General features: G+C 62.9%; 63 protein-coding genes, 1 tRNA gene and 1 pseudogene (2 of these 65 cut by a window edge). 34 read left to right on the top strand and 31 right to left on the bottom strand.

The features are described from left to right. The 13 genes from LCM24_RS06090 to LCM24_RS06030 all read left to right on the top strand — a co-directional run. On the top strand, nt 1-290 hold the 3' portion of the coding sequence (locus LCM24_RS06090; RefSeq protein ID WP_224803182.1) for an AraC family transcriptional regulator. It extends 628 nt beyond the left edge of the window; the window shows 290 of its 918 coding nt (coding positions 629-918); its start codon lies beyond the left edge, outside the window; it ends in the stop codon at nt 288-290. A gap of 99 nt (nt 291-389) precedes the next feature. Beyond that, nucleotides 390-800: an SUF system Fe-S cluster assembly regulator gene (locus tag LCM24_RS06085; protein WP_090477000.1), complete on the top strand. Its 411-nt coding sequence runs from the start codon at nt 390-392 to the stop codon at nt 798-800. Between the two features lie 8 nt (nt 801-808). Continuing rightward, nucleotides 809-2,293 carry a Fe-S cluster assembly protein SufB gene (sufB, locus tag LCM24_RS06080; RefSeq protein ID WP_263617963.1) on the top strand — a complete coding sequence of 495 codons (1,485 nt, stop codon included), beginning with the start codon at nt 809-811 and terminating at the stop codon, nt 2,291-2,293. Next, nucleotides 2,293-2,625, top strand: a complete 333-nt coding sequence (locus LCM24_RS06075) for a hypothetical protein (RefSeq protein WP_224803180.1) — start codon at nt 2,293-2,295, stop codon at nt 2,623-2,625. The genes sufB and LCM24_RS06075 overlap by 1 nt, the downstream gene beginning before the upstream one ends. Then, complete coding sequence (locus tag LCM24_RS06070; RefSeq protein WP_224803179.1) at nt 2,622-3,107, top strand: endonuclease domain-containing protein; 486 nt, start codon at nt 2,622-2,624, stop codon at nt 3,105-3,107. The genes LCM24_RS06075 and LCM24_RS06070 overlap by 4 nt, the downstream gene beginning before the upstream one ends. Beyond that, the gene (locus LCM24_RS06065; protein WP_224803178.1) at nt 3,104-3,778 is read left to right on the top strand and encodes a hypothetical protein; all 675 of its coding nucleotides are present in this window, start codon (nt 3,104-3,106) and stop codon (nt 3,776-3,778) included. Before LCM24_RS06070 ends, LCM24_RS06065 begins: the two co-directional genes overlap by 4 nt. Before the next feature lie 22 nt (nt 3,779-3,800). Next, a complete protein-coding gene (gene sufC, locus LCM24_RS06060) occupies nt 3,801-4,553 on the top strand; it encodes a Fe-S cluster assembly ATPase SufC (protein WP_224803177.1) in 753 nt (250 codons plus the stop codon). Continuing rightward, entirely contained in the window at nt 4,550-5,320 is a 771-nt protein-coding gene (locus LCM24_RS06055; RefSeq protein WP_224803176.1) for a SufD family Fe-S cluster assembly protein, read from the top strand. The genes sufC and LCM24_RS06055 overlap by 4 nt, the downstream gene beginning before the upstream one ends. Beyond that, complete coding sequence (locus LCM24_RS06050) at nt 5,317-5,664, top strand: hypothetical protein (RefSeq protein WP_224803175.1); 348 nt, start codon at nt 5,317-5,319, stop codon at nt 5,662-5,664. Before LCM24_RS06055 ends, LCM24_RS06050 begins: the two co-directional genes overlap by 4 nt. Beyond that, nucleotides 5,661-6,878, top strand: coding sequence for an aminotransferase class V-fold PLP-dependent enzyme (locus LCM24_RS06045; RefSeq protein ID WP_224803174.1), 1,218 nt, complete (start codon nt 5,661-5,663; stop codon nt 6,876-6,878). The genes LCM24_RS06050 and LCM24_RS06045 overlap by 4 nt, the downstream gene beginning before the upstream one ends. Then, nucleotides 6,875-7,378 (top strand): SUF system Fe-S cluster assembly protein, encoded by a 504-nt coding sequence (locus LCM24_RS06040; protein WP_177201781.1) that lies wholly within the window; start codon nt 6,875-6,877, stop codon nt 7,376-7,378. The genes LCM24_RS06045 and LCM24_RS06040 overlap by 4 nt, the downstream gene beginning before the upstream one ends. Beyond that, the gene (locus tag LCM24_RS06035; RefSeq protein WP_224803173.1) at nt 7,378-7,863 is read left to right on the top strand and encodes a GNAT family N-acetyltransferase; all 486 of its coding nucleotides are present in this window, start codon (nt 7,378-7,380) and stop codon (nt 7,861-7,863) included. Before LCM24_RS06040 ends, LCM24_RS06035 begins: the two co-directional genes overlap by 1 nt. Continuing rightward, complete coding sequence (locus LCM24_RS06030) at nt 7,863-8,222, top strand: HesB/IscA family protein (RefSeq protein ID WP_224803172.1); 360 nt, start codon at nt 7,863-7,865, stop codon at nt 8,220-8,222. The genes LCM24_RS06035 and LCM24_RS06030 overlap by 1 nt, the downstream gene beginning before the upstream one ends. Nucleotides 8,223-8,246: 24 nt before the next feature. Here the strand turns inward: LCM24_RS06030 and LCM24_RS06025 are convergent, their stop codons facing one another. Genes LCM24_RS06025 through LCM24_RS06015 form a run of 3 tightly spaced genes read right to left on the bottom strand, consistent with a single transcriptional unit; the run spans nt 8,247 to nt 10,336 of the window. Continuing rightward, the gene (locus tag LCM24_RS06025) at nt 8,247-9,176 is read right to left on the bottom strand and encodes a hypothetical protein (protein WP_224803171.1); all 930 of its coding nucleotides are present in this window, start codon (nt 9,174-9,176) and stop codon (nt 8,247-8,249) included. Nucleotides 9,177-9,234: 58 nt separating this feature from the next. Then, the gene (locus LCM24_RS06020) at nt 9,235-9,660 is read right to left on the bottom strand and encodes a hypothetical protein (RefSeq protein ID WP_224803170.1); all 426 of its coding nucleotides are present in this window, start codon (nt 9,658-9,660) and stop codon (nt 9,235-9,237) included. Then, nucleotides 9,653-10,336, bottom strand: a complete 684-nt coding sequence (locus LCM24_RS06015; protein WP_224803169.1) for an EI24 domain-containing protein — start codon at nt 10,334-10,336, stop codon at nt 9,653-9,655. The genes LCM24_RS06020 and LCM24_RS06015 overlap by 8 nt, the downstream gene beginning before the upstream one ends. A 113-nt stretch (nt 10,337-10,449) precedes the next feature. Here LCM24_RS06015 and LCM24_RS06010 point away from each other — a divergent pair, with 113 nt between their 5' ends. Further along, nucleotides 10,450-11,445, top strand: coding sequence for an adenosine kinase (locus LCM24_RS06010; protein ID WP_224803168.1), 996 nt, complete (start codon nt 10,450-10,452; stop codon nt 11,443-11,445). Nucleotides 11,446-11,452: 7 nt separating this feature from the next. Here LCM24_RS06010 and LCM24_RS06005 read toward each other — a convergent pair whose 3' ends face one another. Both LCM24_RS06005 and purD read right to left on the bottom strand, forming a co-directional pair. Further along, nucleotides 11,453-11,851 (bottom strand): c-type cytochrome, encoded by a 399-nt coding sequence (locus LCM24_RS06005; protein WP_224803167.1) that lies wholly within the window; start codon nt 11,849-11,851, stop codon nt 11,453-11,455. Between the two features lie 135 nt (nt 11,852-11,986). Next, nucleotides 11,987-13,261: a phosphoribosylamine--glycine ligase gene (gene purD / locus LCM24_RS06000; protein WP_224803166.1), complete on the bottom strand. Its 1,275-nt coding sequence runs from the start codon at nt 13,259-13,261 to the stop codon at nt 11,987-11,989. Between purD and xseA the strand changes: the two genes are divergently transcribed. The 4 genes from xseA to LCM24_RS05980 all read left to right on the top strand — a co-directional run bounded on the left by xseA (nt 13,260) and on the right by LCM24_RS05980 (nt 16,835). Beyond that, on the top strand, nt 13,260-14,669 hold the full coding sequence (gene xseA, locus LCM24_RS05995) for an exodeoxyribonuclease VII large subunit (protein ID WP_224803165.1): 1,410 nt from the start codon (nt 13,260-13,262) through the stop codon (nt 14,667-14,669). The two genes, purD and xseA, sit on opposite strands and share 2 nt — an antisense overlap. Before the next feature lie 24 nt (nt 14,670-14,693). Further along, nucleotides 14,694-14,903, top strand: coding sequence for a DUF2093 domain-containing protein (locus LCM24_RS05990; RefSeq protein ID WP_090476968.1), 210 nt, complete (start codon nt 14,694-14,696; stop codon nt 14,901-14,903). A gap of 95 nt (nt 14,904-14,998) precedes the next feature. Next, nucleotides 14,999-15,820 (top strand): M23 family metallopeptidase, encoded by an 822-nt coding sequence (locus tag LCM24_RS05985; RefSeq protein ID WP_224803164.1) that lies wholly within the window; start codon nt 14,999-15,001, stop codon nt 15,818-15,820. Nucleotides 15,821-15,893: 73 nt separating this feature from the next. Further along, nucleotides 15,894-16,835 (top strand): esterase-like activity of phytase family protein, encoded by a 942-nt coding sequence (locus LCM24_RS05980; protein ID WP_224803163.1) that lies wholly within the window; start codon nt 15,894-15,896, stop codon nt 16,833-16,835. An 89-nt stretch (nt 16,836-16,924) separates the two neighbouring features. Here the strand turns inward: LCM24_RS05980 and rpmB are convergent, their stop codons facing one another. Further along, a complete protein-coding gene (gene rpmB / locus LCM24_RS05975) occupies nt 16,925-17,215 on the bottom strand; it encodes a 50S ribosomal protein L28 (protein ID WP_090476962.1) in 291 nt (96 codons plus the stop codon). A gap of 157 nt (nt 17,216-17,372) precedes the next feature. On the opposite strand from rpmB, the gene LCM24_RS05970 reads away from it, so the two are divergent. Both LCM24_RS05970 and LCM24_RS05965 read left to right on the top strand, forming a co-directional pair. Continuing rightward, entirely contained in the window at nt 17,373-17,828 is a 456-nt protein-coding gene (locus tag LCM24_RS05970) for a nucleoside deaminase (protein ID WP_224803162.1), read from the top strand. After that, nucleotides 17,825-18,358, top strand: coding sequence for a TPM domain-containing protein (locus tag LCM24_RS05965; protein ID WP_224803161.1), 534 nt, complete (start codon nt 17,825-17,827; stop codon nt 18,356-18,358). The genes LCM24_RS05970 and LCM24_RS05965 overlap by 4 nt, the downstream gene beginning before the upstream one ends. Before the next feature lie 22 nt (nt 18,359-18,380). Here the strand turns inward: LCM24_RS05965 and LCM24_RS13085 are convergent, their stop codons facing one another. The 6 genes and pseudogenes from LCM24_RS13085 to LCM24_RS05940 all read right to left on the bottom strand — a co-directional run bounded on the left by LCM24_RS13085 (nt 18,381) and on the right by LCM24_RS05940 (nt 22,410). Next, entirely contained in the window at nt 18,381-18,680 is a 300-nt protein-coding gene (locus LCM24_RS13085; RefSeq protein WP_318247364.1) for a hypothetical protein, read from the bottom strand. Between the two features lie 9 nt (nt 18,681-18,689). After that, a pseudogene (locus tag LCM24_RS13080) lies at nt 18,690-19,151 on the bottom strand (ribonuclease T2 family protein); the annotation flags it as partial. Then, nucleotides 19,081-19,503, bottom strand: a complete 423-nt coding sequence (locus LCM24_RS05955; RefSeq protein ID WP_224803160.1) for a hypothetical protein — start codon at nt 19,501-19,503, stop codon at nt 19,081-19,083. The pseudogene LCM24_RS13080 and the gene LCM24_RS05955, both read right to left, overlap by 71 nt. A 38-nt stretch (nt 19,504-19,541) precedes the next feature. Next, nucleotides 19,542-20,402 (bottom strand): carboxylating nicotinate-nucleotide diphosphorylase, encoded by an 861-nt coding sequence (nadC, locus tag LCM24_RS05950; protein ID WP_224803159.1) that lies wholly within the window; start codon nt 20,400-20,402, stop codon nt 19,542-19,544. Then, on the bottom strand, nt 20,402-21,196 hold the full coding sequence (locus tag LCM24_RS05945) for a LytR/AlgR family response regulator transcription factor (RefSeq protein WP_090476953.1): 795 nt from the start codon (nt 21,194-21,196) through the stop codon (nt 20,402-20,404). The genes nadC and LCM24_RS05945 overlap by 1 nt, the downstream gene beginning before the upstream one ends. After that, a complete protein-coding gene (locus LCM24_RS05940; RefSeq protein ID WP_224803158.1) occupies nt 21,193-22,410 on the bottom strand; it encodes a sensor histidine kinase in 1,218 nt (405 codons plus the stop codon). The genes LCM24_RS05945 and LCM24_RS05940 overlap by 4 nt, the downstream gene beginning before the upstream one ends. An 81-nt stretch (nt 22,411-22,491) precedes the next feature. Between LCM24_RS05940 and LCM24_RS05935 the strand changes: the two genes are divergently transcribed. Beyond that, nucleotides 22,492-23,100, top strand: a complete 609-nt coding sequence (locus tag LCM24_RS05935) for an HD domain-containing protein (protein ID WP_224803157.1) — start codon at nt 22,492-22,494, stop codon at nt 23,098-23,100. Nucleotides 23,101-23,103: 3 nt separating this feature from the next. Here LCM24_RS05935 and LCM24_RS05930 read toward each other — a convergent pair whose 3' ends face one another. The 9 genes from LCM24_RS05930 to LCM24_RS05890 form a co-directional block, all read right to left on the bottom strand. Continuing rightward, the gene (locus tag LCM24_RS05930; RefSeq protein WP_224803156.1) at nt 23,104-23,784 is read right to left on the bottom strand and encodes a DsbA family protein; all 681 of its coding nucleotides are present in this window, start codon (nt 23,782-23,784) and stop codon (nt 23,104-23,106) included. A 25-nt stretch (nt 23,785-23,809) separates the two neighbouring features. Continuing rightward, nucleotides 23,810-25,192 carry a M48 family metalloprotease gene (locus LCM24_RS05925; protein WP_090476945.1) on the bottom strand — a complete coding sequence of 461 codons (1,383 nt, stop codon included), beginning with the start codon at nt 25,190-25,192 and terminating at the stop codon, nt 23,810-23,812. A gap of 11 nt (nt 25,193-25,203) precedes the next feature. Next, nucleotides 25,204-26,127, bottom strand: coding sequence for an alpha/beta hydrolase (locus tag LCM24_RS05920; protein ID WP_224803155.1), 924 nt, complete (start codon nt 26,125-26,127; stop codon nt 25,204-25,206). Beyond that, nucleotides 26,124-27,227: an App1 family protein gene (locus tag LCM24_RS05915; protein WP_224803154.1), complete on the bottom strand. Its 1,104-nt coding sequence runs from the start codon at nt 27,225-27,227 to the stop codon at nt 26,124-26,126. The genes LCM24_RS05920 and LCM24_RS05915 overlap by 4 nt, the downstream gene beginning before the upstream one ends. A gap of 56 nt (nt 27,228-27,283) precedes the next feature. After that, entirely contained in the window at nt 27,284-29,311 is a 2,028-nt protein-coding gene (locus LCM24_RS13115) for a hypothetical protein (RefSeq protein WP_412093791.1), read from the bottom strand. 104 nt (nt 29,312-29,415) lie between these two features. Further along, a complete protein-coding gene (locus LCM24_RS05905) occupies nt 29,416-29,871 on the bottom strand; it encodes a DUF2141 domain-containing protein (RefSeq protein WP_224803153.1) in 456 nt (151 codons plus the stop codon). Continuing rightward, the gene (locus LCM24_RS05900; protein WP_224803152.1) at nt 29,868-30,584 is read right to left on the bottom strand and encodes a sterol desaturase family protein; all 717 of its coding nucleotides are present in this window, start codon (nt 30,582-30,584) and stop codon (nt 29,868-29,870) included. Before LCM24_RS05900 ends, LCM24_RS05905 begins: the two co-directional genes overlap by 4 nt. 49 nt (nt 30,585-30,633) lie before the next feature. Then, nucleotides 30,634-31,137, bottom strand: a complete 504-nt coding sequence (locus LCM24_RS05895) for an MmcB family DNA repair protein (protein ID WP_224803151.1) — start codon at nt 31,135-31,137, stop codon at nt 30,634-30,636. A 49-nt stretch (nt 31,138-31,186) separates the two neighbouring features. After that, a complete protein-coding gene (locus LCM24_RS05890; protein ID WP_224803150.1) occupies nt 31,187-31,585 on the bottom strand; it encodes a hypothetical protein in 399 nt (132 codons plus the stop codon). Nucleotides 31,586-31,712: 127 nt separating this feature from the next. On the opposite strand from LCM24_RS05890, the gene LCM24_RS05885 reads away from it, so the two are divergent. The 3 genes from LCM24_RS05885 to LCM24_RS05875 all read left to right on the top strand — a co-directional run bounded on the left by LCM24_RS05885 (nt 31,713) and on the right by LCM24_RS05875 (nt 33,792). Next, nucleotides 31,713-31,789: transfer RNA gene (locus LCM24_RS05885), tRNA-Arg, on the top strand. A gap of 87 nt (nt 31,790-31,876) precedes the next feature. Continuing rightward, nucleotides 31,877-32,899 (top strand): diacylglycerol/lipid kinase family protein, encoded by a 1,023-nt coding sequence (locus LCM24_RS05880; RefSeq protein ID WP_224803149.1) that lies wholly within the window; start codon nt 31,877-31,879, stop codon nt 32,897-32,899. Beyond that, complete coding sequence (locus LCM24_RS05875; RefSeq protein WP_224803148.1) at nt 32,896-33,792, top strand: hypothetical protein; 897 nt, start codon at nt 32,896-32,898, stop codon at nt 33,790-33,792. The genes LCM24_RS05880 and LCM24_RS05875 overlap by 4 nt, the downstream gene beginning before the upstream one ends. Here the strand turns inward: LCM24_RS05875 and LCM24_RS05870 are convergent. From LCM24_RS05870 to LCM24_RS05850, 5 genes are all read right to left on the bottom strand, one after another. Further along, the gene (locus tag LCM24_RS05870; protein ID WP_224803147.1) at nt 33,783-34,277 is read right to left on the bottom strand and encodes a DUF2141 domain-containing protein; all 495 of its coding nucleotides are present in this window, start codon (nt 34,275-34,277) and stop codon (nt 33,783-33,785) included. The genes LCM24_RS05875 and LCM24_RS05870 overlap by 10 nt on opposite strands. A gap of 120 nt (nt 34,278-34,397) precedes the next feature. Next, nucleotides 34,398-36,023 carry an ABC transporter ATP-binding protein gene (locus LCM24_RS05865; RefSeq protein ID WP_224803146.1) on the bottom strand — a complete coding sequence of 542 codons (1,626 nt, stop codon included), beginning with the start codon at nt 36,021-36,023 and terminating at the stop codon, nt 34,398-34,400. 88 nt (nt 36,024-36,111) lie between these two features. After that, complete coding sequence (locus tag LCM24_RS05860; RefSeq protein ID WP_224803145.1) at nt 36,112-38,001, bottom strand: asparagine synthase-related protein; 1,890 nt, start codon at nt 37,999-38,001, stop codon at nt 36,112-36,114. A gap of 21 nt (nt 38,002-38,022) precedes the next feature. After that, nucleotides 38,023-38,184, bottom strand: coding sequence for a hypothetical protein (locus LCM24_RS05855; protein WP_224803144.1), 162 nt, complete (start codon nt 38,182-38,184; stop codon nt 38,023-38,025). A 33-nt stretch (nt 38,185-38,217) separates the two neighbouring features. After that, nucleotides 38,218-38,487: a PqqD family protein gene (locus LCM24_RS05850; RefSeq protein WP_224803143.1), complete on the bottom strand. Its 270-nt coding sequence runs from the start codon at nt 38,485-38,487 to the stop codon at nt 38,218-38,220. Nucleotides 38,488-38,620: 133 nt separating this feature from the next. On the opposite strand from LCM24_RS05850, the gene rpe reads away from it, so the two are divergent. From rpe to LCM24_RS05810, 8 genes are all read left to right on the top strand, one after another. Then, nucleotides 38,621-39,283, top strand: a complete 663-nt coding sequence (gene rpe, locus LCM24_RS05845) for a ribulose-phosphate 3-epimerase (RefSeq protein ID WP_224803142.1) — start codon at nt 38,621-38,623, stop codon at nt 39,281-39,283. After that, nucleotides 39,280-41,142, top strand: coding sequence for a heparinase II/III family protein (locus LCM24_RS05840; RefSeq protein WP_224803141.1), 1,863 nt, complete (start codon nt 39,280-39,282; stop codon nt 41,140-41,142). The genes rpe and LCM24_RS05840 overlap by 4 nt, the downstream gene beginning before the upstream one ends. A 5-nt stretch (nt 41,143-41,147) precedes the next feature. Continuing rightward, nucleotides 41,148-42,734: a bifunctional phosphoribosylaminoimidazolecarboxamide formyltransferase/IMP cyclohydrolase gene (gene purH, locus LCM24_RS05835; RefSeq protein ID WP_224803140.1), complete on the top strand. Its 1,587-nt coding sequence runs from the start codon at nt 41,148-41,150 to the stop codon at nt 42,732-42,734. 219 nt (nt 42,735-42,953) lie between these two features. Next, nucleotides 42,954-43,634, top strand: coding sequence for a peptide-methionine (S)-S-oxide reductase MsrA (msrA, locus tag LCM24_RS05830; RefSeq protein WP_224803139.1), 681 nt, complete (start codon nt 42,954-42,956; stop codon nt 43,632-43,634). A 36-nt stretch (nt 43,635-43,670) separates the two neighbouring features. Then, the gene (locus LCM24_RS05825) at nt 43,671-44,138 is read left to right on the top strand and encodes a Fur family transcriptional regulator (RefSeq protein WP_224803138.1); all 468 of its coding nucleotides are present in this window, start codon (nt 43,671-43,673) and stop codon (nt 44,136-44,138) included. A gap of 81 nt (nt 44,139-44,219) precedes the next feature. Further along, entirely contained in the window at nt 44,220-46,142 is a 1,923-nt protein-coding gene (gene dxs / locus LCM24_RS05820; RefSeq protein ID WP_224803137.1) for a 1-deoxy-D-xylulose-5-phosphate synthase, read from the top strand. A gap of 6 nt (nt 46,143-46,148) precedes the next feature. After that, the gene (locus tag LCM24_RS05815) at nt 46,149-46,571 is read left to right on the top strand and encodes a hypothetical protein (protein ID WP_224803136.1); all 423 of its coding nucleotides are present in this window, start codon (nt 46,149-46,151) and stop codon (nt 46,569-46,571) included. Between the two features lie 86 nt (nt 46,572-46,657). Continuing rightward, complete coding sequence (locus LCM24_RS05810; protein WP_224803135.1) at nt 46,658-47,455, top strand: crotonase/enoyl-CoA hydratase family protein; 798 nt, start codon at nt 46,658-46,660, stop codon at nt 47,453-47,455. Between the two features lies 1 nt (nt 47,456). On the opposite strand, the gene LCM24_RS05805 is transcribed toward LCM24_RS05810, so the two are convergent. The 5 genes from LCM24_RS05805 to LCM24_RS05785 all read right to left on the bottom strand — a co-directional run bounded on the left by LCM24_RS05805 (nt 47,457) and on the right by LCM24_RS05785 (nt 53,209). Continuing rightward, nucleotides 47,457-48,134 carry an NnrU family protein gene (locus LCM24_RS05805; RefSeq protein WP_224803134.1) on the bottom strand — a complete coding sequence of 226 codons (678 nt, stop codon included), beginning with the start codon at nt 48,132-48,134 and terminating at the stop codon, nt 47,457-47,459. 54 nt (nt 48,135-48,188) lie between these two features. Continuing rightward, nucleotides 48,189-48,698: an FKBP-type peptidyl-prolyl cis-trans isomerase gene (locus LCM24_RS05800; protein WP_318247359.1), complete on the bottom strand. Its 510-nt coding sequence runs from the start codon at nt 48,696-48,698 to the stop codon at nt 48,189-48,191. Further along, nucleotides 48,695-50,074 carry an amidohydrolase family protein gene (locus tag LCM24_RS05795; protein WP_224803133.1) on the bottom strand — a complete coding sequence of 460 codons (1,380 nt, stop codon included), beginning with the start codon at nt 50,072-50,074 and terminating at the stop codon, nt 48,695-48,697. Before LCM24_RS05795 ends, LCM24_RS05800 begins: the two co-directional genes overlap by 4 nt. Continuing rightward, a complete protein-coding gene (locus LCM24_RS05790; RefSeq protein WP_224803132.1) occupies nt 50,071-51,441 on the bottom strand; it encodes an amidohydrolase in 1,371 nt (456 codons plus the stop codon). The genes LCM24_RS05795 and LCM24_RS05790 overlap by 4 nt, the downstream gene beginning before the upstream one ends. A gap of 103 nt (nt 51,442-51,544) precedes the next feature. Continuing rightward, nucleotides 51,545-53,209 carry a peptide MFS transporter gene (locus LCM24_RS05785; protein WP_224803131.1) on the bottom strand — a complete coding sequence of 555 codons (1,665 nt, stop codon included), beginning with the start codon at nt 53,207-53,209 and terminating at the stop codon, nt 51,545-51,547. Between the two features lie 209 nt (nt 53,210-53,418). Between LCM24_RS05785 and LCM24_RS05780 the strand changes: the two genes are divergently transcribed. Together LCM24_RS05780 and LCM24_RS05775 are read left to right on the top strand one after the other, a co-directional pair. Continuing rightward, nucleotides 53,419-53,760 (top strand): GntR family transcriptional regulator, encoded by a 342-nt coding sequence (locus LCM24_RS05780; RefSeq protein ID WP_224803130.1) that lies wholly within the window; start codon nt 53,419-53,421, stop codon nt 53,758-53,760. 158 nt (nt 53,761-53,918) lie between these two features. After that, a protein-coding gene (locus LCM24_RS05775) for an integration host factor subunit beta (protein WP_090476900.1) crosses the window boundary here: on the top strand, nt 53,919-54,053 show its start. It continues 147 nt past the right edge of the window; 135 of the gene's 282 nt are visible here — the first part of the coding sequence; its start codon is at nt 53,919-53,921; the stop codon falls past the right edge of the window.

Genomic DNA, 54,053 nt, shown 5'->3' with positions numbered 1-54,053 from the left:
TCTTCGGCCAGCCCCCGGTTCGCCTGATTCGCCGCTATCGTGCGGTTCGCGCCGCCACGATCCTGTCGCTACCCGAGCTGGCGCCGGAACTCGAAGCGGAAATTCGTGATGCGTTTTACGATCAGGCACACATGATCAAGGAAATCCGCGAGTTCACCGGGCGCACGCCGCGCCGTCTGGAAGTGAACAAGGAAACCCCGGTCCGCGATATGCTTGGCCCGGATGGCTATTCCTCGGTCGACCTGTTCGGCGGCAGCCAGGACCGCCAGCTCGGCCGCACCCCCAACTAAGCCAAAACTGCTAACGACTCGCAACAAGCGGAAATGCGTTGAAACCGCGGGTTTGCGCCCATAGGTGGCTAATCGGAACAGATTCGTCCGATTTAAGATATGCGCCTTTCGAACCTTGCAGATTACGCTGTCGTCACGATGAGCCAGGCGGCCCGCCATTGCGGCGGCGGCAGGGTGAGTGCGTCCGAGCTGGCTGCGGAAACCGGTCTTCCCGCACCCACCGTGCAGAAGCTGGTCAGCAAGCTCGTAGGCGCGGGGCTGCTCCGTTCGGTACGCGGTGCAGGCGGCGGCTTGCAGCTGGCCCGGCCGGCCGCAGCGATCAGCCTGGCCGATATCGTCGAAGCTGTCGAAGGCCCCATCGCCCTTACCGCCTGTGTCGAGGGAACCGATTGTTCGGTCGATCATGAATGCCGGGTCAGGCCGCACTGGCCGCTGGTGAACGAAACTTTGCGCAGGGCGCTGGCTGACATCAGCCTGGTGCAGCTGGCGCAGGAAAAGGAACTCGCGTGAGCGAAGACATGGACATCCAGGACCGCGCGGAAATGGACAAGGACGCGCGTGAAGCTGCCGAAAAGGCGGCCGAGTACGAGCACGGCTGGTCCTCCGACATCGAGACCGAATATGCCGAAAAGGGCCTGACCGAAGACACGGTCCGGTTCATCTCGGCCAAGAAGAACGAGCCGGAATGGATGCTCGAATGGCGGCTCAAGGCCTTCCGCCTGTGGCAGGATATGGAAGAGCCCAACTGGGCGAAGCTCGGCTATCCGGAAATCGATTACCAGGACGCCTATTATTACGCCGCTCCGAAGAAGAAGGAAAAGCTCAAGTCGCTCGACGAGCTCGATCCGGAGATCAAGGCGGTCTACGACAAGCTCGGCATTCCCGTGGCAGAGCAGGAAGTGCTCGCCGGGGTCGAAGGGGCGCGCAAGGTCGCCGTCGATGCCGTGTTCGACAGCGTCAGCGTCGCGACCACTTTCCGCGAGGAATTGAAGAAGGCAGGCGTCATCTTCCTCTCCATCAGCGAGGCGATTCAGGAATATCCCGAGCTGGTGAAGAAGTGGCTCGGCAAGGTCGTGCCGCAGAAGGACAACTACTTCGCGACACTGAACTGCGCGGTATTTTCGGACGGCACCTTCGTCTACGTGCCCGAAGGCGTGCGCTGTCCGATGGAGCTCAGCACCTATTTTCGCATCAATGCCGAGAATACCGGCCAGTTCGAACGCACGCTGATCGTTGCCGAGAAGGGCAGCTATGTCAGCTATCTCGAAGGTTGCACCGCTCCGATGCGCGATGAAAACCAGCTCCATGCCGCCGTGGTCGAACTGGTTGCGATGGAAGATGCCGAGATCAAGTACTCGACCGTCCAGAACTGGTACCCGGGCAATTCCGAAGGTGTTGGCGGGATCTACAATTTCGTCACCAAGCGGGGCCTCTGCCAGGGCGAGCGCTCGAAGATCAGCTGGACGCAGGTCGAAACCGGCAGCGCGGTGACGTGGAAGTATCCGTCTTGCGTGCTCAACGGCGAAGACAGCGTGGGCGAATTCTACTCGGTCGCGGTGACCAACAATTTCCAGCAGGCCGACACCGGCACCAAGATGATCCACAACGGCAAGGGCAGCCGTTCGACGATCATCTCGAAGGGCATTTCGGCGGGCAAGTCGAACAACACCTATCGCGGGCGTGTGGCTGTGGCGGCAAATGCCGACAACGTGCGCAATTTCACCCAGTGCGACAGCCTGTTGCTGGGCGACAAATGCGGTGCGCATACCGTGCCCTATATCGAGGTGAAGAACCTCTCGGCCACGATCGAACACGAAGCGACGACGTCCAAGATTTCAGACGACCAGCTGTTCTACGCCATGCAGCGCGGTCTGGACGAGGAAGAGGCCGTGGCCCTGATCGTCAACGGCTTTGCCAAGGATGTGCTGAAAGAGCTGCCGATGGAGTTCGCTGTCGAGGCGCAGAAGCTGCTGGCGATCTCGCTTGAGGGGAGTGTGGGGTGATGCGGCGCGAATGGATTCTGGGTTGTGCCCTATTCGCTGCTGCGTGCGGGCAGAGTGCGGAGAAAGAGGCGTCGTTCGAGGATGTCTCCACTGCGACCCTCGCCTATGCAAATTGCATCAATGACGAGGCTGCCGGGTCTGCCCGCCACGCGGGCTCACAGGACGAGGTCGTAGAGGTGATTCTCCGGGCCTGTGATGCGCAACGATCGACCGCTCTCGAGAGAGGGGCGGTGCCGACCATGGCGGCATCTCAAGCCGAGTTCGATGAAATACACGAAGGGTTGGCGCGTAGCCTGCTCATGGACGCGCAAGAAAAGGCTGAAGCCCAGTGACCGACCGCAAGACCCTCCAACTCCGCGATCCGTCCGAAACCGGTGACGAGGCCCCTTCGATCAAGAAGAAGGGCCGCGGCTGGGAGATTTCCGAAAAGCGACTCGATGCGCTGCACGAACAGGCACGCGAGATGCGGCGCCACTCTTCCGAGGCGCACAAGGCGCTCGCCGAGAGATTCGCTAGCGCCAACATGGGCCCCTTCACTTTCAAGCGCCACGCCGTCGTCGGCAGCGCGATCGTCGACTTCAACTGCCACAAGCTCGGCATGGCGATCGCCATCGACGAGGAAGGCCAGAACGACACGCTCGCCAAGCGCCGCGACAAGAGCCTCGAGGCGGTCGGCATCCGCGTGATGCGCATCGCCGCCAGGGACATCCTGGAAAACATGGATGCCGTGCTCGAACGCATCACGCTCGGCATGCGCAGCCGTATCGCCGACAAGCGCCAGCGCCGCGCCGATCACGAAGGAGCTAACCGATGATCCTTGCTACCGCAGCCTCCCTCCTGCTTGTCAGCTCTCAAGCAGGCGAAGCCGTCACAGCCGAGTATGCGGAAGATTCCGAGACCTGGGCGCTCGAATACCCGAGCCTCATCGGCGCTTTCGTCGACGACTATTACAGCTGCCTCAAGAGCGGGAACTACATCGTCGGCGACGGAAGAGGGTTCGCCGACCAGTATCGCGGCGATATCCAGCGCTGCGCCAAGCAGGCAGTCAAGCTGGAGCAGGGCGCTAACGACCGCTTGTCCGAGCGCGGGAGTACCGATGAAGCCAGCCCCGAACAGGTCGCGGAGATCTTCGAGACGATCCGCCGCATCCATGTCGCGCGGGGCTCCGATCTCGACGCCCTGATCGCGGCGGGCCTTTCCAACCATCGTCGGTATCGCGAGGAGCAGGAAACGACGGTCGACGCCGCCTGCGTGGCGCGCGTCACCGAGCTTCGCAACCAGCGCGAGGACTTCGCAGCAACGGAAGGCCCGAAGCTGGAGCACATCCACGACAAGGACGAATACAGCGACGAAGATCGCCTCGCCTTGATGAATTATTCAACCGAGCTGCTGCGCCTCACGCGCATGATGCAGTTCGAGATGCGCCGCTGCCCGGGATCGGAAATCGCGGACAACACGGCGCAAGACCAGGTGCCCAATAGCTAAGTGGCACGAACAGGACATACCAATGCTCAAGATTGAAAATCTCACCGCCGAAATCGACGGCAAGACCATTCTCAACGGCCTCAGCCTGGAAGTCGCTGCGGGCGAAATCCATGCCATCATGGGGCCCAATGGCGCGGGCAAGTCCACGCTGTCCTATGTGCTCGGCGGTCGGCCGGGCTACGAGGTGACGGGCGGCTCGGTCACCTTCCGCGGTCAGGACCTGCTCGACATGGAACCGCACGAGCGCGCTGCGGCAGGGCTGTTCCTCGGCTTCCAGTACCCGGTTGAAATTCCCGGAGTCTCGAACGTCCAGTTCCTTCGCGAAGCGCTCAATGCCCAGCGCAAGGGACGCGGCGAAGAACCGCTCTCGGGCGGCGAATTCCTGAAGCTGGCCAAGGAAAAGGCCGCCCTGCTCAAGCTCGACATGGACATGCTGAAGCGCAATGTGAACGTCGGCTTTTCCGGCGGCGAGAAGAAGCGCGCCGAGATGGTCCAGATGGGCATCCTCGACCCTGCCTTCGCCGTGCTCGACGAAACCGACAGCGGTCTCGACATCGATGCGCTGCGCGTGGTGGGCGATGGCATCAATGCGATCATGCGCGACAGCGGCAAGGGTGTCCTGCTGATCACGCACTACCAGCGCCTGCTCGACGTTGTGAAGCCCGACAAGGTCTCGATCCTGAGCAAAGGCCGGATCGTCAAGACCGGCGGCCCGGACCTCGCGCTGCGCCTCGAGAACGAAGGCTATGACGCGGTGATGGCGGAGCCTGCATGACCCAGGACGTCGCTTTCCCCACACGCAAGGACGAGGCCTGGCGCTATTCCGACACGGATGCGCTGGCCGGCATGGACCTTGGCGCGTTCGACCGCTGGCAGGACATAGAAGTCCCCGCCGGCGAGACCTTGCGCGAAACGCTGGTTATCTCCGACGAGAATTCCGATCCCGACGGCGTCGAACTGCGCCGCCTGCGGGTGAAGATCGGCAAGGGTGCGCGTTTCGAACTGTTCGGCGTCATCGCCGGTGCGCAGCTGGGCCGGGTCGAGGTCGTCCTCACCCTCGCCGAAGGTGCCCATTTCGAAATGGGCGGCATCACCGTCGGCGGTCGCTCGACCGTGCGCGAATTCGTCACGCGGGTGGCCCATGAAGAGCCGAACGCAACCAGCAACCAGATCGTGCGGAGCGTCCACTGGGGCAAGGGCACGGGCAACTTCCTCGGCCGGATCGACGTGGTCCGCGACGCACAGAAGACCGATGCCGCGCAAAGCTTCAAGGGCCTGCTCCTTGAAAAGGGCGCTAGCGTGAATGCCGTGCCGCAGCTCGAAATCTTTGCGGACGACGTAAAGTGCGCACACGGCGCCAGCGTCGGCCAGATGGACGAGAACGCCCGTTTCTACATGGCTGCGCGCGGGCTTTCCCCCGAAGCGTCGCGCCGCCTGCTGGTCCAGGCCTTCATCGGCGATGCGCTGGTGGAACTGGACGACGAGGCCGAGCACGAACGCCTGCTGCGCATCGCGCTCGACAAGCTGGACAAGCACCTGTGAGCATCCAGGCCGCATTACTTTTGCTGCAAGCGTCGGCAACCACTGGCGTCGTTCCGGAAAGAACTGCCGAATTGGACACGGCCCACGCCTGCCTCGTGACCAGCACCGACAGCTTATTGGCCAAATTCGATTGGAAGCCGGAAGAGGAGGAGCGTTGGCGCTGGGCAGTCAAGGCGGTTGATGGTTGCAAGGAAGAGATAGAGGCGGCGGCGCGCAGTGCGCCCTACGATGGCTCGATTGCCAGTCTACCCGGAGTAAATATTTCGAGGGCCGATCACCTGAGAACAGAGGCGATCTATTATGTCGACCGGCGGATAGCCGAGCATTTCCAGGTGAACGAATGACCGTGTCTACCACCCTGACCCGCAAGGCTGACTTTCCCGGCCTCGTGACGCCTGAAGGCGCGCCCTGGCATTACCTCGACACGGCCGCCACGGCGCAGAAACCGCAGGCGGTGATCGACGCCATGTCGCGCGCCATGGGCAGGGATTACGCGACCGTGCACCGCGGCGTCTATTCGCGCAGCGCGATGATGACGCAGGGCTATGAAGCCGCACGCAGGCGCGTTGCGGAATTCATCGGCGCGCAGTCGGAAAACGAGATCGTGTTCGTGCGCGGCGCGACCGAAGCGATCAACCTTGTCGCGGCAAGCTGGGGGATGACCCGGCTGACCGAAGGCGACCGAATCGTTCTGTCGACGCTAGAACACCATTCCAACATCGTGCCCTGGCAGATGGTGGCCGAACGCACGGGCGCGCAGATCGACGTCTGTCCGCTGACCGAAGACGGCTGCATCGATCTCGGCGCGTTGGAGGCCATGATCGGCCCGCGCACCAAGCTGGTGGCGCTGGCCCATGTCTCCAACGTCCTCGGCAGCGTGCTCGATGCGCGCAAGGCTGCGGATCTCGCCCATTCGGTCGGTGCGAAGATCCTGCTCGACGGGTGCCAGGCGGCACCGCGCATGACGCTCGACATGAAGGCGCTGGATTGCGACTTCTATGCCTTCTCGGGCCACAAGCTCTACGGCCCGACCGGCATCGGCGTGCTGTGGGCGCGTGAGGATATTCTCGACGCTATGCCCCCTTGGCAGGGTGGTGGTGCAATGATCGACAAGGTCTCGTTCGAAGGCACGACCTACGCCCCGCCGCCGCAGCGTTTCGAGGCGGGAACGCCGATGATCACCGAGGCGATCGCGCTGCATGCGGCGATCGATTACGTGGCCGCGCACGACCCCGATAAGCTGTACGAACACGAGAACAGCCTTGCGAGAAAGCTGCGCGAGGAATTGCGCCGCACCAATGCCGTGACCCTGTTCGGCCCCGAAGAAAGCGCGGGGATCGTCTCCTTCGCGCTCGAAGGGGTTCATCCGCACGATCTCGGCACCATATTGGATGAAGAGAACGTGGCGATCCGCGCAGGCCATCACTGCGCGCAGCCCCTGATGGAGCATCTCGGCGTGCCCGCAACCGCACGCGCCAGCTTCGGCCTCTACAGCGACGAAAACGACATTGCCGCCCTCATGCGGGGCATCGAAAGGACCCGGAGGATCTTCGGATGAACAAGCCGTCTGACGACAAGGATTTCATTGCCGCACCATCGCCGGCGGACACGGTAGTCGGGAAGCCTCCGCGTGCGCGTGTGTCCGATGCGATCGACCCCGACGAAACCGCGGGCGAGAAGCTGGAGCGCAAGCGCGACTACCTCGAAGGCTTCCTGCAGAAGAAGCCCGAAGCCGAAAGCGTGACGGGCACTGGCGGCAAGCTGCAACAGGCGGTCGTCGATGCGCTGAAGGAAATCTACGATCCGGAAATCCCGGTGAACATCTACGACCTCGGCCTGATCTACGGCGTGGAGGTATCGGACGAAGCCGACGTGATCGTCACCATGACGCTGACAACGCCGCATTGCCCGGTTGCCGAAACCATGCCGGGCGAAGTCGAACTGCGTGCCGCCAGCGTTCCCGGCGTGCGCGATGCAGAGGTAAATCTCGTCTGGGATCCTCCGTGGGGTCCCGACAAGATGACCGATGAGGCACGGCTCGAACTGGGCATGCTCTGATGGGCGAAATCACCACCCGGATTGCCGATTATGGCGACGAAAGCGATGCGAGTACCGTGGTCGAATTGCTCGACTGCTACGCGCGCGATCCGATGGGTGGTGGCGAGCCGCTCGGCGACGAGGTGCGCGAAAACCTCATTCCGGGCCTTGCGAAGACGCCCGGCGCCTTCTCGATTCTCGCCTTTGACGGCGATGATGCGGTCGGCCTGTCCAATTGCTTCACCGGCTATTCGACCTTCGCGGCAAAACCGCTGGTCAATATCCACGACATGGTGGTGCGCGATGGCCAGCGCGGCAAGGGCGTCGGCAAGGCGATGTTCGATGCCATCCATGCAGAGGCCCGACGCATCGGCGCCTGCAAGGTGACGCTCGAAGTCCTCAGCGGCAACCACCCTGCCAAGGGGCTCTACACCGCGCAGGGCTATGGCGACTACGAACTGGACCCGGACAAGGGCCACGCGCTATTCTGGCAAAAGAGACTGTAATGACCGAGACACGCACCCGCCCCGCACCCAAGGCCGCCGTCATCCTGACGCCGCGGGCAGAGCAGCGCGTTGCCGACCTCATGGCCAAGGCGCCTGAAGATGCCATCGGTGTGAAGCTGTCGACCCCGCGCCGCGGGTGTTCGGGCCTTGCCTATTCCGTCGACTACGTCACCGAAGAGGCCAAGTTCGACGAGAAGATCGAGACACCCGGCGGCGTCTTCTACATCGACGGGGCAAGCGTCCTCTATCTCGTGGGCAGCACGATGGACTGGGTGGAAGACGATTTCTCCGCCGGTTTCGTGTTCGATAACCCGAACGCCAAGGGCGCGTGCGGCTGCGGCGAAAGCTTCATGGTCTAAGCCGGTCCCACCGGCCGGACCCGATCACCCTTCCGCGAGGAAATCCAGCAGGGCCTGCTCGTATTCGTCGACTTCGCCGTCGGCGTGAATCTTGCCGTCGAGCCACGCCTGTTCGGTGGTGGTGACCTTTTCCGCTTCGACGATGCGATCTTCCATCGACGCGTCGGTGCCGCGCTTGCCGAAGACCTGGCCGAAGACGTTGGGCGATGCTTTTGCCATGCGCCCGACGAAGCGCCCGACGCTGCGCGAGGTGTCGGCCATGAATATGTCCAGTTCGGCGGCGCGTTCGCGGCTGATCTGGGCATTGGGCAGGTGGAATCCCTGCAAATAGCTGGCGATGCCCTGCACGAAGAGGCGCTTCCATTCCGGATCGTTGTCGGCGTGGAGCGTAGCGTCCTTGATGCGGAACAAGAGGTCGGCTTCCGACCGCCCAACCCCACCCGGACGAGCGCTGGAGGGAGCAAAGATCGCGCGGCGCAAGATCTGCGCTTCGGCGGCGGTGACATTGCCCTTTTCCATCTGGCCGCCGCGATGGGTCGGCCCGGTGCCGTTCAGGACGGCATCTTCCATGCGTTCGACCACCCAGTCCTTCAGGCTTTGCGGGACGTTCTTCGCACGCTCGAAAATCTTCACGACGAGTTCGCATTCGGCCATCGAACCGAACTCGCCGTTATGGTCGATCCGTGCGACCAGCCAGTCGGCGTTTTCCTGGCTGACATAGCCCTTGGGCTCCAGCTGCATGACCGTAAAAACGCTCAGCGCCTCGACGAAAAACTCGGTCCATTCGGGGCCGCGCTCGGTCAATTTGTCGTTGAGCGCGAAGATCGCGTCCGCCTCTGCCCTGGTGATGATACCATCGGGCCAGCATTCGCGGCGCAGCTGCAGAACTTCTTCGGGCGTGACCTTGCCGTCTGCCGCAGCATGTTCGGCGATTTGGTCGAATTGCGTACTCATTGTTCCAAGTCCCCCTGAATGGACCCGATTTCCCTAGTATTACGCTATTAATTTCATCTTACCGACGCAGCGCCGCGACGCAAGCTGCGCGGTCGACGTCGAGGGAATCGCTGGCCCTGCGCGCCGATACATAGGTCGCGCTGGGCTGTGCCCCGGGCGACAGCGGGTAGAGGTAGATATCGAGCACACAGGCCGGTCCGGTGAATTGCAGCTTCAGCGCATCGCCCTCCTTCACCTCCAGCCGCGGCGGGCCGAAGATATTGGCGAGCGCGGTCGCATTCCTGCCGATCACGCCCTCGAGGCCGGGGACATTCATGACCCTGGGTGCAATGAAGCCTCCCGACGACGGGGCGACCTCGACCGGTTGCTGGGGCGGGGGCGTGGTGACCGGCGCGCGCGGCGGCGGGGCCGAAGGAGCGGGCGGCGCGCTGACGCAGGCCGTAAGCCCGGTGGCGACGAATAGCAGCGGAGCGATTTTACGCATCGGTCTCTCTCCCGCGATGCACCATATGGGTTGCGCTTGCCGCGCCGATGACGGGGGCAAGCAGATTGGCAAAGGGCACGAGCAGGATCGCCGCCACCGTGCCGCCGAGGAGAAATCTCTGCACGGCCGAAATCGGTGCAATCTCCTGTGCATGTCCGCGATGACGCAGCCACACCACGTCCTGCAACTCGCGGCCCAGCAGCCAGCCGTTGACCGCCCAGAACAGGATCGCCGTCCCCACGCCGGTCACCAGCAAGATCAGCGCGAAAGGCAATGCCGCAAGGTTTACCAGCAAAGCGCGCACGGTCGATCGCACGCTGTTCGCCAGCTCCTGCCGGAACGGGAGATTGGCGACCTTTGCCGCATGGGGATAGTGGCGCGCTTCCACCGCCCGCACGATCTCATCGGCGAAGAACTGCAGGACGAACAGCGCCACGAAGCGGAACAGTAGCCAGCCGGCCACGACCGTAAGCAGGACGGCGGCGATGGCGCTGATCTCTGCACTCAAGCCTACGCCATAGGCTACAAGTGCTTTGTAAAGCGCCGTGAGTACTACAGAACCTATTACGAGAAATATCGCGATCGTGACTGCTATGCTCTTGACCAGCACCTTCACGATCGCCGGATCGCCCAACTGGCCGAGTGACAGGGTAAGGGCGCGGGGAAGCGATATCATCTCCTGCCAGCGATTGCGCAGATGGGCAGCGCAAGTCAACGCCGCCCTTGGCCAATGCCCGACGAAGCGCTAACGGCGCCCGACACACCGTTTACACATCCTCCGGAGTACCAATGTCCCAGCCCCGTTACGACGTCATCGCCATCGGCAACGCAATCGTCGATGTCATGGCCCCCTGTGAAGACGATCTGATCGAAGAGCTTGGCTTGGCGAAAGGCGGTATGACACTTGTCGATACGCCGCGCGCCAAGGAACTTTACGACGCGATGGGCCGCGCGACGGAGATCTCCGGCGGTTCGGCGGCCAATACGCTGGCGGGCATGTCCTCGCTCGGCGCACAGTGCGCCTTCGTCGGCCAGGTGGCCAAGGACCAGCTGGGCGAAATCTTCAGCCACGACATTCGCGCCGTCGGTATCGACTTCGACACCGCGCCGCGCGACGGCGATCCGCCCACCGCGCGCTGCCTCATTTTCGTGACCCCCGATGGCGAGCGCACGATGAACACCTTCCTCGGTGCCAGCCAGTTCCTGCCCCCTGCCGCTCTCGACGACGAGCTGATTGCCAGCGCCGGCATCCTTTACCTCGAAGGCTATCTCTGGGATCCGGAAGAACCGCGCAGCGCCATGCGCCGTGCTATCGACGTCGCCCGCGAGGCCGGCCGCAAAGTCGCTTTCACCGCCAGCGAAAGCTTTGTCATCGAGCGCCATGGCGACGATTTCCGCGCCCTGATCGAAGAAGGCAAGATCGACATCCTCTTCGTCAACGAGCACGAGCTGGCTACGCTGACCGGCGAAGAAGACTTCGATGCCGGTCTCGCAGCCCTCACAGACAAGGTCCCCGTCCTCGTCGCGACCCGCAGCGCAAAGGGTGCGGTCGGAATTGCCAATGGGGAACGGGTGGTCATCGAGGCCGAGCCGATCGAGCAGGTCGTCGATACGACGGGTGCGGGCGATCTCTTCGCGGCAGGCTTCCTTACCGGCCATGCACGCGGCGAAAGCCTCGAGACCTGCCTGCGGATGGGCGCGATCTGTGCGGCCGAAATCATCAGCCACATCGGCGCGCGCAGCGAAAAGGACCTGAAGGCGCTCGTCGCCGAAAAGCTCGGCTGAGACCCTGTCAGGACGGGGGCTTGTGGTAGTCCTCGTCCTTCAGGCTGAGGATGTAGTGGGCAAGTTCTGCCGCCTGCTCGGGATCGAGATCGAAATCCATCACCAGCGGGTAATTGTGCGCGTCGGTGAGATAGGTTTGCAGCGTTTCCTCGGTCACGCCCTCACGATTGGCAATATCGGCAAAAGTCGGCGCGTCGGGATTGGGCGATAGCCACGGTTTCTCGACCGCGTGACATCCGCCGCAGGCGCCCTGTGCGAAGGCGAGCGGATTGTCGTGCGCCATATTCGAGGGCGCAGGGCCGGCACTGGCTTCCTGTTCATCGGCATAAGCTGTCTGGCAGCCGCAAAGGGCAAGCGCGCCAATAGCAGGCAGGACGAGGCGAGCGAGCGATCCGGTTCTTTCCATGCTCCGAGTTTGCCGCTCCGATTGCCGAAAAGGCAAGTGCAAAGCGCCGGGCCGTATCTCAGAGGCAGTCGCCGCGCGCGAGACAGCGTCCTTCAGGTTCTGGAAGACAAGCCCGTAAAGCAGCATGGAACTGCCTTAGCCCCGCTCGCGCCTGACCTCTCGCTGGCCGATGTCGCGGCGACAGAAACCTTCCGCGAAGTCGATGGCGTCGACCGCGGCATAGGCATTGTGCTGGGCCTCGGTCGCGCTCGCGCCTTTTGCAGTCACATTGAGCACCCTGCCGCCGTTCGCAACGAGCTGGCCATCTGCCATCTTCGTGCCTGCATGGAAGACCTTGGCCCCGTCCGCCTCCGCATTGCCGAGATGAATAGCGCCGCCCTTCTTCGGAGTATCGGGATAGCCTTCTGCAGCCATGACGACCGTCAGCGCGAACTGGTCTGCCATGCGCGGCTCGTCGATCTCTCCGAGCCGCCCTTGGGCGCAGGCGTGCATGATCTCGACCAGATCGCTTTCCAGCCGCATCATCAGGACCTGGCATTCCGGATCGCCGAAACGCACGTTGTATTCGATCAGCTGCGGCCCCGTTTTGGTGAGCATGAGACCTGCGTACAGGACGCCCGAATAGGGGTGTCCCTCTTCGCGCATGGTCCGGACCGTGGGTTCGATGATCTCGCGCATGACCTGGTCTTTCAGGGCGTCGGTCAGGACCGGTGCGGGCGAATAGGCGCCCATGCCGCCGGTATTGGGGCCGGTGTCGCCCTCGCCCACGCGCTTGTGGTCCTGCGCACTCCCGATCGGAACGATGGCCTCGCCGTCGGTGAGGGCGAAATAGCTCGCCTCCTCGCCCTGCAGGAATTCCTCGATGACGACTTCGCTGCCCGCGCTGCCGAATTTGCCGTCGAACATTTCGGAAAGGGCGTGCTGCGCTTCCTCGCGGGTTTCGGCGATGACGACACCCTTGCCTGCCGCAAGACCATCTGCCTTGAGGACGAAGGGCGGGTCGAATTTCTTGAGCGCTCCCCAGGCCGCCTCGAGCGAGGTGCACCGTTCGAACCGCGCGGTGGGAATGCGGGCGCGCTGGCACAACTCCTTTGTGAAGCTCTTGCTGCCTTCCAGTTGCGCGGCTGCCTTGGAGGGACCGAAAACCGCCACGCCTGCCGCACGCAGATCGTCTGCCAGCCCGTCCACCAGCGGCGCTTCGGGGCCGATCACGACCAGGCCGATGGACTTGTCGCGGCAAAACTGCTCCACCGCTGCGTGATCGCCGGCATCGAGCGCGATGCATTCTGCGCATTCGGCCATTCCCGGGTTGCCGGGACTAGCCCACAGCTTGTCGCATTGCGGCGATTGCGCCAGTTTCCAGCCAAGCGCATGTTCGCGACCACCGCCGCCCAGCAAAAGGATATTCATGCCCGCCGATTTCCCGTCAGATTCCCAAGATGACAGTCTGGTAGCGAAGGGTCGCGCCGGGGACAACGCCGCCCCGCTTTCGATCAGCGAGATTTCCGGCCTGCTCAAGCGCACGGTGGAGGAGCGGTTCGGCTATGTGCGCCTGCGCGGCGAGCTTTCGGGCGTCAAACGCGCGGCTAGCGGACACATGTATTGCGCGCTCAAGGACGAGAAGGCGGTCATCGACGGGGTGATGTGGCGCGGCAATACCCAGCGCCTTGCGTTCCAGCCCGAAGATGGCCTGGAGGTCGTCGCCAGCGGCAAGTTGACGACCTATCCCGGCCGCTCGAAATACCAGATCGTGATCGAGCGGATGGAGCTTGCAGGCGAAGGGGCCCTGCTCGCGCTGCTCGAGAAGACGCGCGCGCGCCTCGCTGCAGAAGGGCTGTTCGACGAGGAGCGCAAGCGGGCGCTCCCGTTCCTGCCCCGCACCATAGGCGTGGTGACCTCGCCGACCGGCGCAGTCATTCGCGACATCCTCCACCGCCTTGCCGACCGCTTCCCGAGCCGCGTGATCGTGTGGCCCGCCCTCGTGCAAGGGCAGGGTGCGGCGGACCAGGTGGCAGGCGCGGTGCGCGGTTTCTCGGCGCTACCCGAAGGGCATCCCGACCGGCCGGACCTCGTCATCGTCGCTCGCGGGGGCGGCTCGATCGAGGATCTGTGGAGCTTCAACGAAGAAACGGTCGTTCGCGCGATAGCCGAATGCTCCATCCCGACGATCAGCGCGGTCGGACACGAAACCGACACCACTCTGGCCGATTACGCTGCCGACAAGCGCGCGCCGACGCCGACCGCGGCCGCCGAAATTGCCGTGCCAGTCCGGCAGGAACTTGCCGCAACGCTTTCCGATTTCGGCGCACGGCAGCAACGCGCCATACTACGCCCCGTGCAGCTCGGTCGCGAGCGGCTGGAGGCTCGGGTCCAGCGCATGCCCAAGCTGGAGGTTCTGCTGCAGCCCCAAGCGCAGCGGCTGGACGATGCCGCGACGCGGCTCGCCAACGGGCTACGCGATCGCGCAGCCCGCGCGCGTGACCGGCTGCAATCCGACCGGGCAAGGCTCAATGCACCCCTTCTGAAAATCCGCGTGGAGCAGGCGCAGCAGCGCCTGACTGCCGTATCTCGCCTGATGGTCTCGCTCGATCCGGATAATGTCGTGAAGCGCGGCTACGTGCGGGTCATCGGGCCGGAGGGCAAGACCGTGACTACTCATGCGGCCGCTGCGAAGGAAGCTGCCCTGACGCTGAAATTCCGCGATGGAGACCTGGCCGTCACGACCGGCAAGGCACCGCAGGCGCCCACGGCCCCGAAACCGCGCGCGAAGCGTCCGGCGAAGGGAACGCCGCCAGCGCAGGATGATTTGTTCGGATAGGCGCGAAGTGCTAGGACGCTCACCATGCTGATGAACAAGAATTCCGGCCCCGCTTCGGGCGAGGCAAAGCTGCAATACGGCCCGAACGGCTTCCGCGTGCTGCGCGCAGGCCAGCACGTTTTCTGCGCCGCTTCGGGCGAGGCGATCCCGCTCGACGAATTGCGTTACTGGTCGGTAGAGTACCAGGAAGCCTACGCGACACCGCAACTCGCAACGGAGCGTCTCAAACCGTGATGCGCCATAGGGTCGCGCCGCTACTTTTTCTCCTCACTGCCGCTTGCGTCGCTCCGGCGCAGGGCACGCCCGTGCCCGCACCGGAGGAGGTGGTAATGAGCGAGCCTGCTCCGGCGCCCGCGCCGACTGTGGTCGAAGAGCCAAGGCCCGAACCCGCAAAACCGGTCGATTTCACCTTCACCGGCGTGCTGACGCAAGGCGGCTGGATGCGCGGCGACCTTGGTCCCGGGCGATGGACCGCGCAGTTGGGCGATCAGGAAATCGACGTCGATGACGAGGGCCGCTTCTTCGCCGCCTTCGACAGGGACAGCCCCGCGAAGATCGAGTTCAAGGCGACGAGTGGCAATCTGGTCTATGCGCGGGAGACCATCACGGTCGATCCGCGCGAGTGGGATATCGAGCGCGTCAATGTCGCCAAGGGCACGGGTGGCGGCGGTGCGGCCTGGTGGGCGAAGCGTGAGCCGGAATGGCTGGCGATCCGCGATGCACGAGCGAAGGAAACCGGGGCCGAGGGTTGGATGCAGGAGTTCATCTGGCCGGTAACCGGGCGCATCTCTGGCCGTTTCGGCCGCCAACGAATCTATCGCGGCGAACCGGGCAGCTATCATTCCGGTATCGATATCGCTCCCGGCAATGGCGCTCCTTTTGTTGCGCCTGCTGGCGGTGTTGTCGTGCTCGCGCGGACAGGGTTCAGCCTTGAGGGCGGTATCATCATCCTGGATCATGGTGCGGGCCTGAACAGTGCCTTCATCCACCTATCGCGGCTGAGAGTGGCGGAGGGTGACCGGGTCGAACAGGGCCAGCTGCTCGGCAATGTCGGTGCTTCCGGCCGCGCGACCGGGCCACACCTTCACTGGAGCCTGATGTGGCGCGAGAAGCGGCTCGATCCGCTCCTGTTCCTGCCTCCCATGCCATGAGGTTGGGAGCATACCCGCAGGTCGCGCCACGGCATGCGTTTACTCGATGCGGATAGGCCGGATTTTCCTTGTTGTGCTTCTTGCTCTGGGCCTGTCGCCCGGGGTGTTCGTGCGCACCGATGTCGCGCCGCCGGATTTGACAGGGTCAGTCGAGATACACGCGCTCGGGTTTGAGGCCGCGACGAATGGCCCTCTCTCGCTTGGCGGGCTTTGGCACCTGACAAGCGAGAACGACGGGTTCGGTGGTTATTCCGCATTGGTTTCCCTTGGCGGGGACATGTTTCTCGCAGGCAGCGATGCAGGACGCGTCCTGCTGTTGACCCGACCCGATCGGGAAGGGCCGGCCCCGGAAGTGTCCGGTTTCACGGGGTTCTCGAACGACGGCTGGATCCGGATCGACCTAGAATCGATCGTGCGAGATCCGCAAACAGGACGCTTCTGGTCGGGCATCGAGGGGTCGAACCACATTGTGAGGTTCAACTCGGACCGGACTTGGTCGGCGGCATTCAAACCGCCTGCCATGCAGGACTGGGCGAACAACTCAGGCGCGGAAGCAATGGTTCGCCTTGCCGACGGCAGGATCATCGTGATCGCCGAAGAGGATCGCGGCGATGCGCGGCACGAGGCGCTGGTTTTCGAAGGCGATCCCGTCCGCGGCGCAGTTCCTGCCAGCTTCACCCTGATCGGCGAGACGGGGTACAACCCTGCGGAAGCGACGCTTCTGCCCGATGGAAGGGTCCTCGTAATCCTCCGGGCATTCGAACTTGGCTTGCCGCCCTATTTCTCCGTGAAGCTCGCGACGTTCGACCCGCAGGACATAAGGGAGGGTGAAACTATCGCGCTGCAGCCACTGAGCGATCTCGGGCGCCCTTTCCCGCAAGAAAACTTCGAAGGGGCCGTGGTTACGCAAGAGCCGGATGGCGATTGGGCTATCTGGCTCATCTCGGACGACAATTTCAGCAAGCTCCAAAGGACCCTGCTGATGCGATTGGACTGGCCCGAAGACGCTCGATAACTCGGCAGAAAACAGCAAAAGGCGCGCAGGCAAGACCCGCGCGCCTTTTCATATATCAAGCCCTGGAACGGCGCCGAAGCGCCATCGCCTTAAGCGGCTTCGGCGACAGCCTTCTTGAGCTCGCGCTTTACCTTGAGCGCGTTGGCCGAAAGCTTCTCGTCCTTGGTCTTCAGCAGCCAGTTGTCGAGACCGCCATTGTGTTCGACCGAACGCAGGCCCTGGGTCGAAACGCGGAACTTGAAGCTGCGATCGAGCTTTTCGCTCAGCAGCGTGACGTTCTGCAGGTTCGGCAGGAAGACGCGCTTGGTCTTGTTGTTGGCGTGGCTCACATTGTTGCCGACCTGGCGGCCCTTGCCGGTGAGTTCGCAAATACGCGACATGGTTCAGTCTCTTCGTTCGAATGGGCGGGCGAGTTCCCTTGACCGCTTTTGCGGGTGCGGGGCTCATAAATCCCGGAAAGCGGCGCGCATAGCGGCGAGGGTGCGAATCGTCAAGCACGTTGCGCCCCCGCAACCTGCGGGCTAGCGAGACGCTGGTATGACAGGCTGGACCCTTCCGCAACCGATGAAGCGCGCGCTCGAACTGGCAGAGGCCAGCGCAGCAGCGGGCGAAGTACCGGTAGGTGCGGTCATCACACGCGACGGCGAGATAATTGCCGAAGCGCACAACACGCCGCGCGAGACTTGCGATCCGACCGCCCACGCCGAAATCCTCGCGATTCGCCGTGCGGCAAAAGGGCTCGGCCAGGAACGCCTTTCCGACTGCGAATTATGGGTCACGCTGGAACCGTGTGCCATGTGCGCAGGTGCGATCGTGCACGCAAGGCTGGGCAAGGTTTACTACGGGGCGAGCGACCCCAAGGGCGGCGCGGTGGAACACGGCTCCAGGGTTTTCGAGCAGGAACAATGCCTGCACCGCCCCGAAGTCTATTCAGGGATTGGGGAAGCCAGGGCTGCCCGGATGCTGCGCGAATTCTTCAAGGCCCGCCGTTGAGGAGGCGCTTCTCCCATATAGTCTGTGCTCCGCTCCTTTTCGGCGCAGCACTGGTCGGATGCCTGGATCAATCGCAGGCCGATCCGGTTGCAGTGGAAGAAGCCCGTCCGGCCCCCTCGGTGGAACTGCTTGGGCCGGTTTCGGATCATGCCGATATTCTTGCGCCGGCAGCAGAGCAGGCAATCGCTCAGAAGCTCATCGACCTGGAGAAGGCCACCGGACACCAGTTTGTGGTCGTCACAGTTGTCAGTCTCGATGGGCGCGAGATTGCGGACTACACGACCGATCTGGGCAATGCGTGGGGTATCGGTCGTGCAGGTATCGACGATGGCGTCATCCTCCTGGTTGCTCCCAACGAACGCAGGGTGAGGATCGCCGTCGGCTACGGTCTCGAGAACGCGTTGCCGGACGAGTTCTGCTCAGCGGTGATCCAAAACTCGATCCTTCCGAATTTCAGGCAAGGCGATTATCTTGCGGGCATCGCTGCCGGGACCGATGCGCTAATCGCAAGGCTGAGAGAGCAAAGCTGACCGGTCGTCGTCTTCTTGTTTCTTACAGTCCCCGCCAAATCTTCGCTGCCTGCTTGTCCTTTGCGCCGTAACGCCGCGGATCGCAGGCTTCGGGCATGAAGCGCCTGTCGTAACAAAGCCGCAATTCCTCGAGCCATCCCTTGCGATCGAGGTGCACGCCCACAGCCTCGGAAAACCAGCCCGGATTGGCGTCTGCAAAGCGAGTGCGGATGGTGCCGGCGGTGAGGTCGTCCTCGCGGCTGATGCGCACGAAATCCGGCCAGCGCAGACCATCGTAGAGTATGCGCGTCACCTTGAAATAGGTCGCCGGGCGCCTTGTCATGCAACTGCCGTGCTTTTGCCACTGGCGGGCAAGGAGCGACGCATCGGGGCTCATGCAGAGATTGGGCCTCAGGACGTCGGTACTGACCGGCGTGCGCGCGCACCACTGGGGCCATGTACGCCCGCTGTTCGGCCATAGGCCGTGAACGGTGAAACCGAACCGGCCTTGCCTGCCGGAGCATTGCCGCGCGTGCCGTCTGTCATCCTCGCGAAAGCGGCAAAACTCCGGACTCCAGCTGAGCGCCAGGGTGTAGCCGGTGACAGGCAGGTTCCGCGCCCGTCCTTCGTCGCGAAGCTGCGGCGTCTGGACATTCGCGGGAATACGACATTGATAGGCCTGCGCCTGGGCGACACTGGAGAGGCCCAGCGAAACGACTCCCGAAGCTGCCAGTAAAGCGGCCTTAATCGCCCGAGCCTCGCTTCTGCGCGAACCAGGCCTTCGCTTCGGCGGTAAAGAGGAAATAGACGGCACCGACCGTCATGATCGTACTGATCCAGCTGATGATCACGTTGACCATTGGCGCTTCCCCGCCACTTCCCATCGCCGCCGCGTAGACGCCGTAGGCGGCGAAGAGAGCGAGCACGTATTTAACGAACTCGATCCGCAATTTGGACACCAGGAACCACAATGCCAGAGCGATGAAGATCCAGAACGCCAGGCCGGCAATCAGAAACCCTTGTCCCATCGGTGCAATACCTTGGGCAGCCAGTTCATCGTTGGAAATCTCAACCATGGTGTCGAAGACCAGCAATACGCCGAACAAGGACACGGCCAACGAGCCGAGATAAAGCAAATCGAACTTTTTGATCGCTGCAGGCTTCATCGCTTCCCCCTCACATTCTGGACGGGAATGCACCTGAATTACAGCGGGGTAAAGTCCAGACCGATGTCTGCCGCAGGTGCGCTCTGGGTGAGCCTGCCGACAGATACGTAGTCGACACCTGTGGCGGCTTTTGCCTTGATCGTGGCAAGATTGATGCCGCCACTGGCCTCGGTCGGGACCCGGCCCGCCACCAGCTCAACGGCTTCGCGCAACGTCGGTGGCTCCATGTTGTCGAGCAAGAGCCGCGTGGCCCCGGCTTTGAGCGCTGGTTCGATCTGGTCGATACGGTCGACTTCGCAGATGATGTCCTCGACGCCCGCCTCGACCGCGCGGCGAACCGCCTCGCCGACGCTGCCCGCGACGAGCACGTGGTTGTCCTTGATCATTGCCGCGTCCCACAGGCCCATGCGGTGGTTCGCCCCTCCGCCCATGCGGACCGCGTATTTCTCGAGATGGCGCAGGCCGGGAATGGTCTTGCGGGTGTCGAGCAGGGTGCAGTCGGGATTGTCCATCGTCGCGACATATTGCGCGACCATGGTGGCGATGCCCGACAGGTGCTGAACGGTGTTGAGTGCGCTGCGCTCTGCCGTCAGCATGGCGCGCGCATTGCCTTCGAGGCGCATCAGGTCGGTCCCGGCCGGAACGCTGGCGCCTTCTTCGACCAGCAACTCGATCGTCATGTCCTTGTCGAGCGCGCGGAAGAAAGCTTCCGCCACCGGAAGGCCCGCGACGCGGATGTCATCGCGCGTGTCCATTACGCCGGAGAAGCGCGCGTCTGCGGGAATTACGCTTTCGCTGGTTACGTCATGCCCGCCGCCCGGAAGGCCCTGGCCCAAATCCTCTGCGAGCGTCTCGCGCACGAAGGCAGCGAGGTCGAATCCGTCTAAGGTGAAGCCCATCAGTGGACGAAGCGTGCCACGACGTCGCGATAGGAACGCGAAACTTTCACTTCCGCGCCGCTATCCAGCACCAGGAAGCATTCGCCGTTCGTATGCGGCTTCACCTGGCGCACCTGGTCCAGATTGACGATGGTCGAGCGGTGCACGCGCTGGAACTTTCGCGGATCCAGGCGGCGTTCGAGGTCCTTCATCGTTTCACGCAGGATAAGCGAATTATCGCCGGTATAGATGCACATGTAGTCGCCGGCAGCCTCGATATGCTCGATCGTCTCGACTTCGACACGGAAGATCTGGCCGCGGTCCTTCACGTTGATAAGTTTCTCGTAACGGCCGGCAGCTTCGGCATCTTCCTCGCTCGTCTCGACCGCTTCGGGTGCGACTTCGGAAAGGACGCCGCGCAGGCGATCAGCTTCGTCGGAAGACTTCTTTTCGGCCAGGCGCTGGCGGACGCGCTCGATGGTGTCGGCGAGCTTGTCCTCGTCGACCGGCTTCATCAGGTAGTTGACCGCATTCGCCTCGAAGGCGCGGATGGCATGTTCCTGGAAGGCGGTGACGAACACGAACAGCGGCGGTTCGATTTCCATGACTCCCTGGACGACGGAAAAGCCGTCGAAGCCCGGCATCTGGATGTCGAGGAAGACGAGGTCCGGTTTCAGCGTCTTGATCGCGCGGATCGCCTCACGCCCGTTCTGGCAGGTTTCGATGATCTCAACGTCATCGAACGGTTCGAGGCGTAGCTGAAGCCCCTGGATTGCGAGCTTCTCGTCGTCGACGAGGATCGTGCGAATAGTCATGGCTTGGTACTTACCTTCTGGGGGGCAGACGGGGGATTAACGGCCAAGGCAGTGGCTTGTTTCTCGGCCAATGTCCCCTGCGCTGCGGCAGGCGGCTCTTCCTCGTCGGCGAGTTCGTGCGGAATTTCGATCAGCACGGTGAATCCGCCCGATTCGGGTGAGCGGATTTCGAAACGGTGGTCGTCGCCATAGGCCTGCGCCAGGCGATCGCGAATATTGGCGAGACCCACGCCCGTGGAATCGCGGCGTTTGTGCGTGGCCATTACGGCGGGGAGGTCGTCTGCGATCCCTCCGACGTCGACGCCGGGCCCGGTATCAGACACCGTAATCCTCAGGCGCGGCCCGACGATCTGCGCGAGCAGCGAGATTTCGGCACCGTCCTCCTTGGGGCTGACACCGTATTTGATCGCATTTTCGATCAGCGGCTGCAGCAACATGGACGGGACCTGAGCCTTGGCGGCCCTGTCTTCGATCCTGAAATTAGTGCGCAGGCGGTCCTCGAACCGCATTTTCTCGATGCTGAGGTAGAGCTGCAGCGTCTCCGCCTCCTGTGCGACGCTCACCTTGCCGCCCGGCTGGGTGACGAGCGTGTGCCGCAGGAAGCTGGAAAGACGGGTCAGCATCGCATTCGCCGGCTCGGTCTGCTTGAGCAGGACCAGCGTGCTGATCGAATTGAGAGTGTTGAACAGGAAATGCGGATTAAGCTGATACCGCAGCATGGCCAGCTGTGCGCTGGTGGCCTGGGCCTCGAGGCGCTCCAGACGGTCGGATTGCTCCTCCACCTGAAGGAAGAAATTGATCGCGTAGTAGAGCGCCGACCAGGCCCCGAGGAGTGTAAGGTCGAAGAAGTAGATGCCCACGAACAGGCTGACGAAACTGCCACTTGAAGACGTGCCCGCGACTTCCAGGACCCAGCTGTCGATGAAGGCATAAATGCCTGTCGCGAACATCAGGACAACCGCGGTGCTGCCCCATGTCACCAGCGGCCTTTGCGCGATCAGGTAATTGTACACGACGGAAAGGATCAGGCTGAGCGAAAAGCCCGTGATCGTCGCAATCAGGATAATGACGAGGCGCTCTGCCGGCTGGTCGTTCGCCACGGCAGACATGACGCGCAGCATTGTCGCCCCGCCCCAGCCTAGCAGCTGGAGGTTCCAGAACGCCTGGTTCTTGTTCGCGAAGAACGGCGTAGGGCTAAAGGGCAACACGGCCATCGTGAGGCTTCCCTAGCCCAATTGCCGCGCCCTGCGCCAGTCGCTAGGATATATGCCAAGAAAGCACTTGGGAGAGAGCCGATGAACAAACCGGAAAACCTGACCCACTCGATGGAGGAGCGCGCCAAGTTCCGCGAAATGAAGGAAGGCACGCAGGAAGACTGGGCGATCATCGGTGCGGAATATATGGCTTTTGCCAAGGACTTGCCCGACCGTGTGCTCGATCACCTCAAGCTGCTCGACGGCGATTTCGGCGGATTTCCGGTCTGCCGCCTCGAACATTCGCTGCAAACCGCGACTCGCGCGCATCGCGACGGACGCGACGAGCAATATGTCGTGATGGCGCTGCTCCACGATATCGGCGACACGCTGGGCAGCTACAACCACCCGGAAGTCGCGGCCTCGATCATCAAGCCCTTCGTGACCGAGGAAATCCACTGGATCTGCCAGAACCACGGTGCTTTCCAGGGCTATTACTATTTCCATCACCTCGGCATGGATCGCAATGTACGCGACAAGTTCCAGGACAGCCCGCATTACCAGGCCTGTGCTGAATTCTGCGAGAAGTACGACCAGGCGGCCTTCGATCCCGATTACGAAAGCGAACCGCTGGAATTCTTCGAGCCGATGGTGCGCCGTGTGATGGCGAAGCCGCTTGCCTCGATGTACGCCAAGGCGATCGAGGAATAGGGCCTAGCTGCCGATCGCTTTCGCCAGCTGGTCGTAGCCGACCGCGCCTTCGAATGCCTTGTCGCCGGTCACCCAGCTGGGTGTTCCGGAAAAGCCAAGCTGCTGGGCTAGCGCCTGGTTGCGTGCAAGTTCTGCCGTGACCTCTTCCGATGCGCCGTATTCCTGGGCCGCCTCGAGATCGAGACCTGCTTCGCGCGCCGCCGCCATCACGTTGTCGGGCGCGGTCGATCCCATCGCGAACATTGCGTGATAGAACGCGTCGAACTTGCCCTGTTTCGCTGCAGCCAGCGCCATGCGTGCAGGAACGTCACTGCCCTGGAACAGCGGAAGTTCGCGGATGACGACGCGTAGCTCGGGATCGTCGGCGACGAGGCGGTCGATATCTTCGGTGCTGATCCTGCAATAGCCGCAGGCATAATCGGTGAACTTCACCAGCGTGCGCGAACCTTTCGGATTGCCGAGAACGGCGCCGGGGAACGGCTTTGTCACTTCGCTGGAAATCGAGGCCAGCGAATCGCGCGATTGTTGCTCCTGGTAGGCGTTTGCCATCGCGGGAAGGATGTCGGGGTTGGCGACGAGGTACTCGCGGGTCTGGGAATTGCCTAAGCCGGTGAACGAGAAGAGCGCTGCGCCTGCGAACCCGAACACCAGCGCAATCAGCGCTGTTACAAAATGCCGTGCCATCGTCCTATTCCCCGTTCCTGCTACCCTATCGCCGCCTGCGGCAGCTCCGGTCCTTGCTCATTTCGCACTGCTGTTCGAGCAATGCCCGTGCCTGCATGCCGATATCCTGCGCCCGCAACCAGTCGGGTGATCCGACAGGCAAACCTGCTTCCGCCGCCTGTGCGCTGCGCATCGCGAGTGCATATTCGCGCTTCATGACTTGCTGTTCCGCACTGGCCAGTCGCGCGCGGGGCATGTCGCCCCGCGCGGCATAAACGACCCCGAGTTGGTACCATGCGAAGGGATTGTAGCGATCACGACCCACCGACGCGCGCAGCACACGCTCCGCCTCTTCGTAGTTCGTTTCGTCCTCGGTAGCGATCAGCGCATGGCCGAAGAGCGATGCGATAAGGGGTTCGGCGCGACTTAGCGTGGTGGCTTCGCGAAGGTACGTAAGTGCCTCGTCCGGGCGGCCCGATTCCAGGAGGACCTGGCCTTTCAGTTCGAGGAAGTAAGGGTCGGCAGGTGCGCGCTCGATCAGCAGATCGGCGGTTCCGAGCGCGCGCTCCATCTTGGCCTGCTTGTGATAGGCATAGGCGCGCGCGACCAGTGCGGGTGTGGATGTGTCGCTTTCCGGATAGTCGCGCAGGGTGTGCTCGGGTTTCGCGACATAGCCCATGAGCTTGGCCTTCACCCGCTGGAAACGCGCTTCGAGCGCCGGGTCGCTCGGCTTGTTCCAGGCGGGATCCTTTTCATAGGTGCCGCGCAGGGTCGAGATGCGGTCGCCCGAAAGGGGGTGCGTACGCCAGAAGCCTGCTTCCTCGTCCTGGCTGAAGCCCCGCCGCATCTCCATGTTCAGCAGCTTGCCGAAGAAGGACAGCGAGCCGCGACCGGAAATGCCTGCGCGCGACAGATATTCGGCACCCGCCGCATCGGCGCTCGCTTCCTGTGTGCGGGTGAACGAGAGAACGGAGCTGAGCGCGGCGCTCTGCCCGGCCATCATCAGGCCCATTGCAGCATCGGTCGAACCGGCAAGCGCTGCGCCGATGCCGGCAAGCATGGAGAGCAGCGAGATATTGCCCGCCTTGGCATAACCTTCACCGATGCGGTTGATGTGGCCGCCGGTAATATGGCCCAGTTCGTGAGCGATCACGCCCTGCACTTCGTTTGCGCTGTCGGCAGCGTCTATCAGGCCACTGTGGAGGTAGATCGCCTGGCCGCCCGCAACGAAGGCGTTGAGGCTCGGATCGTTGATCAGGACCATCTCGACATTGCCAGGCTCGAGGCCTGCGGCTTCGACCAAGGGAGCGGCAATCTCGTCGAGGAACGCTTCCGTCTCCGCATCGCGCAGAACCGATTGTGCGGCCAGCGGCTGGGCCGCCAGGACAAGAAGCGCGACAAGGGCGAAAAGGTGGGAAAGCAGGCGCATCGGCACCCCTCTTACGGGGTTTTGGCCTGAACCGGAACTGAAAGCGCCGCGTTCCGATCGAGGAAGCTGATGACCGTATCGATGACTTCCGGGTCGCGCCGCCAGGGATTGGCGAGGGCAAGCAGCGGGTCATTATGCGTCATGGCCGGCATGAAGAGTGTCTGCACGTCTGCCCCGCCTTCCTCCAGCGCAGCGGCAAGGGCGCGGGTATTGCGCGGCTTGACGAGGCTGTCCTGTTCCCCGTGCACCAGCAGCATGGGAGGGGCATCGCTGCGCACGTGGTTTATTGGCTGGCTTTCCGCGCCCACACCGACAGAGCCGAAGGCGGCCCGGGTGGAATCGCTGTCATAGGGATAGAAATCGTAAGGCCCCGCTAGTCCGACCACGCCGCGGATCGCCGCACGCGGAACGCCAGCTTCTGCCAGCCAGCGTTCTTCCAAAGCGACCTGCGCAACATTGTACGCTCCCGCCGAGTGACCGGAAAGCAGGATGCGATCGGGGTCGCCGCCATAGGTCGCGATGTTCTCATGGACCCACGCCGTCACGGCTGCGGTGTCCTGAAGCATCGCCGGATAGCGGCCATTGTCGCGCAGGCGATATCCGCCCAGCACCACGACGAACCCTTCCGGAGCAATATTCCGGGCGACGAAGCCATAGTCGTCAGGATCGCCGTTGCGCCAACTGCCGCCGTGGATGAAAATCAGGACCGGCAGGGCCTTGCTCGCGGACGGGTCGCCATACACGAGGAGTTTCTGGCGCTTGTCGTCGCCCAGGTTTTGCTGGTGCAGCAGCTGGACTGCGGTCTTGCCGCCGGAAATCCGATCCACCGCGTCGAGGACGGCAGGACCGTTGCGATTGATTGCGATCAGGACCGCGCCGCCGGCGATCAGGGCGCACCCGATCGCCACGCCCACTATCAACATCACCGTCTTCACGCCGCCTCCGTTTCGCCCTTGCCGACCGACTTGACGATATTCTGTGCTTCATCGTCCTCGAGCAATCCGATCGAGGCGAGGAACTTGCGCCCTTCCTCGTACCCCTCACCGAGCCAGAGGGGGATATTCGCGGACTTCAACGATTGCTTCGCCGCCAATTCTTCCGGGCTCATCGCTTCACCGACCTTGCGGATGAAGACCGCCCTGACCCTGCCCGGATTGCTGGCCGCTACATCGGCAAAAGCGGTTAGGTCACCCTGGCTGTCGTCGCCGATGAGCGCGAACTTCATTCCAGGATAGGTCGCCAGGATGCCGTCGATTGCCGCACGCTTGTGAGCGCCGTGGCTCGAGGATCCAAATGTCGCGCGGTTGAGACCCCAGTCGCGCAACATGATCGGGCCAAGCGGCAAACTGCGGCCCTTCATGTAGGTCACGAGATAGGAAAACAGGTTCCACGGGCTCGACGACACGTAGAAGAACGGGCGCCGCGATGCCCGCTGGTGTTCGCCGGCGTGCCCATCCTGCCCGTGATGGTCCTGTCCGCCGCCCAAGGCGTTGTAGAACACGTCGGCGCCGGGAACGAGGATGCGCTCCTCCGGCATCTGCATGAGCACACGCCGCCAATTACGCATCACCGCGCGGAAATTCCCGGTGATCCCCGTCTCGATGATCGTATCGTCGATATCCGAGATAAAGCCCAGTGAAGTGCTCTTGCCCGGCGCAAGCACGTGTCCGTCGAGGCAATGTTCGCCTTCGCCGTTGGACCAGTGGAAGCTGACCGTCTCCCATTCCGGCTCTTCGCCATAGGGCCACTCGCCCTCCAGCCTGATGTCGAAATGGACGAAGCCTTCCTTGTCGGTCACGCCCTGGTGCCGCTGCGATTGCTGGCCTGGAGCGGCGATCTCGAGTTGGACCGGCAGGCCCTCCACTTCATGGCTGGCAAACTGCCCCATCATGGTGCGCATCGCCCGCCATTTTCCCGACTTCGCAAAGCTGCTGTCGCGCGAGCGCAAGGCGCGGGCGGTGATGAACAGCCGCTCCTCGTTGCGATAGCCGAAATAGGGCTGGATCCGGACGGGTGCGGTGGGGAAAAATGGCATGGGCCGCAGCGCTAGCGCGTGCGGCCCATCCATCTCAAGCACTTATTCGGGAAGGTTCACTTCGCCAGCAGTTTGCGGGCCGCCTTTTCCAGCAGCACACGATCTTCTTCCACCTCGCCGATGACAACCAGTTCACCCGTCTCGGTACGACGTACCATGACGAGGGCGAATTCGGGGCCTTCCGCGTCGATATCTCCAAGCTGAGCAGGCTCGATCGCGCGCAGCTTCTTCGCCAGCGTTTCGCGGATGCCCGTGCCATCGTCCTCGACCGGCTTGCCCTGTTCTTCCTTGCGGGCACGGCGCTCTGCCTGGACGACGCCCTTGAGGCCGCCTTCTGCCTCGCGCAGGAATTCGGCCAGATGGCCGCGTTCGATGCCGACACGGTGCGCATGGGTCAGCACGGCTGCATATTCGGTCAGGCGCGTCTTGTCGTAATCGGCGCCGAAAACCAGCTTCACGATCGGCGTCATCGGCGCGCGATCCTGCACGGTCAGGCCATTGTCGGCGATGATTTCGCCGAAGTCCTCGGGCGAGTTCTGCGCCTCGAGGCTGAAATCGTAGGCAAGGCCGACCGCTGCATAAAGTGCCTTGCGGCTGCGGTCTTCGGTGCTCTGCGCGGCCTGCGCCAGCTCACGCGCCGCGGCCAGGCAATCGTACAGGCCTTCGGGTGCAACCGCTTCGGCCGCAGCGATGACGGCAGCGTCTTCCGCAGCTTCCACCACGATTGGGTCATCATCGGTCGGAACGGGCAGTTCCTCGACATCCGCACCCGCAACGGACGCCGGCTCTTCCTCGATCGCTTCGTCGAGCTCGAGCGGCGCGGAGCTGTCGTCAGAATCGCCGACCGGCTCTACTGATTCAGCCACCTCTTCTTCCGCCACCTCTGGCGCTTCGAACGGTTGATGCGCTGCGATCTCGAAGGGTTCGGCCGGTTCTTCCGGCTCATAGGCCTGCGGAATGGGAGATGATTCCGGACCGCTCGCGGCGCTGATCGTGCTGAGGTCGACGGTCTTCTTGTCACGTTCGCCGCGGCTCACCAATGACATGAGGCTGCTGCCGGCGTTCTCGTCGGCAAGCGGATCCACGACGTCTTCGACGTCTTCGTCTTCAATCTCTTCGTCGTCCCAGTCCGGCAGCCCGTAGTCGGCCGCAGTCTTCATGCCGCTATCGAAATCGCTGTCGTCCATGTCGGCATCTTCGCTACCCGGATCAGGTGCAAGGCTGCCGAGCGGATTGCCCAGGGCATCGACGCCGCGTTCCTTGCGGGCCGGCAGGTCCTCCGCTTCCGTTTCGCCGAAGCTCGGAGCCGGCAGCGCCTCTTCGATATCCTCTTCGATATCCTCTTCGACGACTTCGGCGGTGCCGAGATCGAAAACATCGTCTTCCTGGTCCCAGTCGCCATCGTCCTCTGTGGACAGGTTTTCAGCCGGTTGCGTCAGGTCGAGGACATCGTCGATATCGCTGTCGTCACTCTCTTCGAGATCGTCTTCGCCAGCCAGCGCCTGGTCGATCTGCAACAGCAATTCGTCGGCAGTCTTGGCGTCGGCCAATTCCTTCCAGTTGATCACACCGAAAATGAAGTCGATGCTTTCATTATTGCTGGAGTACGGAAGCAGGATGCCGCGGTACAGGATCGTTACGCCGCGCTGATTGACGAATTCCGCTTCGAAACCGATCGGCGCCTCGTTGGCGATGATCTGCATGTAATGATCGGTAATCCGGCTCAGCAGCGAACGTGGCGGCACATCTTCGAGATGGGTCAATTCGCCATCGACGTCGCACTCCTGGCGCAATTCGTCACCGACGAAGCGCACAGCCGGGTTCTCAACCCCGCTCGTGAAATCGAGCAGCACCGAATAAGGACCGAAATCGTCGAGCAATTCCGGTTCGAGATCTTCGATATCGGGATAATTGGCATCGCCGAGCAGGCTGGCCCAGTGATTGTAGGCGCGCACCTGCATGCGGCGCTCGTCCTGGCCGACCGGCGAGGGCGGCGGATCGAGATCGACGCCGTCCTCCTCGACGAAATCGTCGAGATGGTCCTGTGCGTCCTGCGCGTCAAATGCGCCGCCAAACCTGTCCATCGCTTAAAAGCCCCCGAATGCGAGTTGCGGTATTCGAGACAGGCTATGAGGCAGGTGTAGTAAAAATAGGGTTAAGGTTAATGCCGGTTAGGCTGCGCGCATCATCACAGCAGATAGCGCATCTTGATGGTCAGCTCGCGGTCGCTCGTTCCCATGTCGAATGCAGCGTCGCGAAACTTCGGCGGACCCATGCGAACCGGCGCATCGCGCGAAAAACCGAAGCCTTCCTTCGGCATCATGCCCAGGACACGATCGGCCTTGCCGTTGGAGTTTTCGTCGTGGAGCAGGGCGATTGCATAGCGGCCGGGCTTCACTCCATCGAACGTGAAGGTCACTCCGCTCTCGCGAGCGTTCACACTCGCAGCGTGGATGCTGGCGGTGTCCTTGCAATCGGGAAAATCGCTTTGTGCAGTCGTCATGCAGGCGCGCAGGAGACCCTTGTCGTTGCGCAGGTCCGTGACTTTCACCGTAACGCGCACCCCGGTATCCTTCGCGGGCGGCGGTGCGCCCGCACCAAGCGCCAGTGCGCAAAGCGGCAGCACCGCAAACCGGGCTTTCATACGCGTTCGCTCAGACCGCGATCGGTCTTGCACAGCCGGTCCCAGAACCGGAAGTAGAGGCCGTAATTGCATCGATACTCTTCATGATGACGCTGGTGATGGCTGGCGGTTATCAGCCAGCCTCCCAACCGGGAATGAACGAGGCGGCGGGGAAACATCTCCCACCCCATGTGATTGGTGACGCCCATGATCGTCATCACGGCCAGGACGAGGCCAAGCATCGCGATGTGGATCGGGATGACGAAGACGAGCGCGGGAATGACGACGGCACCGGTGAGCGCTTCCCACGGATGGAAGCTCATGGCCGCCCAAGCGGTCGGGGGGCGGCTGGCGTGATGCACCGCGTGCATGGTGCGAAACAGGCGCGGGCGATGCATCCACCGATGCGTCCAGTAGAACCAGGTGTCGTGCAGCGCGAGATAGGCCAGCGGAGCGACGGGCAGATACCAAAGGGGCATTGCGTCCCACTGCGTATAGATCTGCGTCCAACCGCGTTCCTGCCAGCCCCAGGCAACTATCCCCGCAGGAATGCCATAGATCGCCGCCGACACGAGCGACCATGAAATTTCGCGCCGTATCTGTGGTCCAAGCCGGTCGTGGTAGCCCGGACGCCGGAAACGCGTCGCGAGCGCGAACACTCCGCTCGAGGCGAAGTATCGCACGGCAATGATCGCCGTCATGGCCAAGGCCGAAAAGAAAATGGCGTCCCACATGATCCCGCGCGCATTATGCCGCAGGATGCGTTAAAAAAAAGCCGAGAACTTACTCTGCGTTGCCCCAGGGCGCGCAGTGTGGATCGCCGGCAACGGTCATGCGCCGCATTGCGGCCCGGGCGAGGCGCTCCACCTCCACCTTGCGGCGGGCGGCTGCCAGCGGCTGGAGCGGGGCCGGTCGGACTATTTCACCGTCATAGCCATCGGCAAGGATGATGCCGCAGCAATCCGGGCGATAGTCATCCCCCTCAAGCACGGACCTGTCGAGCCCGGGCGGCAGGCCCCAGTAGAAGCGGTCGCAAAAATCGAGATAATCGGGCCACTTGCCATCGCCGAGCAGGTCGCCGCGCTGGACCTTGATCTCCACGATCACTACGCGGCCCTTGTTGTCGAGCCCCATGAGGTCGGCCCTGCGCCCATTGCGCAGCGGCACTTCGGGAATCAGCCAAACATCGTTGCGTGCAAAGAGCCGGGCGATGCCGCGTGCCACGTCGACAGCGGTTTCGGAGCCAGTTGCGCGCTCTGCAGATTCGATGACGGGGGAATCACTCATACCCCCGAGATGGAACAGAATGGGAACGCGGTCAAGCGCGAGGGAGTGCTCAGCTATCGGGAGCGAGGGCGATGATCGCATCGCGCGAGGCATGGAATTCCCGCCACAGGGTGAGCGCTGCGCTGGTGGTGTCCCGGCCGCCGGCGCTTAGGGCCAGCAGCGCGCGCAGGCCAGGCTGCATCACTGCTGCAAGGTCGTCCACTCCCCGAAGGACCATGTCGTACTGATAGCCCCCTATGGCAGCCGCTCGGCGGGGCAGGCCGGTCACGGCTTCGCTTTCTTCGGGGCGGCCAAGCTGGGCGAGCACGCCGATCGCCGCGGCGGCCTCGTGCACTGCATCCCATTGTGCCGCCAAATTGGTCTGGTCGCGCGCAGTGGGCGCATGGCGATCCAGCGGCGGAAGCATGGTCGCGTTCGAAAGGTCGAATTCATGGCTGAGCGCGTTCATGGACACGATGTGTAAGGCGGCGGCGATTGCCAAATCACTAACGCCCCGCGCTGCCGGGGAGGAAATTTCTCTGGCAGGGCGCCAGCGGCCTTGCTAAGCGCCCGCTTCGCCCAGGCGGCAAGGCCAGGCACCCGTAGCTCAGCTGGATAGAGCGCTGCCCTCCGAAGGCAGAGGCCACAGGTTCGAATCCTGTCGGGTGCGCCACTTGCTTCGGGCGTTTCTCCCACCCTCGCATTGCAGGCCGGACAGCGCTGCACTATCGAGAGGGTTCCTCTTCCACGGCGAACCGCAATGGAGCGCACCATTCACAACCATCGGACAGCGCCTGAGGCAGGCACGCGAACGCCCGGCAGCGAGCCGCCGTTCGTGGCCGCCAAGCCGCGGATAGCGATGGTCCATAACCCCCGCTCGCATCGCAACAAGGGCAGGCAGGCTGAGAATGTGGAAGGCGTCGACATCACTGTCGTCCAGCCGCGGACGAAGGACGAATTGTCGGAGGCGCTGGCGCAGCTCCGCGACGACGGTGTCGAATTTCTTATCATCAATGGCGGCGACGGCACAATCCGCGATGTGCTGACCATGGGCCAGGTCGTGTTCGGCGAGAACTGGCCGACACTGGCCGTCCTGCCCCGCGGCAAGACCAACGCGCTCAATGTCGATTTGGGCGCTCCATCGGACTGGAGCCTATCGGCGGCAGTCGAGGCATTTCGTTCGGGCAAGCGGGTGCAGCGCCGCGCTCTCACCGTCGCCGGCGAGGGCAGCGATGAACTCCCGATGCTGGGTTTCATCTTCGGCGCGGGCGCATTCACGCTGGGCATCGAGGCCGGGCAGGATGCGCACCGGATCGGATTTTTCGATTCCCTTGCGGTAGGGGCCACTGCCGCCTGGGGCGTGCTGCAGGTTCTCTTCGGCAGCAATGCGAACCGGTGGCGCCGCGGTACTGCAATGCAGCTCGCCTACGAGCCATCGGGCGAAGCGATGCCGCATTCAACGCATGGGGATCCCGGACGCAGGCATATCATGCTGGCCACCACGCTTCAGCGAATGCCGATGGGAATCCAGTTGTTCGCAAAGAACCAGTCGCCGATCCGGCTCGCGATCCTCGACCGGCCACGGAGGCGTATTTTCGCTTCGCTCCCGGCCATCCTTTCAGGTTGGCATCCCGCCTGGCTTGCCCCGGCCGGCCTCCATCAGATCAATGCAGAAGCTTTCTCGATCGAGCTCGAGGCGCCATTCATTCTCGACGGCGAGCATTTTTCGGCAGGCCGATACCATATCGGCCAGGGCCCCGAACTGACCTTCGTGACCGCGTGACCGGAACGCTGGGCCAGCGCATCGAAACCTCGCTCGATGCCGGGGTCCGCGATGAAGTGTCCGCTTATGCGGCCATGCTCGCCGAAGAGGCGGGTGCGCACGCCGTGCTATTCTACGGCTCCAACCTGCGCACAGGTTCGCTCGAAGGCGTGCTGGATTTCTATGTCCTGCTTCCGGGTGCGCAGGCCGAGCGAATCTGGCCGCGCGTCAGCTACCGCGAATGGGAACATGGCGGGGAGGTATTGCGCGCCAAGATCGCGACCATGTCGCTCGAACAGTTCGCCTCAGCTGCCAGCGGCAAGAGCCGTGACACCACGATCTGGACCCGCTTCGTCCAGCCAAGTGCGCTGGTGTTTGCCGAGGGCCAAAATGCGCGCGGCGAGGTCCTGAATGCCATCGAGGCTGCGGCGATGACGGCCGCACGTTTTGCGGCCGCGCTGGGACCGCACGAAGGCAGGGCGGAAGATTTCTGGCGCGCCCTTTTCCAGGCAACCTACAGGGCAGAGTTCCGCGTCGAAAAGCCGGGCCGCGAGGATTCAATCCTGTCGGTAAATGAAGCGCATTTCGATGGGCTGTTGCCTCTTGCATGGTCAGCGCAGGGCATCGCTTTCGAACGCAATGCAGCGTTGTTGAAGCCGCACTTGCCGGATCGGGAGAAAACGGAAATCCTGCGGCAGTGGCGAAAGCGGGAGCGGCTGGGCAAAGCCCTCAATATCCTGCGCCTTGCCAAGGCTACGACAACCTTCGACGGCGCGGCACGCTATGGTGCGTGGAAATTGGAACGCCACACCGGCATCGCACTTGAAGTGACGCCGTTTCGCGAGAAGCATCCGCTCCTGGCGATGCCGGGCGCGGCATGGGAATTGTGGCGCGCAAGGCGCGCTCAGCGATAACGCATCCGGATCGAGATCGATTCCACGCCCTCGCCTACCGTGAAGGCGACCTTCTTGTAGCTGGGTTTGCCCAGATTGAAGATGTTGAGGCTGGGATTGTTCGACATCGCGCCGCCATCGGCGAAGATATCGGTCTTGCCATTGCCATTGATATCGTGACGCACGGCGATGCCATAGGTCCCCGGGGTCGCTATCGGCATGCAGAAACGCATCGTGCCCGCCTTGGCAGGAACTTCCATGCGAGTGAGCCATCGTCCCGTCTCAAGCCAGTCCGCCTTGGTTGCGCGGTACGACTGGATGCGCAAAGTGCCCTTGCTTTCCTTGATGTCGGTTACGCTCACCCAGACCCCCGGCTTTCCGCTCTGGCAGCGGGCAGGGTCATGTTTGATTTCTTGGCCATACCCGCCTTGGGCAAAGGCAGAAGGGGCGATCGCAGCCAATGCGATCGCGGCAGAGCCTGCGAGGGCAAAAGGTTTGAAAGTCATGAAAAGCCCCGTGAATTACCAACTAGAATCGAGAAGGCGCCTCATGCGCATGTCTCAAAGGTTGGGATACTGGATAGCAGAACGCGCTGAATTACGCCTGAATTGCCGCTCGTCGACCTGTTAAGGTGCCACCACTCGGCCACGCTCCAGCCGGATCACCTGGTCGGCAAGCTCGGGAAGGATGCCGCGATGGGCGATCGCGATGACGGTGGTCTTCCGTGTCATGTGACGCAGCGCCTCGGCGATCGCTTTCTCGCTGGCACTGTCGAGTGCGCTGGTCGCTTCGTCGAGAATGATCAGGTCGGGTGAGCGAAGGAGAGCCCGTGCGAGGGCAATTCGCTGTTTCTCGCCACCCGAAAGCTCTCGTCCGGTGGCTCCGACCGGGCAATCGAGCCCACCAGGAAGATCCCTGACAAACCCTGCGTGCGCGTCCTCCAGCGCGGCCCACATCCGATCATCGGTAGCCTTGGCATCGGCGAACCGCAGATTGTCGCGAATGGTCCCTCCGAAAATCACGGGTTCCTGCTGCACATAGGCCGTCCGGCTGCGCCAGCTGCGCAGCTTAGCGCCCTCCAGAGATTCCCCATCTATCGCTACGGTACCGGTATCGGGGAACGTCAGGCCAGAACAGATATCGGCCAGCGTGCTCTTGCCCGAACCGGATGGTCCGCAAATCGCCATCAGGCAATTTGCCGGAAGGTCCAAGTTGATCCCCTCAAGTGCGCCTTCCCGACCTGCAAATCTAACACCGACATCGCGCAAGCTGAGGACGGTTCTGAAATTCGGAGCCGGGGCAGTCGCGCCTGCGTCGGCGTGAGCCTGCGAGGCCTCGATGAACCTTCGCGCATTGTCGAAAGCCGGCGCAGCATGCGCCCAGCCTTGCGCGTGGGCCTGCACCTGGCCGATCAGCGGTAGCGCGCGCACGAAGATGGCAGCGAGGGTAAGTACTGTCGGCAGCGGAATGGACAGTTTCGCCACCGCCGCCCAGATTGCGAGCGCCGCCACAATGGCGCCGCCGATTTGCAGGATCGCCTGGGCCAGCGCATTCGATCCGACATAGGCGCGCTCGGTCCTGCGCAGGCCGGAAAATCCTTGTTTGAGGAGGCTTGCGTGCTCCTTCTCCTTCTCGAAGCTCTTGATGACGCGCAAGCCGCGCATCGTCTTGGAAAGAGTTGCGTGGATCGCGTCATGCCTTTCCGAAAGGTCTTCCCCGATCGCGCGCGCCCTTCGCCGGACAGGAGCAAACAGCAGATAGGTCAGAAGCGCGCCCGCGGCCGCGACAAGGGCCGCCGGTGGAGAGACGACGAGCGCCGCTGCCAAGAGGGCGGCGAGCGCGAGTGTCAGTCGGACAAGGCTGGCGAGCATTTCCACTGCATAGGCGCAGCGGTCGATATCACTGACCAGGAGAGCCTCGGCTTCGCCCTCGCGCAATCCCGAAAGCCAGCGCCAGCGCGCACTCAGCATGCCTTGCACGGCCTTCATGCGCAGGCTGTCGACCAGCGCGCGCGAAAGATCCTGTACGCTCAAGGCCCGCCAAACTTCTGCTCCAGCCCGAAGTGCGACGAGTGTGACGAAGAGTGCCAGGAGGACCGGCAACTGTAGCTCTAGCCCGGCTGGGAGAATGGAAGCCTGCCCGGTGGTCGCATCGAGAGAAGCGAGCAGCGGGACGAGCAGGACGAAACCCGCGCCCTCGGATGCGGCTGAAACGAACGATGCGAGGACCAGGCTAAGGGTGCCTCGCCGCATTGCGGGCTGCCTCATTTGCCTGAATGTCTCGCGCAGTGCCATCGTCACGCCTCTATGCTCCGGCGCGCGCGCAGGTCAAAGCCGGCTCTCATAGGTCGTTTCGATTCTCGAGATGGCCGATGAAGCGCGCGGCGAGTATGGCGCGCGGCAATGCCAGTATGCGGGGCCAGTCCGTTTCGATATCGTGGCCGGGATGCTCCGGCCACTCGTCGATCAAGGCTAGCAGCCTATCTATGTCCAGGATTTCGCCCAAGAAGGGGTGTGTCCTCGCAAATTCGATGACGCGCCGCATTTCCTCGCGCTCGGGGGTCATCCGGGCATGCCAGTCGATATTGTGAAGACCATGCTTGCGGTTCGTGCGGATTGCCTCGGGAAGCCTGCCAATGCCCATGAGGCGAGCGAGCCGACGCTCCTCGCCATCCCACGCGAAGGCCTTGGCCGGGAGGGAGAGGCAGAATTCGATCAGCGGGCGATAGGCCGTAACGTCGCGCTTGCGCACACCATAAAGCTGCTCGAATGCCAGATCGACATCGAAGGCTGGGCCGTCTGCATCCCGCAATTCTCGCTCGACCGCCTCCCTGCGGCTGCGATCGAAAGTGAGATCGCTCCATGCCGAGCTGGTGCTTCTCATCTCCGCTCTCGCAGCCTGTCGCTTTCGCGCGTCGCTCGATAGCGGCGTGAGCAAGGCGACCATGTCCGCGCGGCCGGGATGGACGAGTGTACGAAGCGCACGCCGGATAGTCCGGGGCAGACGGGGCAGGACGGTCAGCGCCATGAACTTTCGCGACAAGCTGCGGCTGTCGCCGGGTCGGTTCTTCAGCAGCCGTACCAATTGCCCCAGTTTCCCGGGGGTTGCATATTCGCAATAGGCATAGCGACCATCGTCGCTGATCGTCGGATTCCCCATGTCCGCTGTCAGCAGGCTGTCGCATCCCAGCTCGCGCGCCTTGCGATATACACCGTGATACATGCCGACATTCGCGAGGCCAGGGGCGAAGACCTCTGATGCGGCGAACACTTCCCTCGCACCACGATCTGGAGGGCCGATGTCGCTATCGGCTACGTGCCAATCGATTTGCGGGTAGTGGGCGACCAGCGTTCTGGCCAGGTCGCTTTCGTCCCCCATAGCCCCTTCAGGCGCGGTTCCGTCCCAGCGGGCATCCGGCACGAAGGTAATCGCCGCCAGGCGCCGATGTTTCGGCAAGGCTTGCAAAAGCGACGTTGCAACCAGAGGAGAGTCCAGCCCGCCGGATAATGTGACCGCGGGCTTTCGTGCCCATTCCAGGGACTTTCTCGCAGCCTCGTCCAGTAGCTCGCGCGCCCGCTCGACGGCGGCATTTTCATCGTAAGTTTCTTCGCTGACAGGCGGGGGCAGGCAGTACCAGCGGCGAGTGCGATGCTGCGCCGCCGCGACGGTTACAGTCGCGCCAAGCGGCACCATGCGGATGCCCTTGTACCACGCCTCTTCCTCGCCCGACCGCCAATCGTAGGCGAGCTCGTCGACCACTCTTTCGAAGTCCGGCTCCCGGGGAGCGTCTGCCGCGAACAGGGCCCGTAAAAGGGGCGATGCAACGCAGCGTTGCTCTGTTGCATGGTAATAGATGGGCGGCGCGCTCCAGGGCGAGCGAGACAGGCGCAGTGCACCGTCGGGAAGGCGTGAAATCGCGGCATAACAGCCGATCATCAACTCATCCGCCTGATCGCCCAATTCTGGCAGTGCCGCTGAATACAGGACAGCCGGATTTTCGGGCGCGACTGACAGTTGCTCCGCCAGCTCCCGGGCATTGTCGATCCAGCCGGAGAAGGCCGTCTCGACGCCATGCGCGCTGCCGATCGAATCTCGCGTCGATGCGGCGAGAAACAGGCTGTCCTTTCGAAGGATTTGCGGTGCGGCCCTGTCGTAGAGAACAAGCGCATCCACCACCGATCTTGCGTGGGGAGGTTGCGCCCCCGACCAGTCGACAATTCCAGCGATCATTCCGATCGACCGACCCAGTCGTCAGGAACGCTTGTTTCCGGCCGCCTGGGCAAGAGGAACGGGCGGGCCAGCAATGTCGCGGATCGTGCCGAGGCGTACCAGTTCCGGGCGCTGCCACGGGGCCTTGCCGGTCTTGTCGTCATTCTTTCGGGTCATGCTGGTGGGCCTTTCGATGTCGACCATACCATTCCATCGCCGCGGGTCAAAAGCCTGATTTCAATTGATCTCCTCGACCAGCCGCACGTCCGCCAGTGCTTTCACCAGCCCGGCCGCGTCCCGCTCTATCGCCTGTTCCGTCGCATCGAAAGAGGGTGCGAGAGCCGCTGCAATCGCCTTTGCATCGCGCCTCCCGTCGATAGCATCCCAGATCGCGCGGGCGGTGCCGCTCAGAGAGAACAATTCACCACCATCGAGATCGATCAGCAGGATCTCGTCTCCGACCTCGGTCGCGATGAAGTTCCCTGTAAGCTTTCGGATGGCGGGCATGCTCGAGACCCTATCGGGAAAACGTACCGGTTCCACCCCGTATCGTGGAAAAGCGTGGGCTCGCGGCTTGTGAGGGGACGGCTCGCGCGCGTAGGCGAAAGGCAGGCTCATCGCGAACCGCCGGAAAGCGCCCATGACTGCCCCGTTGATTTCCCCCTCCATCCTGTCCGCCGATTTTGCCCGGCTGGGCGAGGAAGTGCGTGCAGTCGACGAAGCCGGTGCCGACTGGATTCATATCGATGTGATGGACGGGCATTACGTCCCCAATATCACCATCGGTCCGGCTGTCGTGAAAGCGCTGCGTCCTCATTCGGACAAGCCATTCGACGTCCATTTGATGATCGCACCGATCGACCCGTATCTCGAGGCATTCGCGGATGCGGGCGCGGATATCATCACGGTCCATCCCGAAGCGGGCCCGCATATCCACCGCACGCTGCAAGCGATCAAGGGGCTCGGCAAAAAAGCGGGCGTGGTCCTCAATCCGGGTACGAGCGTCGATGCACTCGACTATCTGCTCGAAGACGTCGACCTGGTGCTGGTGATGAGCGTAAATCCCGGCTTCGGCGGCCAGAGTTTTATTCATTCCCAGCTGCGCAAGATCGAAGCCATCCGCAAACGGATCGACGCGCTGGGTAAGGATATCCGCCTCGAAGTCGATGGCGGCGTCGACCCCACGACTGCGCCCCTCTGTGTCGATGCAGGGGCGGACGTGCTGGTGGCTGGGTCTGCCACCTTCAAGGGCGGGCCGGACAAATACGCATCCAATATCGCTGCCCTGAAGGGGCTTGGATGATGGAAGGGCATGCCGACCTGCTGAGCGTCGCGCGAGAAGATGCGTCGGACGAAGAGCAGGTCGCACTGCCCCTGGGCGATGCGCCCGAGCCGCTCGTCACGGCTGCACCTGCGAATGAACCGGAAGCGGAAATCGAACCGGCACGGGCGCTCGTGCTTGCGGACTTCCAGCCGCCTCGCAGCGGCCCGCTCCATTCCGCGATGCGGCTGGCCTACAAGCTCGGGGTGCCCGGGCAGATCCTGTCCTCTCCCCTGCGCAAGCCTGCCAAGCCCCGCCTCCTTGGAACGGTGCAAAGCCCGCTTGAAGGCAATCGGACGGCTGGTGTCGCCCTGCGCGCCGGGCAGTTTTTCGCAGGTGGGCTGAAGCATCCGCTTGCCAAGGTCGACTATCGTTCGCCGTCGAAAATGACGCCGCCGTTCGTGCGCGCGGTGCATGGCTTCACCTGGATGCGTGATCTCTCGTCCAGCGCTCCGCGTGCGCAATGTGCTGGCACGGCGGGCGACATGTTTGCTGCCTGGCTCAAGGCGAACCCGCAGCCGGGGAAGGGCCCTGCCTGGACTGTCGAGCTTGCCGGCATCCGGCTGATCAACTGGCTGGTCCATGCGCCGATCGTGCTGACCGGCGAGGGGGAGAAGCACAAACCCAGGTTCCTCGAGGCGCTGGAGGCAACGGCTCGCTGGCTGGATCGTAACGTGACGCGTGAAGACGACCGCCTGGCGCAGGCGTCCGGCTGGTCGGGAATGCTCGCTGCGGGTCTGCTCCTGCCCGATGGCAAGGCACGCAAACTCTATGCTGAGGCGGGGCTGCTGCGCACTTTGGGCGAGATGGTCAGCGACGATGGAGGTGTCCTGTCGCGCTGTCCTTCGGCGCAGGCCGATGCGATTGCCCTGCTTGTGGAAGTCCGTGCCTGCTATGCTGCCGTCGGCGAAGAAGCGCCTGCAGCCCTCGACACGATGCTCGCGCTGCTTGTTCCCGCCTTGCTTGGCGTGCGCATGGGCGATCGTGGCCTTGGCAGTTGGCAGGGCGGCGCGGCTATGAGCGAGAGCGATCTTGACGCCCTTGTGGCGGCGAGCGGCGTTCGGACCCGCCCCTTGGCAGAAGCCGGACAGTGGGGCTTCCAAAGGGTGAAGGCCAAGGAGGCGGTGCTGGTATTGGACGCTGCCCCGCCGCCAAAGCCTCGCCATGCGCGCCATGCCTGTGCATCGACGCTGGCGTTCGAATTCTCGCACGGGCCGCAGCGCATCATCGTCAATTGCGGTGGGGCGGCGCTGGCGGGTGCATTGGTCCCGGCGCGGATCGAACAGGGATTGCGGGGCACTTCGGCCCACTCGACCATGGTGCTGGACGATGCCAATTCCACCGCGATCCTATTGCACGGCCAGATCGGCAAGGGTGTCGAAGAAGTCGATTTCACGCGCGAGACCCTGTCGCAGGGCAAGAAGTCGGGCACCAGACTGGAAGCTGCGCACAATGGCTACGCCGCGCGCTTTGGCCTAGTCCACCGCCGCATCCTGATCCTGTCGGGCGAGGGCGAGGAATTGCGCGGCGAGGACGTCCTCGAACCATCGGGCCGCAAGGGCAAGCGCGGCAAGATCGGCTATGCCATGCGCTTTCACCTCGGGCGCGGAATAGAGGCCAAGCCGACAGAGGACGGCCGCGGCGTCCACTTGGTCATGCCCGATGCAAGCTACTGGCAATTCCGCCTCGGTGGCGATAGCGGCGAGGCCGGTTGCAGCGTCGAGGATTCGCTGTGGGTCGATGGCCACGGACGTCCGCATGCAACTAAGCAGATCGTAGTCGAAGGGCTGACCGCCCGCAGCGGGGGACGCTTCCCCTGGCTGCTCAAACGAATGGGGTAATTCACTTGGCTGATGTGGCAATCAGACGGGCACTGCTTTCGGTGTCCGACAAGAGCGGATTGGTGGAACTGGGCACCGCGCTGGCTGACAAGGGCGTGGAACTGGTCTCGACCGGCGGCACGGCCAGAGCGCTGCGCGAGGCCGGCCTCGACGTGAAGGACGTTTCCGATCTGACCGGTTTTCCGGAAATGATGGATGGCCGGGTCAAGACGCTGCATCCCATGGTCCATGGCGGCCTGCTCGCCGTGCGGGACAACCCTGAACACGCCGCAGCTATGGAAGAGCACGCGATCGGGGCGATCGATCTCGTCGTGGTCAATCTCTATCCCTTCGAGGCCACCGTGGCCAAGGGAGCGGAGCGTGACGAGATCATCGAGAACATCGATATCGGCGGGCCGTCGATGGTCCGTAGCGCCGCAAAGAACCACCAATATGTGACGATCGTCACCGATCCTGCCGACTACGAAAAGCTGATCGGCGAGCTTGAACAAGGTGGCAGTACCTCGCTCGAATTCCGCCGGAAATGCGCTGCAAAGGCCTTTGCGGCCACGGCAGCTTACGACAGCATGATCAGCCAGTGGTTCGCCTTCGCTGATCAGGGTGAAACCTTTCCCGGCATGCTGGCGGTCAACGGCAAGGCCCCGGTCGAATTGCGATATGGCGAAAATCCGCACCAGAAGGCGGCGCTTTACACTCCCGTCGGACCGCACGCGAAAGGCATCGCCCAGGCCGAGCAGTTGCAGGGCAAGGAGCTCAGCTACAACAATTACAACGATGCCGACGCCGCGCTCGAACTGTGCGCGGAATTTGCGGGCGGCGACCCGGCAGTCGTCATCGTCAAGCACGCCAACCCTTGCGGCGTGGCGCAGGCATCGACCCTGATCGAGGCATGGCAAGATGCGCTCGCCTGCGACAGTGTGTCGGCCTTCGGCGGCATCGTCGCGGTCAATACCGAGCTCGACGGGGAAACGGCTGCGGCAATCTGCGAGATATTCACCGAGGTCGTGATCGCTCCTTCTGTCAGCGACGAGGCGCGCGAGGCTTTTGCAAAAAAGAAGAACCTGCGCCTGCTCGTTACCGGCGACCTGCCCAATCCGCGTCGCGGCGGATTGATGGTCAAGCCCATCACTGGCGGCCTCCTCGTCCAGACGCGCGATAATGGCGCGATCAGTGAAGCCGATCTGAAAGTCGTCACGCAGCGCCAGCCGACGGAGCAGGAGTTGAAGGACTGTTTCTTCGCCTGGACCGTTGCGCGGCACGTCAAATCCAATGCGATCGTCTATGCCAAGGACGGCGCCACCGCCGGGATCGGGGCGGGTCAGATGAACCGCCGCGATTCGTCGCGCATCGCCGCGATGAAGGCCGCGGAGGCCGCCGAGAAATACGAGTGGTCCCAGCCGCGCACGGTCGGCAGTGCAGTGGCATCGGATGCGTTCTTCCCCTTCGCCGATGGCCTGCTGGCCGCGGCGGAAGCAGGGGCGACGGCTATCATCCAGCCCGGCGGATCGATCCGCGATGACGAGGTTATCGCCGCCGCCGACGAGAAGGGTCTCGCGATGGTCTTCACGGGAATGCGCCACTTCCGTCACTGATGCGCGGGATGATCGCCTGAACGAATTACAACCATCGCATTAACTATGTTGCAATCGGTGTGCCTGTAACCAGATGGCCAGGCACACCGAAAGACATCGCATGAACCTGTTTACCCCTGACCTCTATCGCAATTTCGGCATCGGCTTCATTGCCGGTGCGCTCGTCGTCGCCGCTTCGAACGGAGAGGCGCTGCTCGCAGCTATTCCGGCGCTGTTCTGATGCGCAAGGTTGCCGCCCTCTTTGCCGCAGCCGCCCTGTTCGGGGCAAGCGCATGCCAGCAACCGGCTTTCGCCGCCGAGCGGGTCGTCGAAGCGCCTGCCGCCTCGCGCATTGCCAAGGAAGGCTCCGGCCTCAAGACTGCCATCTTTGCCGGCGGGTGTTTCTGGGGTGTGGAGGCTGTCTTCAGCCATACCAAGGGCGTGACCAGCGCGGTTTCGGGCTATCACGGCGGCACCAGGCGCCAGGCGGACTACAAGCTGGTATCCTCCGGCATTACGGATCATGTCGAAGCGGTGAAGGTCACCTATGACCCCCGCGTCGTGCGCTATGACGAGTTGCTGCGTATCTTCTTCTCGGTCATCGCCGACCCGACGTTGAAGGATCGCCAGGGTCCGGATCGCGGCGCACATTACAACGCAGAGCTTATTCCGCTTTCCGCCGAACAGCGCGCTGTCGCTTCGGCCTATCTGGCCAAGCTGAAGAAAAGCGGTCTCTGGTCGCGTCCGATCGTAACTTCGATCGAGCCTGCCAAGACGTTTTATCCCGCCGAAACCTACCATCAGGACTTCGCCGCCAAGAACCCGCGCCACCCGTATATAACCCGTTGGGATGCGCCCAAAGTTGCGGCCCTGAAAAGGCTCTACCCCTCGCTTTACCGGGCAGAGTTCAGGCGCAACTAACTTGCACCTTGGCGGGCGGGAGCTTACCTCCCTTCCATGGCCCAGCACGCACATTCCCATAAGGAACATTCCGGCGAAGACCTGATCGACGCCGCTCGTCACACGCTCACTGATGCGGGTGAGCAGTGGACGGGTATGCGCCAATCGGTTTTCGAGGAACTTTCCCGCCACGAAAAGCCGGCGAGCGCTTATGACATTGCCGATAACCTCTCGGCCGCGCGGGGCAAGCGTGTGGCCCCCAACAGTGTCTATCGCATCCTCGACCTGTTCGTGCGGAACAATCTCGCCAACAGGATCGAAAGCGCCAACGCCTATCTCGTCAACACGCATCCGGGCTGTCGGCACGATTGCATTTTCCTGATCTGCGACGATTGCGGCAAAGCCCTTCATATCGACGACGACCGGGTGACCGGTGCGCTCCGCGAAGCAGGCAAGGACGCCGGTTTCGTCGATGTCCGCCCGGTGGTCGAACTGCGCGGCCTGTGCGACGAGTGCGGCGCCTGAGGGCTGTTGCCGCCAGGCCGTGCAAGACTTGCGACAAGCCGTTCATCGACAGTTGTGAAAACGCCGTGTAAGGCACTCGCCATGACGACGCGACCCGATACGCCGCTACTGGATACAGTCGATACTCCGGCTGACCTTCGCAAGCTCGACAAATCCCAGCTGCGCCAGCTCTCCGACGAGCTGCGCGCGGAGATGATCGATGCTGTTGGTACGACCGGTGGACACCTTGGCTCAGGGCTTGGCGTGGTCGAGCTTACAGCGGCCATCCATTACGTTTTCGATACGCCGACCGACAAGCTCGTCTGGGACGTCGGGCACCAGTGCTATCCGCACAAGATCCTGACCGGGCGGCGCGACCGGATCCGCACCCTGCGCCAGGGTGGCGGCCTTTCGGGCTTCACCAAGCGCGCGGAAAGCGAATACGATCCGTTCGGGGCAGCGCACTCCTCTACCTCGATCAGCGCGGCGCTCGGCTTTGCCATGGCCAACAAGATGCAAGGGCGTCCTGGTCGCGGCATCGCGGTGATCGGCGATGGCGCGATGAGCGCAGGCATGGCCTATGAGGCGATGAACAATGCCGAGCAGGCCGGCAATCGCCTGGTCGTGATCCTCAACGACAACGACATGTCGATCGCTCCGCCGGTCGGTGGCCTCTCTGCCTATCTCGCGCGCATGGTGTCGAGCAGCGAGTACCTCGGCCTTAGGTCGATGGCCTCGAAGATCGCCCGCAAGATGGGCCGCCGCGTGTGGGGCGGGCTCGAAAAGGCGGAAGAATATGCCCGCGGCATGGTGACCGGCGGGACTATGTTCGAAGAACTCGGCTTCTATTACGTCGGTCCGATCGACGGGCACAATCTCGACCACCTCATCCCGGTGCTGGAGAATGTGCGCGACAGCGAGCAGGGCCCTGTCCTGATCCATGTCGTGACGCAAAAGGGCAAGGGCTATGCGCCGGCCGAAAACAGCGCCGACAAATACCACGGTGTCGCCAAGTTCGACGTTGTGACTGGCGAGCAGAAGAAATCGTCGGGCGGTCCGCCTGCTTACCAGAACGTCTTCGGGGAAACTCTGGCGAAGCTCGCCAATGACGACCCGCGCATCTGCGCGATTACCGCGGCCATGCCGAGCGGTACCGGCGTCGACAAATTCGCCAAGGCGCACCCCGACAAGGCTTTCGATGTCGGCATTGCGGAACAGCACGGTGTAACTTTTGCGGCAGGTCTTGCGGCGGAAGGCATGCGTCCTTTCGCGGCGATCTACTCAACCTTCCTCCAGCGCGCATACGATCAAGTCGTGCATGACGTTGCGATCCAGAACCTGCCCGTGCGCTTCGCCATCGATCGCGCTGGCCTGGTTGGCGCCGATGGCTGCACCCATGCTGGCAGCTTCGACATAACCTATCTCGCCACGCTGCCCAACATGGTCGTGATGGCCGCCGCTGATGAAGCGGAACTGGCGCACATGACCTATACGGCGGCCGAGTATGACGAGGGCCCCATCGCTTTCCGCTATCCGCGCGGCGCGGGTGTGGGCGTGGAAATCCCGGAGAAGCTCGAAAAGCTGGAGATCGGCAAGGGCCGTATCGTGCGTGAAGGCACGAAGGTTGCCATCCTCTCGCTCGGCGCGCGTCTCGAAGAGGCGAAGAAGGCGGCCGACCAGCTTGAGGCGAAGGGCCTTTCGACCACGGTGGCCGACATGCGCTTTGCCAAACCGCTCGACACTGCCCTGATCGAGAAACTGATGCGCAGCCACGAAGTGGTTGTCACCGTCGAGGAGGGTGCAATCGGCGGCCTGGGCGCGCATGTGCTGACCTTTGCCTCGGACGAGGGCCTGACGGACAGCGGCCTCAAGGTCCGCACCATGCGCCTGCCCGATATTTTCCAGGACCAGGACGATCCGGCCAAGCAATATGACGAGGCCGGTCTCAATGCGCCGCAAATTGTCGACACCGTGCTCGGCGCGCTTCGCCACAATTCCGCAGGTGTCGAAGAGGCGCGGGCTTAGCCTTGCATGGGGGAAGCGTTTGGCATCCCCGAATGGTTGGTGGTTTTGTTATGGGTCGTGACGGGGCTGATCGTCGCGATGGCCTATGGCTATTGGAGCCTAAAGCGTTCGCACGAGCGTGTTGCCGCAAGCCGACCGAACCTCGCCAAGGACCAATTTCTCGCCGCCATGGCCCCGGACTGCACGGACAAGGTTTCGAGATTCTTGTGGGATCAAGCGATCCAGTACGTCGAGCCCAGGCTCACTCCGCACCCTGACGACGATCTGATCCTCGACCTGAAAATCGACGATGATGATCTTGCCATGGACTGGCCGCGAGAATGGGCGGAGCGGGAAGGGTTCCACCACAGCAATTTGCCAGACTGGCCAGACGGTTGGCCCAGCACAATTCGCAACTTTGGCCGTTGGTTGGACATGGGCCCGCAATAGGCGATGTCGTCTTGGACTCGATCCGTGGCTGGGGTGACGACGAAGGCGGGTAGTGCCATGGGTAGGTCCGAAAGGATTATCAGCTCATGAGCCTGCTCCAGATCGATACCGCCAATTACGTCACGACTCTCACGCTGAACCGGCCCGACAGCATGAACCCGCTCGGCGCGGCAGGGGACGGCGACGCCTTCGTCGCCGCATGCGATGCGATCAACGCCGACATGGACGTGCGCTGCGTCATCCTGACCGGGGCAGGGCGGGCATTCAGTGCCGGCGGCGACATCAAGGCGATGAAAGAGAAGACGGGCAATTTCGGCGGTACCGCTCCCGAGATCGCCGACGGCTATCGCAACAACATCCACAAGTTCCTGCGCGCGCTGTACTCGCTTCGCGTGCCGCTTGTCGCGGCGGTCAACGGTCCCGCGATCGGCCTGGGCTGCGACCTCGCCTGCCTCGCCGATATGCGGATTGCGAGCGAGAAGGCGAAGTTCGGCGTCACGTTCCTGAAGCTCGGCATCATTCCGGGCGACGGAGGCACGTGGATCCTGCCGCGTATCATCGGCGAGGCGCGCGCGGCGGAGCTGTTTTACACCGGCGACGTGATCGATGCCGGGACCGCTCTCGACTGGGGGCTCGTGAGTAGGGTGGTCGAGCATGATGTTCTGATGGATGAGGCGCAGGCACTCGCCGCCAAGGTCGCAGCCATGCCCCCGCATGCACTACGTCAGGCTAAGAACCTCATGCGGCAGGGGCGTTCGACGACTTACGACGCGGCGCTCGAGATGGCGGCCAATGCGCAGGCGCTGATGCATTCGACTCGCGATCACATGGAAGGGGTCGACGCGCTGATCGAAAAGCGCGCGCCGAAGTTCACTGGAGACTAGGTCAGCCGATCCAGCGCCATATCCCTGCGGGAATACCGCCTGCGTGGATGTGGCTCCAGCTGATCAGAAGCCAGACTGCGATACCTGCAACCCATAGGCCGACGCCCGCCTTCGGCAGATTGCTCCAACGCGGCCAGTAGCTCGTGCGGGCCTCCCAATGTTGCCAGGCTTCGCCCATCAGGACTTCCTTCTTGCGATCCTGCATCCGCGCGCCGACGAGGGCCAGAACGAGAATGGAAAAGGCGACAATATTAGTGCGCCAGCTCCACCACAGGACAATATGGCTCACCGCCCAAAGGGCAAAACCCCACATCATCGGATGGCGGGTCACGAGGTAGACGCCGCCCGGGTCCCTTTCGGCGAACTTTTCCGCGCCGGGTGCCGGGGTGGCAGGATTGCCCCTGAGCGAGCCGAGAAACAACACCAGTGCGGGCAGCGTCAGTGCCGTCGCGATGATCCAGCCGATCGCGCCGCTACCGCCCAGGCTGCCGGAAGTAACGCTGGTAAAAGCGAAATACATCCAGGCCATGCACGCCGCCGCGACCAAGCTGTAGAGCGCCATGAAGCCCCCCGAGCCGAGCAGCCGCACAAGCGTGCCGCGCAGCGGGTGCGACAAGGCGAAATGCGTGCCGACAAAAGCAGTCGACGCGGCGATCAGCGAAACGAGAGCGGTATCCATGGCTATCTCCCCAGCCGGAGCGAGGTAAGTAGCAAATAAAAACCTATCTTGCAATCACTGGCTTTCGATGCCTAGCAATTCGACCTTGAAGACGAGTGTCGCTCCTCCGGGAATCGGGCCCTTGCCCTTTGCTCCGTAGGCCAGGTCGGCGGGTGCCGCGATCTCGATCGCATCGCCGACGCGCATCTCGGGAATGGCCATTTGCCATGCCTTGATGAGGCGCCCCAGGGGGAAAGTAACAGGCTCTCCCCGGTCATAGCTGGAATCGAAGGTTTCCCCGTCGATGAACATGCCCGCATAGTGGACGGTGACCCGGTCGGCGACAGTCGGCTTGGCGCCGCTGCCCGCATATTCGAGATAGCGCCAGTAGAGACCTCCATCCATGTATCGCCAGCCATCTTCCGGCGCGAGCTTGGCAAGATAGGCCTGCTGCGCGTTCATCCAGGCGATATCCTGCGAACGGTCGGGCGGGCTAACCTGCGCAACCGCCGTGTATGTTCCGACTGCGGCGAAGGCTGCCGCCACGGCAAAGACCATGCCGCGCATTTCCTTGGGGATGCTCACCAGTCGTAGGCCTCCGGCAAGGTGCTTTCATCGAGCTCGCGGTACCGATCGCGCAGGCGGCTTTGATGGTTCTCGAGCGGCTGCTCGATCCCGTCGATATAGACCCGCACCACCGATGACCCCACTTCGAGCGGATCGCCGTCCCAGATCACCAGGTCGCCATTGGCGCCAGGCGCAAGGACACCGGCCTTGCCGCCCATTCCGCTGATTTCGGCGGGGACCGATGTGATCGCGGCGAATGCCTGACCCCAGCTAAGCCCATCGGCACCGGGCATGCGTGTCAGCGCGACGAGATTGCCCGCATACTGGTTGAGATTGCGCGGATTCTCCATGGCTGAGGCGTTGATCGCAACCTTGACGCCCGCCTTCACCATGCGCCCGATATTCGATTGGGTGCTGGCCAGCTGATCGAAGCCTTGCGGCAAATCGTCGAGGCCGTCGGCAATGACTGGAATACCCGATGCGGCGATGTCGCTAGCGACCAGCCAGCCTTCGCTCGCGCCCACCAGGACCATGTCCAGACGCGGGAACTCCTTCTTCAGGGCAAGCGCGCTGCGGATATCGGCGGCCCGCTCCACCATGACGTAGAGTGGCTGCTCCCCGCGTGCGACCGGCACCAGTGCTGCTGCGTCGAACCGGGTCAGAAGGACGTCGGACGCGCGATCGCGCGACGTACGTGCCATGCGGCTGTCGATACCGATATCGTCACCCTGGCGCGAAGTGCCTCCGCTACCGGTGCTGCGTAGCGTACCGCTGCGTTCGAATTCGCCTGCTTCGAGGAGGGCATTGCGGAAGAGGGCTTGCGCCGAAGCCCTGCTTCCCCCTGAGAGGCGTGCACCGCCTTCTCCCAGCTCGACCACCTGGAACGCGCGCGGTTTCGTGACCGCATCCGCGTCCGACCCCAGGTCGATGATTGCGCCCTGGCCTGCGAAGATAGATCCGCTCGCAGAGCCGACCACTGCGGCGCGTGTGATGCCCGCCGCACGATGGATGAGGATGTGCTGCGAGGCGGGATTGATCACCGGCGCCACGTCCAGCGCGGCGCTGAAGGGCGAGCCGCCAGCGCGAATATCGTTGGATTCGCTTACCGCTCCGACGTCCCACAAGCCGAGGTTTGTGACCGTCGCGAAAAGTCCCGGCGTAACCCAGCGACCTTCTCCGTCGATAACTGCGGACTGCGGAGCGGTGGGCATATTCGCAGCGCTTCCTGCGTAGACGACCTTTCCGCCTTGCAGGACCACCGCACCGTTTTCGACCGGTTCGGAGCCGTCACCGGTCGCAACGGTCACGCCGGTTATGGTTACGTCCTGTGCTGCCACGGGAAGAGCGGAAGCGAGCGCTGCGAGGCTCGCTGCGAATGTCAGCGCGCGCTTCATTTCACGTCTCCTTCACCCGGCTGGCCGAGCTCGAAATCGCTCACCGGCCGACGCTTGCGGTCCATGGCATCGAAGAGCAATGCGCCGTCCACCCAGACCTTTTCGGGGCGCGAATAGACGCTGAGGGGATCGCCGTTCCACAGGACCACATCGGCCATCTTGCCCGGCTCGAGGCTGCCGGTCATCGCATCGATGCCCATGGCCTTGGCGGGGTTGAGAGTGATCCAGCGGATGACCTGCGCATCGGAGATATCGATCCCTACGCGCGCACCGGCAGCCTGGGCCTTCGCCGCTTCCTGGTTCAACCGCTGGATGCCGTTCGCATCATCAGAGTGGATCACAACGCAGGCATCTTCGCGCTGGAGGTAGGCCGCGTTCTCGAGAATGCCGTCGTAGGCTTCCATCTTGAAGCCGTACCAGTCGGCCCAGATGGCGCTGCACACGTCGTTTTCGCGCAGAAGATCGCCGATCTTGTAGGCTTCGACTGCGTGGTGAAACGCGCTCACCTTGTAGCCCATCTCCTTGGCCATATCCATGACCAGCGCCATCTCGTCCGCGCGGTAGCAGTGGTTGTGGACGAGGATTTCGCCGTCGAGCACGCCCTTCAATGTTTCCTTCGCAAGGTCGCGCTTCTTGCCGTCATAGGCCTTCGCGTCGAGCCAGGTCTGCCGGTTGACCGCAAAATTGCCCATGCGGGTCGAGGGCATCCGGCCGCGATTTCCGTAGACCCGCTTCGGGTTCTCGCCGCAGGCCATCTTGAAGCCATAGGGCGCGCCGGGGAACTTCATGCCCTGCACGGTGCGCGACGGCACGTTCTTCAGCGTCGCGCTGCGCCCGCCCATGAGGTTGGCCGAGCCGGGTAGGACCTGCAGGCTGGTCACCCCGCCGTTCGCCAAAGCGCGGGCAAAGCCGGGGTCCTGCGGCCAGACGGAATGTTCCGCCCAGACTTCCGGGGTGGTCGGGCTGGTGGCCTCGTTACCGTCGGAATGCGCATCGACGCTTGGTGTCGGATAATCGCCGAGGTGGGAATGGATGTCGATAATGCCCGGCGTCACGAACTTGCCCGTTCCGTCGAACACCGCGATGTCGGCCGGGACCGGTGTGTCGGGCCCGCCGATCGAAACGATCTTTCCGCCGCTGAAGAAGACCGTACCGTTGTCGATCCTGCCGCCCACACCGTCGTAGATCGTTGCGCCGACCAATGCCGTGGGCACGCCCGGATAGGGCTCATACGTCGACGGGAACGGCGTATCGGTCGTGGCCTGCGATGCGCTGGCGCTTTCGGTTTCCGCAGTTCCATTGGTCGAGCAGGCGGTGAGCGCGATGGCAAGCGCACCTGCGGCGATGGTCTTGAGCTTTGTTTTCATGGGAGCCTTCATGCCGTGAGACTTCGGATTTGCAAATATGGCGCGCAAAGAAAAAGGGCGCGGATTTCGCCGCGCCCTTTCCGTGAGTGTCGCAAATGAACGATCAAGCGTCGTTGCGGGTCGCCGGGTGGACGCCTGCAGCCTGCGGCTCGGCCGGGAATTCCGACTGACCTTCCAGATCGTCGTCGATGGAATCGTCCTTGATCGTGTCGAGGTGCATCAGCTTCTTGATCAGCGGGCTTAGGACCATGACCGCAACGCCGATGCCGACTGCATACCAGCCGACGGTCGAGTAGACGTCCAGAACGACCTGCTTACCCGCTTCCTCGCCCACGCCTTCGCCACCGGTTGCTGCGGCGATAAGGCCGGCAGCAAAGTTACCGGTGGCCGAAGCGAAGAACCAGGTACCCATGATGAGCGAAGCCATGTGGGCAGGGCTCAGGCGGTTCATCGCCGAAAGGCCGACCGGCGAAAGGCAGAGCTCGCCGGTGGTGTGCAGCAGGTAGATGAGGAAGATGAAGATGACCGGCGTCGGTACATTGATGCCAGCGCTCTCCGCGCCCCAGACGAGGACCAGGAAGCCGAGACCGACCTGGATCACCGCGAGGCCGAACTTCATCGGCGTGCTTGGTTCCGCGCCCTTGCGAGCGAGGCCTTGCCACAGCATCGCGAAGAACGGTGCGAGAAGCACGATGTAGATCGCGTTGATCGACTGGAACATCGATGCATTGACGCCCTGCGTATCGACGTGGCGATCGGTAAAGACGTTGAGCGAGGAGCCCGCCTGCTCGAACAGCGCCCAGAAGACGATCGAGGTCAGGATGAGGAACATCGCCGCGAAGATGCGATCACGCTCTTCCGGTGCCAGCTTGGTCACTGCGGTGAACAGGACATAGGCCACAAGGGCGCCGCCGAACACGCCGAGCACGGTGCCGACGAGTTCCTGGTACTGGATGGCAGCCCAGCAAAGCGCGACCATGGCAAGGCCTGCGCCGTAAATGGCGAATTCCTTGCCGCCCTTGATCTTGGCCGGATCCTTCGGTTCGCCCTGGCCAAGCAACAGCGGCTTGCCGAGCACGAAGAAGACGAGGCCGATAAGCATCCCGATACCGGCAAGACCGAAGCCGTATTCCCAGCCATAGGTCTGGCCAAGGTAGCCGCAGATGATCGATGCGGTCGCCGCACCGACGTTAATGCCCATATAGAAGATGGTGTAAGCCGGGTCGCGACGCACGTCGGTGCGCGGATAAAGCTGGCCGACGATCACCGAGATGTTCGCCTTGAGGAAGCCCGAGCCCACGATGATGAGGGCAAGAGCCAGCCAGAAGACGTTGATCATCGGATCCGCCTGTCCGCCTGACCCTTCGAAAGCCATGAAGAAGTGACCGAAGGTGAGGAGGACTGCGCCGAACAGGACCGCCTTGCGCTGACCGATATATTGGTCGGCCAGATAGCCGCCGACTACGGGGGCAATATACACCAGCGCCGTGTAGGCGCCGTAGATGACGTAGGCCTTGTCTTCCGCAAACATCCAGTGCTGGATGAGGTAGAAGATGAGCAGGGCGCGCATGCCGTAGTAGGAAAAACGCTCCCACATTTCGGCCATGAACAGCAGGAACAGACCCTTGGGGTGTCCCAGAACCTCTGCCTGCGGGCGCGTGACCAGCACGCTGCCCCCGATAAGGAACGCGGCCAAGGCGATGACGGCGATCCAGAAAGCCCACATTTCGAACATGGAGTCGAAAGTGAAGAAGAGACCTTCGATCATTAGTGTGAAATCCTTATTGTCCCTGAGGGACGCGCAGCTGCGCCTGCCCTCCCCGAAGAAGCGCGCACCCTAGCGCTATCTGCGCTCATGTGAAGCCTTAGTTACAAACGCTACCAGCTTGTTGCGGGGGTAAGGGAAGAAATCCGGGAACCTTGCGCGCCGCGCTGTATTATGGCACTGAAGCACTATTCGCCAACCGGGGACCGGCCATGAGCAACCAGAGCAAGCCCGTTTATCTCAAGCTGCGAGACCAGATCGCGGCTGCAATCATCGACGGGCGCTATCAGGAAGAGGAAATGCTTCCCTCGGTCCGGGCTCTTGCGGCCGAACAGGGCGCCAATCCGCTCACGGTTGCGAAGGCCTACCAGCAATTCCAGGCGGACGGGCTGGTCGAAGTCCAGCGCGGTGTCGGCATGTATGTGGCGCGCGGTGCCGCCGAGAAACTGCGCAAGCGCGAGAAAGAGACCTTCCTTTCGCAAGAGTGGCCCGAAATCACTGTGCGTATCAAGCGCCTCGGCCTCAAGCCGGACGAGCTTCTGGCTGCAGTTTGAGGCGCTGATGTCCCGCTAAGCTACGGGCGGGCATTAACAATTGCTATCTTATCAGGGTTCTGGCAGGGTTTCCCGCGTTGTGCAGGGGGTCAGGCATGACGCGAGGGCGCATATCATAATCTGCATCGCGCGGGGGCGCGATCGAGGGAGCCTGAAAAATGATTCGATCCGAACTTCTTGCTGCGCTGGCAGACGACAATCCGGACCTGCGCCCTGAAGAGGTCGAACAGGTAGTCGATATCTTCTTCGAAGAACTTGCTCAGCGCCTTTCCGAAGGTGGCCGCGTGGAACTG

The organism is Qipengyuania aquimaris (assembly GCF_020171965.1).
Taxonomy (GTDB): Bacteria; Pseudomonadota; Alphaproteobacteria; order Sphingomonadales; family Sphingomonadaceae; genus Qipengyuania; species Qipengyuania aquimaris_A.
This window is presented reverse-complemented; position numbering and strand designations above follow the sequence as displayed.

Bases quoted from the DNA above. Each gene is read 5' to 3' on its own strand.
- msrA (WP_224803139.1), top strand. From the start codon at position 42,954: ATGCGCAAGGTTGCCGCCCTCTTTGCCGCAGCCGCCCTGTTCGGGGCA.
- LCM24_RS06040 (WP_177201781.1), top strand. From the start codon at position 6,875: ATGAACAAGCCGTCTGACGACAAGGATTTCATTGCCGCACCATCGCCG.
- LCM24_RS06020 (WP_224803170.1), bottom strand. From the start codon at position 9,660: ATGCGTAAAATCGCTCCGCTGCTATTCGTCGCCACCGGGCTTACGGCC.
- LCM24_RS05945 (WP_090476953.1), bottom strand. From the start codon at position 21,196: ATGACTATTCGCACGATCCTCGTCGACGACGAGAAGCTCGCAATCCAG.
- LCM24_RS13085 (WP_318247364.1), bottom strand. From the start codon at position 18,680: ATGACAAGGCGCCCGGCGACCTATTTCAAGGTGACGCGCATACTCTAC.
- LCM24_RS05940 (WP_224803158.1), bottom strand. From the start codon at position 22,410: ATGGCCGTGTTGCCCTTTAGCCCTACGCCGTTCTTCGCGAACAAGAAC.
- LCM24_RS05890 (WP_224803150.1), bottom strand. From the start codon at position 31,585: ATGAACGCGCTCAGCCATGAATTCGACCTTTCGAACGCGACCATGCTT.
- LCM24_RS05935 (WP_224803157.1), top strand. From the start codon at position 22,492: ATGAACAAACCGGAAAACCTGACCCACTCGATGGAGGAGCGCGCCAAG.
- LCM24_RS05850 (WP_224803143.1), bottom strand. From the start codon at position 38,487: ATGCCCGCCATCCGAAAGCTTACAGGGAACTTCATCGCGACCGAGGTC.
- LCM24_RS05990 (WP_090476968.1), top strand. From the start codon at position 14,694: ATGCTGATGAACAAGAATTCCGGCCCCGCTTCGGGCGAGGCAAAGCTG.
- sufC (WP_224803177.1), top strand. From the start codon at position 3,801: ATGCTCAAGATTGAAAATCTCACCGCCGAAATCGACGGCAAGACCATT.
- LCM24_RS13115 (WP_412093791.1), bottom strand. From the start codon at position 29,311: ATGGACAGGTTTGGCGGCGCATTTGACGCGCAGGACGCACAGGACCAT.
- purD (WP_224803166.1), bottom strand. From the start codon at position 13,261: ATGAATATCCTTTTGCTGGGCGGCGGTGGTCGCGAACATGCGCTTGGC.
- LCM24_RS05865 (WP_224803146.1), bottom strand. From the start codon at position 36,023: ATGCGGCGAGGCACCCTTAGCCTGGTCCTCGCATCGTTCGTTTCAGCC.
- LCM24_RS05880 (WP_224803149.1), top strand. From the start codon at position 31,877: ATGGAGCGCACCATTCACAACCATCGGACAGCGCCTGAGGCAGGCACG.
- LCM24_RS06035 (WP_224803173.1), top strand. From the start codon at position 7,378: ATGGGCGAAATCACCACCCGGATTGCCGATTATGGCGACGAAAGCGAT.
- LCM24_RS05985 (WP_224803164.1), top strand. From the start codon at position 14,999: ATGAGCGAGCCTGCTCCGGCGCCCGCGCCGACTGTGGTCGAAGAGCCA.
- LCM24_RS05860 (WP_224803145.1), bottom strand. From the start codon at position 38,001: ATGATCGCTGGAATTGTCGACTGGTCGGGGGCGCAACCTCCCCACGCA.
- LCM24_RS05840 (WP_224803141.1), top strand. From the start codon at position 39,280: ATGATGGAAGGGCATGCCGACCTGCTGAGCGTCGCGCGAGAAGATGCG.
- LCM24_RS05785 (WP_224803131.1), bottom strand. From the start codon at position 53,209: ATGATCGAAGGTCTCTTCTTCACTTTCGACTCCATGTTCGAAATGTGG.
- LCM24_RS05900 (WP_224803152.1), bottom strand. From the start codon at position 30,584: ATGTGGGACGCCATTTTCTTTTCGGCCTTGGCCATGACGGCGATCATT.
- dxs (WP_224803137.1), top strand. From the start codon at position 44,220: ATGACGACGCGACCCGATACGCCGCTACTGGATACAGTCGATACTCCG.
- LCM24_RS05870 (WP_224803147.1), bottom strand. From the start codon at position 34,277: ATGACTTTCAAACCTTTTGCCCTCGCAGGCTCTGCCGCGATCGCATTG.
- LCM24_RS06085 (WP_090477000.1), top strand. From the start codon at position 390: ATGCGCCTTTCGAACCTTGCAGATTACGCTGTCGTCACGATGAGCCAG.
- LCM24_RS06025 (WP_224803171.1), bottom strand. From the start codon at position 9,176: ATGAGTACGCAATTCGACCAAATCGCCGAACATGCTGCGGCAGACGGC.
- LCM24_RS06010 (WP_224803168.1), top strand. From the start codon at position 10,450: ATGTCCCAGCCCCGTTACGACGTCATCGCCATCGGCAACGCAATCGTC.
- rpe (WP_224803142.1), top strand. From the start codon at position 38,621: ATGACTGCCCCGTTGATTTCCCCCTCCATCCTGTCCGCCGATTTTGCC.
- LCM24_RS05895 (WP_224803151.1), bottom strand. From the start codon at position 31,137: ATGAGTGATTCCCCCGTCATCGAATCTGCAGAGCGCGCAACTGGCTCC.
- rpmB (WP_090476962.1), bottom strand. From the start codon at position 17,215: ATGTCGCGTATTTGCGAACTCACCGGCAAGGGCCGCCAGGTCGGCAAC.
- LCM24_RS05855 (WP_224803144.1), bottom strand. From the start codon at position 38,184: ATGGTCGACATCGAAAGGCCCACCAGCATGACCCGAAAGAATGACGAC.
- LCM24_RS05805 (WP_224803134.1), bottom strand. From the start codon at position 48,134: ATGGATACCGCTCTCGTTTCGCTGATCGCCGCGTCGACTGCTTTTGTC.
- xseA (WP_224803165.1), top strand. From the start codon at position 13,260: ATGCCCGCCGATTTCCCGTCAGATTCCCAAGATGACAGTCTGGTAGCG.
- sufB (WP_263617963.1), top strand. From the start codon at position 809: ATGGACATCCAGGACCGCGCGGAAATGGACAAGGACGCGCGTGAAGCT.
- LCM24_RS05915 (WP_224803154.1), bottom strand. From the start codon at position 27,227: ATGCCATTTTTCCCCACCGCACCCGTCCGGATCCAGCCCTATTTCGGC.
- LCM24_RS05955 (WP_224803160.1), bottom strand. From the start codon at position 19,503: ATGAAGCCTGCAGCGATCAAAAAGTTCGATTTGCTTTATCTCGGCTCG.
- LCM24_RS05810 (WP_224803135.1), top strand. From the start codon at position 46,658: ATGAGCCTGCTCCAGATCGATACCGCCAATTACGTCACGACTCTCACG.
- LCM24_RS06075 (WP_224803180.1), top strand. From the start codon at position 2,293: ATGCGGCGCGAATGGATTCTGGGTTGTGCCCTATTCGCTGCTGCGTGC.
- LCM24_RS05925 (WP_090476945.1), bottom strand. From the start codon at position 25,192: ATGCGCCTGCTTTCCCACCTTTTCGCCCTTGTCGCGCTTCTTGTCCTG.
- LCM24_RS05825 (WP_224803138.1), top strand. From the start codon at position 43,671: ATGGCCCAGCACGCACATTCCCATAAGGAACATTCCGGCGAAGACCTG.
- LCM24_RS05930 (WP_224803156.1), bottom strand. From the start codon at position 23,784: ATGGCACGGCATTTTGTAACAGCGCTGATTGCGCTGGTGTTCGGGTTC.
- LCM24_RS06015 (WP_224803169.1), bottom strand. From the start codon at position 10,336: ATGATATCGCTTCCCCGCGCCCTTACCCTGTCACTCGGCCAGTTGGGC.
- LCM24_RS05905 (WP_224803153.1), bottom strand. From the start codon at position 29,871: ATGAAAGCCCGGTTTGCGGTGCTGCCGCTTTGCGCACTGGCGCTTGGT.
- LCM24_RS05780 (WP_224803130.1), top strand. From the start codon at position 53,419: ATGAGCAACCAGAGCAAGCCCGTTTATCTCAAGCTGCGAGACCAGATC.
- LCM24_RS06065 (WP_224803178.1), top strand. From the start codon at position 3,104: ATGATCCTTGCTACCGCAGCCTCCCTCCTGCTTGTCAGCTCTCAAGCA.
- LCM24_RS06055 (WP_224803176.1), top strand. From the start codon at position 4,550: ATGACCCAGGACGTCGCTTTCCCCACACGCAAGGACGAGGCCTGGCGC.
- LCM24_RS06045 (WP_224803174.1), top strand. From the start codon at position 5,661: ATGACCGTGTCTACCACCCTGACCCGCAAGGCTGACTTTCCCGGCCTC.
- LCM24_RS06005 (WP_224803167.1), bottom strand. From the start codon at position 11,851: ATGGAAAGAACCGGATCGCTCGCTCGCCTCGTCCTGCCTGCTATTGGC.
- LCM24_RS05795 (WP_224803133.1), bottom strand. From the start codon at position 50,074: ATGAAGCGCGCGCTGACATTCGCAGCGAGCCTCGCAGCGCTCGCTTCC.
- nadC (WP_224803159.1), bottom strand. From the start codon at position 20,402: ATGGGCTTCACCTTAGACGGATTCGACCTCGCTGCCTTCGTGCGCGAG.
- LCM24_RS05815 (WP_224803136.1), top strand. From the start codon at position 46,149: ATGGGGGAAGCGTTTGGCATCCCCGAATGGTTGGTGGTTTTGTTATGG.
- LCM24_RS06030 (WP_224803172.1), top strand. From the start codon at position 7,863: ATGACCGAGACACGCACCCGCCCCGCACCCAAGGCCGCCGTCATCCTG.
- LCM24_RS05970 (WP_224803162.1), top strand. From the start codon at position 17,373: ATGACAGGCTGGACCCTTCCGCAACCGATGAAGCGCGCGCTCGAACTG.
- LCM24_RS05790 (WP_224803132.1), bottom strand. From the start codon at position 51,441: ATGAAAACAAAGCTCAAGACCATCGCCGCAGGTGCGCTTGCCATCGCG.